Source organism: Kocuria sp. JC486 (genome assembly GCF_011602805.1).
Classification (GTDB): domain Bacteria; phylum Actinomycetota; class Actinomycetes; order Actinomycetales; family Micrococcaceae; genus Kocuria; species Kocuria soli.
Map to the genome: position 1 here is coordinate 190,325 of NZ_JAAOZS010000001.1, position 57,671 is coordinate 247,995.

50 protein-coding genes, 1 tRNA gene, 2 pseudogenes and 1 riboswitch (2 of these 54 running past the window's edge) are annotated in these 57,671 nt (G+C 66.9%); of the genes and pseudogenes, 8 read left to right on the forward strand and 45 right to left on the reverse strand.

Annotated elements, in window-relative coordinates; translation table 11 throughout:
- The 12 genes from GWK18_RS00825 to GWK18_RS00880 all read right to left on the reverse strand — a co-directional run.
- On the reverse strand, window positions 1-700 hold the 5' portion of the coding sequence (locus GWK18_RS00825) for a YebC/PmpR family DNA-binding transcriptional regulator (protein WP_123824049.1). Its footprint begins 62 nt before the window's first position; the window shows 700 of its 762 coding nt (coding positions 1-700); the start codon lies at window positions 698-700; its stop codon lies beyond the left edge, outside the window.
- Window positions 701-844: 144 nt separating this feature from the next.
- Window positions 845-1,639 (reverse strand): glutamine amidotransferase, encoded by a 795-nt coding sequence (locus GWK18_RS00830; protein ID WP_166832527.1) that lies wholly within the window; start codon window positions 1,637-1,639, stop codon window positions 845-847.
- Between the two features lie 6 nt (window positions 1,640-1,645).
- On the reverse strand, window positions 1,646-2,965 hold the full coding sequence (locus tag GWK18_RS00835; RefSeq protein WP_166832529.1) for a Mur ligase family protein: 1,320 nt from the start codon (window positions 2,963-2,965) through the stop codon (window positions 1,646-1,648).
- 32 nt (window positions 2,966-2,997) lie between these two features.
- A complete protein-coding gene (locus tag GWK18_RS00840; RefSeq protein ID WP_166832531.1) occupies window positions 2,998-3,567 on the reverse strand; it encodes an HIT domain-containing protein in 570 nt (189 codons plus the stop codon).
- Window positions 3,568-3,575: 8 nt separating this feature from the next.
- Entirely contained in the window at window positions 3,576-5,705 is a 2,130-nt protein-coding gene (gene thrS / locus GWK18_RS00845; protein WP_166832533.1) for a threonine--tRNA ligase, read from the reverse strand.
- Between the two features lie 117 nt (window positions 5,706-5,822).
- Window positions 5,823-6,779, reverse strand: coding sequence for an ornithine cyclodeaminase family protein (locus GWK18_RS00850; RefSeq protein ID WP_348535787.1), 957 nt, complete (start codon window positions 6,777-6,779; stop codon window positions 5,823-5,825).
- Window positions 6,776-8,272 (reverse strand): MFS transporter, encoded by a 1,497-nt coding sequence (locus GWK18_RS00855; RefSeq protein WP_348535788.1) that lies wholly within the window; start codon window positions 8,270-8,272, stop codon window positions 6,776-6,778. The genes GWK18_RS00850 and GWK18_RS00855 overlap by 4 nt, the downstream gene beginning before the upstream one ends.
- A gap of 163 nt (window positions 8,273-8,435) precedes the next feature.
- Entirely contained in the window at window positions 8,436-9,143 is a 708-nt protein-coding gene (locus tag GWK18_RS00860) for a GntR family transcriptional regulator (RefSeq protein ID WP_209280885.1), read from the reverse strand.
- A gap of 9 nt (window positions 9,144-9,152) precedes the next feature.
- On the reverse strand, window positions 9,153-9,968 hold the full coding sequence (locus GWK18_RS00865; RefSeq protein WP_123824035.1) for an SOS response-associated peptidase: 816 nt from the start codon (window positions 9,966-9,968) through the stop codon (window positions 9,153-9,155).
- Entirely contained in the window at window positions 9,968-10,696 is a 729-nt protein-coding gene (locus tag GWK18_RS00870) for a lipoate--protein ligase family protein (RefSeq protein WP_166832535.1), read from the reverse strand. Before GWK18_RS00870 ends, GWK18_RS00865 begins: the two co-directional genes overlap by 1 nt.
- Window positions 10,693-11,343, reverse strand: a complete 651-nt coding sequence (locus GWK18_RS00875; protein WP_166832537.1) for a nucleosidase — start codon at window positions 11,341-11,343, stop codon at window positions 10,693-10,695. Before GWK18_RS00875 ends, GWK18_RS00870 begins: the two co-directional genes overlap by 4 nt.
- A 5-nt stretch (window positions 11,344-11,348) precedes the next feature.
- Window positions 11,349-12,626: a hypothetical protein gene (locus GWK18_RS00880; RefSeq protein WP_123824026.1), complete on the reverse strand. Its 1,278-nt coding sequence runs from the start codon at window positions 12,624-12,626 to the stop codon at window positions 11,349-11,351.
- 322 nt (window positions 12,627-12,948) lie between these two features.
- Here GWK18_RS00880 and GWK18_RS00885 point away from each other — a divergent pair, with 322 nt between their 5' ends.
- Window positions 12,949-14,055: an FAD-dependent oxidoreductase gene (locus GWK18_RS00885; protein ID WP_123824023.1), complete on the forward strand. Its 1,107-nt coding sequence runs from the start codon at window positions 12,949-12,951 to the stop codon at window positions 14,053-14,055.
- A 129-nt stretch (window positions 14,056-14,184) separates the two neighbouring features.
- Here the strand turns inward: GWK18_RS00885 and nrdF are convergent, their stop codons facing one another.
- From nrdF to GWK18_RS00935, 10 genes are all read right to left on the reverse strand, one after another.
- The gene (gene nrdF, locus GWK18_RS00890) at window positions 14,185-15,162 is read right to left on the reverse strand and encodes a class 1b ribonucleoside-diphosphate reductase subunit beta (protein WP_166832539.1); all 978 of its coding nucleotides are present in this window, start codon (window positions 15,160-15,162) and stop codon (window positions 14,185-14,187) included.
- Window positions 15,163-15,265: 103 nt separating this feature from the next.
- Window positions 15,266-15,835 (reverse strand): dihydrofolate reductase family protein, encoded by a 570-nt coding sequence (locus GWK18_RS00895; protein WP_166832541.1) that lies wholly within the window; start codon window positions 15,833-15,835, stop codon window positions 15,266-15,268.
- 164 nt (window positions 15,836-15,999) lie between these two features.
- A complete protein-coding gene (nrdE, locus tag GWK18_RS00900; protein ID WP_166832679.1) occupies window positions 16,000-18,105 on the reverse strand; it encodes a class 1b ribonucleoside-diphosphate reductase subunit alpha in 2,106 nt (701 codons plus the stop codon).
- A gap of 74 nt (window positions 18,106-18,179) precedes the next feature.
- Window positions 18,180-18,674, reverse strand: a complete 495-nt coding sequence (gene nrdI / locus GWK18_RS00905) for a class Ib ribonucleoside-diphosphate reductase assembly flavoprotein NrdI (protein WP_166832543.1) — start codon at window positions 18,672-18,674, stop codon at window positions 18,180-18,182.
- Between the two features lie 239 nt (window positions 18,675-18,913).
- Window positions 18,914-19,150, reverse strand: coding sequence for a glutaredoxin-like protein NrdH (gene nrdH, locus GWK18_RS00910; protein ID WP_166832545.1), 237 nt, complete (start codon window positions 19,148-19,150; stop codon window positions 18,914-18,916).
- Window positions 19,151-19,524: 374 nt separating this feature from the next.
- Window positions 19,525-20,964 (reverse strand): aldehyde dehydrogenase family protein, encoded by a 1,440-nt coding sequence (locus GWK18_RS00915; protein WP_348535789.1) that lies wholly within the window; start codon window positions 20,962-20,964, stop codon window positions 19,525-19,527.
- 175 nt (window positions 20,965-21,139) lie between these two features.
- Complete coding sequence (locus GWK18_RS00920) at window positions 21,140-22,234, reverse strand: phosphatase domain-containing protein (RefSeq protein WP_166832549.1); 1,095 nt, start codon at window positions 22,232-22,234, stop codon at window positions 21,140-21,142.
- 37 nt (window positions 22,235-22,271) lie between these two features.
- The gene (locus GWK18_RS00925) at window positions 22,272-22,784 is read right to left on the reverse strand and encodes a hypothetical protein (RefSeq protein WP_166832551.1); all 513 of its coding nucleotides are present in this window, start codon (window positions 22,782-22,784) and stop codon (window positions 22,272-22,274) included.
- Window positions 22,785-22,866: 82 nt separating this feature from the next.
- Complete coding sequence (locus tag GWK18_RS00930; RefSeq protein ID WP_166832553.1) at window positions 22,867-23,526, reverse strand: VTT domain-containing protein; 660 nt, start codon at window positions 23,524-23,526, stop codon at window positions 22,867-22,869.
- A gap of 115 nt (window positions 23,527-23,641) precedes the next feature.
- A complete protein-coding gene (locus GWK18_RS00935) occupies window positions 23,642-25,309 on the reverse strand; it encodes a dihydroxyacetone kinase family protein (protein ID WP_166832554.1) in 1,668 nt (555 codons plus the stop codon).
- A 195-nt stretch (window positions 25,310-25,504) separates the two neighbouring features.
- Here GWK18_RS00935 and ppk2 point away from each other — a divergent pair, with 195 nt between their 5' ends.
- The gene (ppk2, locus tag GWK18_RS00940) at window positions 25,505-26,362 is read left to right on the forward strand and encodes a polyphosphate kinase 2 (RefSeq protein WP_209280889.1); all 858 of its coding nucleotides are present in this window, start codon (window positions 25,505-25,507) and stop codon (window positions 26,360-26,362) included.
- A 125-nt stretch (window positions 26,363-26,487) separates the two neighbouring features.
- Here ppk2 and GWK18_RS00945 read toward each other — a convergent pair.
- From GWK18_RS00945 to GWK18_RS13365, 4 genes and pseudogenes are all read right to left on the reverse strand, one after another.
- Window positions 26,488-27,858 (reverse strand): annotated as a pseudogene (locus GWK18_RS00945) (sugar porter family MFS transporter); the annotation flags it as partial.
- A gap of 91 nt (window positions 27,859-27,949) precedes the next feature.
- Window positions 27,950-29,089, reverse strand: a complete 1,140-nt coding sequence (locus GWK18_RS00950; protein WP_166832560.1) for an FAD-dependent oxidoreductase — start codon at window positions 29,087-29,089, stop codon at window positions 27,950-27,952.
- Window positions 29,090-29,142: 53 nt separating this feature from the next.
- A complete protein-coding gene (locus GWK18_RS00955) occupies window positions 29,143-29,685 on the reverse strand; it encodes an RDD family protein (protein ID WP_166832562.1) in 543 nt (180 codons plus the stop codon).
- A pseudogene (locus GWK18_RS13365) lies at window positions 29,682-30,671 on the reverse strand (LysR family transcriptional regulator). Before GWK18_RS13365 ends, GWK18_RS00955 begins: the two are co-directional and overlap by 4 nt.
- Before the next feature lie 75 nt (window positions 30,672-30,746).
- Between GWK18_RS13365 and GWK18_RS00965 the strand changes: the two are divergent.
- From GWK18_RS00965 to GWK18_RS00980, 4 genes are all read left to right on the forward strand, one after another.
- Window positions 30,747-31,730, forward strand: coding sequence for an EamA family transporter (locus tag GWK18_RS00965; protein WP_166832564.1), 984 nt, complete (start codon window positions 30,747-30,749; stop codon window positions 31,728-31,730).
- A gap of 9 nt (window positions 31,731-31,739) precedes the next feature.
- Window positions 31,740-32,945, forward strand: a complete 1,206-nt coding sequence (locus GWK18_RS00970; RefSeq protein ID WP_166832566.1) for an aminotransferase class I/II-fold pyridoxal phosphate-dependent enzyme — start codon at window positions 31,740-31,742, stop codon at window positions 32,943-32,945.
- 148 nt (window positions 32,946-33,093) lie between these two features.
- Window positions 33,094-33,801, forward strand: a complete 708-nt coding sequence (locus GWK18_RS00975) for an NUDIX domain-containing protein (RefSeq protein WP_166832568.1) — start codon at window positions 33,094-33,096, stop codon at window positions 33,799-33,801.
- Window positions 33,795-35,126: an MFS transporter gene (locus GWK18_RS00980; RefSeq protein ID WP_166832570.1), complete on the forward strand. Its 1,332-nt coding sequence runs from the start codon at window positions 33,795-33,797 to the stop codon at window positions 35,124-35,126. Before GWK18_RS00975 ends, GWK18_RS00980 begins: the two co-directional genes overlap by 7 nt.
- A 51-nt stretch (window positions 35,127-35,177) precedes the next feature.
- Here the strand turns inward: GWK18_RS00980 and GWK18_RS00985 are convergent, their stop codons facing one another.
- A complete protein-coding gene (locus tag GWK18_RS00985; RefSeq protein ID WP_166832572.1) occupies window positions 35,178-35,564 on the reverse strand; it encodes a hypothetical protein in 387 nt (128 codons plus the stop codon).
- Window positions 35,491-35,868, reverse strand: a complete 378-nt coding sequence (locus tag GWK18_RS00990; protein WP_166832574.1) for a hypothetical protein — start codon at window positions 35,866-35,868, stop codon at window positions 35,491-35,493. Before GWK18_RS00990 ends, GWK18_RS00985 begins: the two co-directional genes overlap by 74 nt.
- A gap of 462 nt (window positions 35,869-36,330) precedes the next feature.
- Between GWK18_RS00990 and GWK18_RS00995 the strand changes: the two genes are divergently transcribed.
- Window positions 36,331-37,842, forward strand: a complete 1,512-nt coding sequence (locus GWK18_RS00995; RefSeq protein WP_166832576.1) for a hypothetical protein — start codon at window positions 36,331-36,333, stop codon at window positions 37,840-37,842.
- Between the two features lie 205 nt (window positions 37,843-38,047).
- On the opposite strand, the gene GWK18_RS01000 is transcribed toward GWK18_RS00995, so the two are convergent.
- The 14 genes from GWK18_RS01000 to GWK18_RS01065 form a co-directional block, all read right to left on the reverse strand.
- Window positions 38,048-38,123: transfer RNA gene (locus GWK18_RS01000), tRNA-Ala, on the reverse strand.
- 118 nt (window positions 38,124-38,241) lie between these two features.
- Window positions 38,242-38,688 carry a ribosome silencing factor gene (gene rsfS / locus GWK18_RS01005; RefSeq protein ID WP_166832578.1) on the reverse strand — a complete coding sequence of 149 codons (447 nt, stop codon included), beginning with the start codon at window positions 38,686-38,688 and terminating at the stop codon, window positions 38,242-38,244.
- A gap of 19 nt (window positions 38,689-38,707) precedes the next feature.
- Window positions 38,708-39,373 carry a hypothetical protein gene (locus tag GWK18_RS01010; protein ID WP_166832580.1) on the reverse strand — a complete coding sequence of 222 codons (666 nt, stop codon included), beginning with the start codon at window positions 39,371-39,373 and terminating at the stop codon, window positions 38,708-38,710.
- 20 nt (window positions 39,374-39,393) lie between these two features.
- Complete coding sequence (gene nadD / locus GWK18_RS01015) at window positions 39,394-40,074, reverse strand: nicotinate-nucleotide adenylyltransferase (protein ID WP_348535790.1); 681 nt, start codon at window positions 40,072-40,074, stop codon at window positions 39,394-39,396.
- A 14-nt stretch (window positions 40,075-40,088) separates the two neighbouring features.
- Entirely contained in the window at window positions 40,089-40,337 is a 249-nt protein-coding gene (locus GWK18_RS01020; protein WP_166832582.1) for a hypothetical protein, read from the reverse strand.
- Between the two features lie 144 nt (window positions 40,338-40,481).
- Window positions 40,482-41,795 (reverse strand): glutamate-5-semialdehyde dehydrogenase, encoded by a 1,314-nt coding sequence (locus tag GWK18_RS01025; protein ID WP_166832584.1) that lies wholly within the window; start codon window positions 41,793-41,795, stop codon window positions 40,482-40,484.
- Between the two features lie 77 nt (window positions 41,796-41,872).
- Window positions 41,873-43,186, reverse strand: coding sequence for a glutamate 5-kinase (proB, locus tag GWK18_RS01030; RefSeq protein ID WP_166832586.1), 1,314 nt, complete (start codon window positions 43,184-43,186; stop codon window positions 41,873-41,875).
- A 72-nt stretch (window positions 43,187-43,258) separates the two neighbouring features.
- Window positions 43,259-44,842, reverse strand: coding sequence for a GTPase ObgE (gene obgE, locus GWK18_RS01035; RefSeq protein ID WP_166832588.1), 1,584 nt, complete (start codon window positions 44,840-44,842; stop codon window positions 43,259-43,261).
- Between the two features lie 160 nt (window positions 44,843-45,002).
- Window positions 45,003-45,266, reverse strand: coding sequence for a 50S ribosomal protein L27 (rpmA, locus tag GWK18_RS01040; protein ID WP_123823887.1), 264 nt, complete (start codon window positions 45,264-45,266; stop codon window positions 45,003-45,005).
- A gap of 98 nt (window positions 45,267-45,364) precedes the next feature.
- Entirely contained in the window at window positions 45,365-45,676 is a 312-nt protein-coding gene (gene rplU / locus GWK18_RS13015) for a 50S ribosomal protein L21 (RefSeq protein ID WP_166832590.1), read from the reverse strand.
- Window positions 45,677-45,970: 294 nt separating this feature from the next.
- A complete protein-coding gene (locus tag GWK18_RS01050) occupies window positions 45,971-47,608 on the reverse strand; it encodes a bifunctional hydroxymethylpyrimidine kinase/phosphomethylpyrimidine kinase (protein WP_167739143.1) in 1,638 nt (545 codons plus the stop codon).
- On the reverse strand, window positions 47,605-48,348 hold the full coding sequence (thiE, locus tag GWK18_RS01055; protein ID WP_166832591.1) for a thiamine phosphate synthase: 744 nt from the start codon (window positions 48,346-48,348) through the stop codon (window positions 47,605-47,607). Before thiE ends, GWK18_RS01050 begins: the two co-directional genes overlap by 4 nt.
- Complete coding sequence (thiM, locus tag GWK18_RS01060) at window positions 48,345-49,142, reverse strand: hydroxyethylthiazole kinase (RefSeq protein ID WP_245192669.1); 798 nt, start codon at window positions 49,140-49,142, stop codon at window positions 48,345-48,347. The genes thiE and thiM overlap by 4 nt, the downstream gene beginning before the upstream one ends.
- A gap of 35 nt (window positions 49,143-49,177) precedes the next feature.
- Window positions 49,178-49,275: riboswitch (TPP riboswitch) on the reverse strand.
- Between the two features lie 84 nt (window positions 49,276-49,359).
- Window positions 49,360-52,629 carry an Rne/Rng family ribonuclease gene (locus GWK18_RS01065; protein ID WP_166832595.1) on the reverse strand — a complete coding sequence of 1,090 codons (3,270 nt, stop codon included), beginning with the start codon at window positions 52,627-52,629 and terminating at the stop codon, window positions 49,360-49,362.
- A gap of 383 nt (window positions 52,630-53,012) precedes the next feature.
- Here GWK18_RS01065 and GWK18_RS01070 point away from each other — a divergent pair, with 383 nt between their 5' ends.
- Window positions 53,013-53,651 carry a vitamin K epoxide reductase family protein gene (locus GWK18_RS01070; RefSeq protein WP_166832597.1) on the forward strand — a complete coding sequence of 213 codons (639 nt, stop codon included), beginning with the start codon at window positions 53,013-53,015 and terminating at the stop codon, window positions 53,649-53,651.
- Window positions 53,652-53,747: 96 nt separating this feature from the next.
- Here the strand turns inward: GWK18_RS01070 and ndk are convergent, their stop codons facing one another.
- The 3 genes from ndk to GWK18_RS01085 all read right to left on the reverse strand — a co-directional run.
- The gene (gene ndk / locus GWK18_RS01075; RefSeq protein ID WP_123823868.1) at window positions 53,748-54,161 is read right to left on the reverse strand and encodes a nucleoside-diphosphate kinase; all 414 of its coding nucleotides are present in this window, start codon (window positions 54,159-54,161) and stop codon (window positions 53,748-53,750) included.
- A 248-nt stretch (window positions 54,162-54,409) separates the two neighbouring features.
- Window positions 54,410-56,098 (reverse strand): cholesterol oxidase substrate-binding domain-containing protein, encoded by a 1,689-nt coding sequence (locus tag GWK18_RS01080; RefSeq protein WP_166832599.1) that lies wholly within the window; start codon window positions 56,096-56,098, stop codon window positions 54,410-54,412.
- Between the two features lie 128 nt (window positions 56,099-56,226).
- Window positions 56,227-57,671 carry the 3' portion of a choline/carnitine O-acyltransferase gene (locus tag GWK18_RS01085; protein ID WP_166832601.1) on the reverse strand. It continues 322 nt past the right edge of the window, so only the last 1,445 of its 1,767 coding nucleotides appear in the window; the start codon falls outside the window, past its right edge — the gene reads right to left on this strand; the stop codon is at window positions 56,227-56,229.

Sequence of the window (57,671 nt, forward strand, 5' to 3'; positions counted from 1 at the left end):
TCTGGACGTCGTCCAAGGCCTCCACGGCGTCGGCCAGGCGCAGGAACTTGGCAGCACCCTCCGCGTCCAGCTCCACCTTCATGTTCGGCCGGAAGACGGGGTCGTCGTTGTTGTACTCCAGACCGGCTTCCTCCAAGGCGGTACGGATCGCGGGAAGATCGGTGGCCTCGGAGACGACCTCGAAGACGTCGTCCTCCTCCACGACTTCCTCGGCACCGGCGTCGAGAACGGCCATGAGCACGTCGTCCTCGGTCAGGCCCCCGGACTTGGCCACCTCGGCCACGCCCTTGCGTTCGAACATGAAGGACACGGAACCCGAGTCCGCCATGGTGCCGCCGTTGCGGGTCACGGCCACCCGGACCTCGGAGGCCGCGCGGTTCTTGTTGTCCGTCAGGCACTCGATGTAGAGGGCCGAACCCTGGGGACCGCGGGCCTCGTAGAGGATCTCCGAGTAGTCGATGACCTCGCCCGTCAGACCGGCACCGCGCTTGATGGCGCGATCGATGTTGTCGTTGGGCACGGAGTTCTTCTTGGCCTTGGACACGGCCAGGTCCAGGGCGGGGTTGCCCGCGGTGTCCGGCCCGCCCTGACGTGCCGCGACCTCGATGCCCTTGATGTACTTGGCAAAGGCCTTGGCGCGCTTGGCGTCAATGGCAGCCTTCTTGTGCTTGGTCGTGGCCCATTTGGAGTGACCTGACATGAATGCCTCCTGTCGGAACTTCCCGCCGGGAAGTTCTCGCATCGTTGTTCGTGGTCCCGCTGGGTGCGCCGCGGGACCGGCCGGAAAATCCGCGGATCAGTCTAGTCGCCGCTTTCCCGGGACCGTGGGTCGGGGGCGCACGGGTCAGCGCGGACGGTTCCGTGCGACCTCGCGCGCCTTCTGCGACAGCGTGTCGTTGAGGGGTTCCAGGGTCTCATGTGAGTACCTCCGGCGGACCGCGGTGGCAATCAGGTGATCGGCCAGGACGGGGTTCTTGGGCAGCAAGGACCCGTGCAGATAGGTGCCGATGACCTCGTTGGTCACCGCGCCCTCGGTTCCGTCCTCGCCGTCGTTGCCGTCACCGGACACCACCCGGCCCAACGGCTGCTGCCCGTCGGCCAGGCGGGTCAGGCCAGAATGGTTCTCGTAACCGATGATCGTTCCGAACTTCTCCGACTCGGTCACGATGTTGCCGATCAGCCTGGTCTCGCCGCCGACCGTGGTGAGGTCGAAGATGCCGATACCCGGCAGGACCTCGCCCCCGATAGTGCGGAATTCGTGGCCAAAGAGCTGGTAGAGGCCACAGATCGCCAGCATCGGGACGCCGTCGGCCACCAGTTCGTGCATGACGGGCTTGATCTTCTGCAGGTCCTCCATGACCCGGAACTGTCCGGAGTCCTGTCCCCCGCCGCCCACGAACAGGTCCGCGTCCGCGGGGAACGAGTCCCCCGAGTTGTAGTCGGTGAGCTGCACGGCGTACCCGCGCTTCTCCAACCGCCGTTTGAGGGTCAGCGTGTTGCCCCAGTCCCCGTAGATGTTCATGTCTCGCGGGTAGAGCTGGACCAGGTGGATCTCTCCACGTCCGCCCGGTTCCACGGCGTCCACGGCGGGAGCACCGTCCTCGGGTGCCGTCGGGAATGTGGGTGTGGTGGTGGTCATGGTGCCTCAGATCTCGGGAACGACGGCGACGGACCGGAGCGCACGCCGCAGCGCGAGCATGGCCGTGTAGGTGCAGAACACCCGCATGGGGCGGCCTTCCGCGCTGGCGATGAACTTCCGCAGGGCCTCGGTCAGCTCGGGTTCCACGTCCCGGACGGGGACCTGGTCGTAGTCCAACCTCAGGGCCATGTCCCAGGCGCGGGTGCCGGTCACCAGGTCCACCCCGCCGGAACGCAGGGATTCGAACTCCACGTCCCACAACCAGGAGACGTCGCGGCCGTCCGCGTACTCGTCGTTGATCGCGATCATGGTCGCGTAGGCCTCCGGGCGTGCCGAGGCCAGGGAGAGCCGGAAGCCCGCGGGGTTCTTGACCAGCAGGAGCTGCAGCGGCGCACCGTCCACCGTGATGGTCTCCCCGCGCCCGAACGCTGGAGTGACGGCGGACAGCTCCCCCAGGAGGGACGGAATACCGGCCTGGGCGGCCGGGGCGTCGCGCCCGTCGTCCGTGACGGTCATGGAAAGGGCCAGGGCAGCGGCAGCGTTGTAGACGTTGTAGACGCCGTACAGGTGGACCTTGGCCTTCTCCGGCTTCCCACGGACCAGGAAGTCCACGTCGGTGGCTTTGAAGTCCGTGAGTTCCACAACAGCTTCGGGGGCGGAGCCGCCCTCCGGGGTCGGTGCGGCGGGACCGTCGGCACCCCGCATGTCGTCGTCGGAAGGGAACATGGGGCGTAGCTGCGGGGAGAGCCCGTACCAGAGCACCTCGGTGCCCGGGCGGACATCTTCGGCCAGGGAGGCAATCCGCGGGTCCTCGCGGTTGAGGATCACGGCCTCGGTCGTGGCCGCGGCGACCTTCGAGAGCATGCGGCGCGTGGTGTCGATCTCGCCGAAGCGGTCGAGCTGGTCGCGCATGACATTGAGCAGCAGCGCGAAGCGGGGCTGGACCTCCTTGACGAAGTGCACCGCGTGCGCCTCGTCGAGCTCCAGGACCGCGATGTCCGCGTCGAACCGACCGGTCAGCGAGATTTCTTCGAGCAATGCCGCGGCCACTCCGCGCACGAAGTTTGATCCGGTGCGGTTGGTGAAGACCGTGAGCCCTTGGGATTCCAGGAGTTGGACCGCCATCTTGGTGGTCGTCGTCTTCCCGTTGGTCCCCGAGACCACGACGACGCCGTGCGGCAGCCGCGCGAGTTGTTCGGACACGAATCCGGGATGCAGCTTCTCCATCACCAGCCCGGGGAACGCGGAACCGCCCCCGCGAAGTTTGGTGGCGGCACGAACTCCCTGGCCGAGAAGCCTCACAAGTGGTCTGGACATGCGCTCCATCTTACGGCGAGCGCACGCTCACGCACGACGCGTCAGGCCTCCGGCCAGTGCGCTCGGGTCAGTTCCCAGGTGGAACCCAAGGTGTCCATCATCGCTTTGGTTCCGGCCGTCACGGGCAGGAAGTTGGCGTCCCCGCCCCAACGCGGCACCACGTGCATGTGCAGGTGCGCGGCCAGGGAGCCGCCCGCGGCTTCACCCAGGTTCAGTCCAGTGTTGAAGGCATCAGGGCTCGCCGCTGCCCGCACCGCCGAGATCCCGTCGCGGGTCAGTTCCATGAGCTCCACGAGTTCCTCGTGCCTGAGGTCCGTGAGATCCGGGACGTGCCGGTACGGACAGATGAGCAGGTGCCCCGGGTTGTAGGGGAACAGGTTGAGGATCACGAAGCAGTGCTGCCCGCGGTGGACGATCAGCGAGTCCTGGTCGTCGTACTCCGGGCCCGTGCAGAACGGGCACCCGGGGCGGGTCTCGATGGAAGTGTCCTCGCCACGCACGTAGGCCAACCGGTGCGGGGTCCAGAGCCGTTGGAAGGCATCGGGCACCCCGGCCAACCGGAAGTCGTCCTGACTGATCCAGTGGTGGGGTGCCCGTTGCTCGTCGTTCATCGCTGTCCTCAGGCCTCGGTCGAACCGGGTGCCTCGCCGACGGAGGGGTCCTCCGCGACGGCGGACGGGCGCGGATCCTGGTTGACCCTGTTCTGCACGTGGGCCGTGATCCGAGCGATCGCTTCCTCGACCGGGACCCCGTTCTCCTGCGAACCGTCACGGTAACGGAAGGACACGGCACCGGCGTCGACGTCGTCGCCACCGGCGATGAGCACGAAGGGCACCTTGTCCTTGGAGGCGGTGCGGATCTTCTTGGGGAACCGGTCGGAGGAGGCGTCCAATTCCGCGCGGACCCCGGCGGTGCGCAGACGGTCGACGACGTCCCGGAGGTAGTCGTCGAAGGCGTCGGCCACCGGGATCGCGCGAACCTGCTCGGGTGAGAGCCAGGCCGGGAAGGCCCCGGCGTAGTGCTCGGTCAGCACGCCGAAGAACCGTTCGATGGAGCCGAACAGTGCGCGGTGGATCATGACCGGGCGCTGCCGGGTCCCGTCGGCCGCGGTGTATTCGAGTTCGAAGCGGTCCGGCATGAAGAAGTCCAGCTGGATGGTGGACATCTGCCACGTGCGCCCGATCGCGTCCTTGGCCTGGACGGAGATCTTGGGGCCGTAGAACGCGGCTCCCTCCGGGTCCGGGACCAGTTCGAGCCCGGACTCCTGGGCGACCTCGGCCAGCGTGTTGGTGGCTTCCTCCCAGGTCGCGTCGTCCCCGATGGACTTCTCAGGATCCCGGGTGGACAACTCGAGGTAGAAGTCCGTGAGCCCGTACGCGGTCAGCAGGTCCAGCACGAACTGCAGGGTGCGGGACAGCTCGTCCTTCATCTGTTCGCGCGTGCAGTAGATGTGGGCGTCGTCCTGGGTGAAGCCGCGGGCGCGGGTCAGCCCGTGGACCACGCCGGACTTCTCGTTGCGGTAGACCGTGCCGAACTCGAAGATCCGCAGCGGCAGTTCCCGGTAGGAGCGGCCACGCGAGTTGAAGACCAGGTTGTGCATGGGGCAGTTCATGGGCTTGAGGTAGTAGTCCGCGCCCTGTTTGGTGACGTTCCCGGCCGCGTCCACCTCCTCGTCCATGTGCATGGGCGGGTACATGCCGTCCTTGTAGAACCCCAGGTGACCGGACCGTTCGAACAGGTTGGACTTGGTGATGTGCGGCGTGTTGACGAAGGAGTACCCGGCCTTGACGTGCTGTTCGCGCGACAGGTTCTCCATCTCCATCCGGATCAGGCCGCCGCGGGGATGGAAGACCGCCAGGCCCGAACCGATGTCGTCCGGGAAGGAGAAGAGGTCCAGTGCGGTGCCCAGGCGCCGGTGGTCACGGCGTTCAGCCTCTGCCAGCCGGTCCTTGTAGGCCTTGAGTTCGTCCTTGGTGGGCCAGGCCGTGCCGTAGATGCGCTGGAGCTGCTTGTTCTTCTCGGAACCGCGCCAGTACGCGGCGGCGGAGCGCATGAGGGCGAACCCGTTGCCGATCAGCTTGGTGTTGGGCAGGTGCGGGCCGCGGCACAGGTCGCGCCACACGATCTCACCGGACTTGCGGTCCACGTTGTCGTAGATCGTCAGTTCACCGGCGCCCACCTCCTGGGAGGCACCTTCGGCTGCGGATTCGACCTCGCCACCCTGCGAGCCCTCGGATCCCGACCCGGGGCCGTGGGCCAGGCCGATCAGTTCGAGCTTGTACGGCTCCTCCGCCATCTCGGCCACGGCCTCGTCCGGGGTGACCACCCGGCGTCGGAACGACTGGGTGGTGTTGATGATCTTCTGCATGCGCTTTTCGATCGCCTTGAGGTCTTCGGGGGTGAAGGCCTCCTCGACGTCGAAATCGAAGTAGAACCCGTCCGTGACGTACGGGCCGATGCCGAGCTTGGCCTCCTGCTTGAGTTCCTGGACGGCCTGGGCCATGACGTGCGCCGTCGAGTGCCGCAGGACCTCGAGTCCCTCGGGATCGGAGATGAGCACCCGGGTGACGGTGTCGCCGTCGGTCAGGGGGGTCGAGAGGTCCTTCAAGGTGTCGTTGACGTGGGCGACCACGACGTCACGGTTGTCCGTGTAGAGATCGGCCGCGGTGCTGCCGCCGGGGACCTCCCGGGTTTCGCCGTCGACGACGACGGTGATCGGGGATCCGGAGTCCAGGACCTGCTCGCTCATGTGAGGTGTACTGCCTTTCGCTGATGGGGGCACGGCCGTACCGGGGTCGCGCTCGACTCGAGCGATCCTACCCGCCCGCCGGTCACGTCATCAGGCTCGCAGGCACCACGACGCAGCTCACGGCATGGTCTCCACCACACCCCCGGCCACCGCCAGGTCCTGCCAGCTCATCCCGACCCCTTTGAAGACGCGCGGGCGCGACCAGTCGGGCGCCACCCGGTCGTTGACCAGGTCCACCAGCTCGACCAGATCGACCGCACGCGCCGGATCGCCGCTGCCCTCGGCCGCCATGATCACGTCTCCGGCCTCCCGCAGTGCTGTGCCGGTGTCCTCGACCACCACCTGGGACCGGGTCACGAGCCCGGTGTCCAGTTCGCGTCGGTCCGGTTCGTGGGACCCCATGGCCACCACACACGCGGAGTCGGGAACCACACCGCCGTCGAACAGCGGAGTCCCGGACGACGTCGCACACACCACCAGATCGGCATCGGCGACGTCCTCCACCGATCCGGCCCGCGCCGCCAGGCCGAGGCCCCGGGCAAAGTCCACGGCGGTTTGCACCCCGGATTCCTGACGACCGTTGATCACGACCTCACGGAAGTCCCGGATGTCCGCGCAGGCCTCGATGTGCGCCAGCGCCTGCGGTCCAGTGCCGAAGACCACCAGCTTGCGGGCATCGGACACGGTCATCCGGTCCGCGGCCACGGCAGACACCGCGGGGGTGCGCAGCGCCGTGAGGCCGTCTCCCTGTAACAGGGCCCGGGGGGTCAGGGTCTGTGTGTCCATCAGGACGTAGACCGCCTGGATCCGCGGCAGACCGCGCTCCGGGTTGCCCGGGGACACGGAGGCCACCTTGGTACCGGTCCAGGGCCCGATGACCGAGGGCATGAGCAACAGGTGCCCCTCCCCGGCCGCAACATGGGTCCGGGCCGGATCGGAGGCCGGGTCGAAGCCCGAGCGCAGAGCGCGCTCGATGAGTTCCCGGGCGCGCCGCGGGGACACCGCAGCGGCAATGTCCTCGCCGCTGAACCAGGGTGCCGCCGTCGTCCGAGTCGTCAGGTCGGGAGCGTTCACTTGCGGGCCTCCGACGTGCTCGGCGCGATGTGGGCATCCGCATCCTGTGCCGCCACGGGCACGACCTCCGCCTGCGCCTCCTTGCGTGCGATCGACGGCGCGAACACCAACGCCGTGAGGGACACCGCGGCGGTGATCACCAGGTACACCGAAATGGACTGCCAGGCGCCGTTGAACTCCTTGAGCAGGAACGTGGCGATCAGCGGCGCCGTGCCACCGGCCAGGGCGGCGCCGATCTGGTACCCCAGCGTCACGCCGGTGTAGCGGACCTCGGCCGAGAAGATCTCCGAGCACATGGTTCCCAGGGTGGCCGTGACCGGCGGCCACACAACCCCCAGACTGACGACGACGGCGACGTAGAGCGCCAAGTTGTTCTGCAGGTTCACCAGCATGAAGAACGGGAAAGCGAACAGTGCGATCAGCACGACACCCGTCGAGTAGACCCGGAACCGACCCACCCGGTCGGACAGCGCCCCCATGACCGGAATGAGCACCGTGGACAGGCCCGCACCGAGCATCACCGCGTTGAGCGGAGTCGACTGCGCGTAGTCCAGCAGTCCCGTCGCATAGGAGACCACGAACGTGGCGAAGATGTAGAACGGCGCCGTTTCCACCACCTTGACGCCGACCGCCACGAGGACAGCACGCCAGTGGTGCCTGAGAGTCACCAGGAGCGGCACCTTGGCCACGTTGCCCGCCGCCTTTGCCTGTTTGAAGTGGGGCGTCTCCCCCAGGCCACCGCGGATCCACAGCCCGACGATCACCAACAGCACCGAGGCGATGAACGGCAGACGCCACCCGACACCGACCAGGAACTCCTCCCCCAGCGCGGACACCAGGGCAAAGGCACCGGCCGCCAGGAGCATGCCGATCGTGATTCCCATCTGCGGAACGGACCCGAAGAGTCCACGTTTGGCACGCGGGGCGTATTCATAGGCGAGCAGCAGGGCACCGCCCCACTCGCCGCCAATGGCCAGGCCCTGGATGATGCGGCAGATCACCAGAAGGATCGGCGCCAGGACGCCGACCTGGTCGTAGGTCGGGAGGAAGCCGATGGCCACCGTGGCTCCGCCCATCATGGACAACGTGACCACCAGGGTCACCTTGCGTCCCACGCGGTCCCCGAAGTGGGAGAACACGATGCCGCCGAAGGGACGGATGAAGAACGTCAGCGCCAGCGTCAGGTAGGACAGCATCTGCGAGATGTACGGATCGTCCGTCGGGAAGAACTGCTCGTTGAAGATGAGCGCGGAGGCCGTGGCGTAGAGGAAGAAGTCGTACCACTCGATCGAACTGCCGGCCAGGGAGCCGGACAAGACCCTGAGGTTGGTCGCCTTGGCGCCCACCTGGGTGGCTTTGTTTTCGCGCTGTTCCTGTTCGGTGAGGACCTGCTCGGTGCGCACTTGATCGGGGCGGACCTGTTCGGTCGTCGACTGCCCGTTCAGGTGCTGCTCCCGGTGCGTGGCGGACTCAGGTGGTTTCGGACGGCTCACGGTCGTCTCCAGACGTGGATCGATCGGGACGCGTCACCGCGGAGGGGTTCCAGCGTGCGGCGCATCATGTGATGCCCAGCACAGTACAATGTTACATTGCCAGAAGCCATCGATTCGTCGTCGGGACTGGTCACAAGAGTGTTCGGTGGTGCGCCTCGGGCGATTACTCGCTCTTGCCCGCCCAGACTCCCGCAACGTGGCCGAGGTGCCGTTGCATGATCTCCTCGGTGCGGCTCCGGTCCTGGGCCGCCACAGCCTCCACGAGTTCCACGTGCTCCCGGGCGGTGAACTCGAGCTGCCGCTGCTCCGCCAGGGCCTTGAGCCCGGTCAGCCTGGTGGTCGAGCGCAGTGAACGGACGTGCTTGACGGCGATGTCGTTGCCCGCTTGCTCGAGCAGACTCAGGTGCAGGTCCATGTCGAGCTCGATGAACCGGATCAGGTCGCCGTCGACCGCCGCCACCACCGACTGCTCGGCCAGGCCGCGGCAGCGCTCGAGCAGTTCGTCGGCAACTCCCCGTTCAGCCACATCCCCCATGAGGGGAATCTCGATGAGCGTGCGCAACTGGATGACCTGACGGCGCGTTTCGGCCGAGACGTCCGTGACCCGGTAGCCCTTGTACCGGATGGGGCTCACGTGGCCCTCCTGCGCAAGGTCGAGCATGGCCTCACGCACGGGCGTGGCGGACACACCGAACTCGGCCGCCAGCCCGGGAGCGCTCAGCACCTCCCCCGGTTCGAAGTCGCCCACGATCAGTGCGTGCCGCAGGCTCGCCGCCACTTGGTCGCGCAAGGGTGCCGTCGGCGTCGGCAGTACGGGTGCCGCTCGACGTCGCCGAGTCCCCGAGGGAATCTGTTGGTTTCGATCTTCCACGCGAACCTCTCAGAACAGCGCCTGGACGGGCGCAACCAGGTCCGGGGTGTTGTTCCGGACATTGCCGACCTCCGACCCCACGGCATGCAGCTGCCACGTGGCAGCCACCATGTCCGCTTCCGCCCGAACCCGCTCGACCAGACCAACGGCCTCGTCCTTGGAATCCGCTGCGGGATCCAGCCAGTCCTCCAGCGTGGAACGGTTGAGCGCGATCGGCAGGCGGTCGTGCAATGCGCCCAATTCCTGGAGCACGGGCTCTTCCGCCTCCGGGGAGGGTGCGTCCGTGGTGAGGATCGAACACGAAAGCAGCCATGAACCCGACGGTTCCTGCCACCACTCGTAGAGCCCGGCGAACCAGACGGTCGCCCCGTCGTGCTGCGGATGGACGTAGTACGGCTGTTTGGCGGGAGCGCCCTTCGTGGCCTTCACCGGGGCGCCGTCCGGGCCGAGCCGCTTCCTCCACTCGTAGTACCCGTTGGCGGGCACCGCACAACGACGGTGGCGGACCGCGGAGCGGAACATGGGCTTGTCCACCACGGTCTCGGAGCGGGCGTTGAAGGCTCGGACACCGATCGAGGGGTCCTTGGCCCACCCGGGGACCAGGCCCCATCGCGCCACGTGCAGTTCCCGCAGAACGGCTCCGGGGGTCTCGTCGTCGTCACCGGCAATCCGCTCGAGGACGACGGGAACCTCGGCGGTGGGGGCCACGTTCCAGTTCTCGCGTACGGCCGACGTGTCGGTGCCGCGCAGGGGTGCACCGGGAACGGCACCGACCTCGAACAGGAGATCGTCCACGGACCGGGCGATCACGTACCGGCCACACATCAGAAGGCCTGTTCCTGGAGGGACCCGTAACCCATGTGGCGTGCGTACATGCCGTAGACCTTTCGCAGAGCCGATTCGACGTCGCTGACGCGGGTCCCCGGCCTCAGGTCCTCCACGGCCCCTGCCGTGGCCGGGTTCCATTCGAGGCCCAGGGAGCGGTAAACGTCCGTGAGCACGGCCCGGATCGGCTCGGACTGCTCGACGACCACTACCGTCGAGAAGTACCACGCGCCCTGAACGATCCGCTGCGCGGCACCGGAGAGCTTGATGGTGGCCATGGGCGAATCAATGGTCCGACCCGTTGCGTGAACGCTGTACTCGCCGGGACAGTACTCCCCGGGGATCTCACCCACTTCGGCGGCAATCTCCAGTTCCTCCATGGCGGCCACCACCATGTCGGCGAACAGGGCGTAGCGTTGCTGGATTTCCGCCTTGGGGTCCGACGCCGGTTCGATGTGGTCGATCACCAGGCATCCGCGGTGATACGCGGCCGCCCGCCCCCCGACCTTGCGGACCACGGGTGTGTACCCGGCTCGTTTGACTGCACGTTGGGCGGCCGCGAAGCCGGGAAGCAGTTCGTCTCTGCGACCGAAGGCCACGGTCGGCCGCGGCTGGTAGATACGCAGGACGGGACCGGCCGAACCGGAGCGGACGGCACGCAGAATGTTCTCTCCGGCCTGGTAGTCCTGCTCAGCGCCCAGGGATTCGCGCTGCCGAATGAGTTTCATGCGGTGTGTCCTCCCTGGGTGGCGACCGGCTCGGCGGAACGGGAAGTGACGCGGTCCGTATCCTGATCATGGCTCTGGGTGTAGGCGCGGAACCATTCGGCCAACGCCCTGGCCGAGATGTCCACCCGATCGGCCCAGTTCAGTGCCTGGGCGTCCGCGTCGTCGGAGACGTGCTTGACCATCCGCAAGGGCACGCCCAGGTGCCGGCAGGCGACGGCCACGGCAAAGCCCTCCATGTCCACCAGGTCGGCACGCTGCGCCAGCGCGTCCCGGACCGGGCCACCGGCCACGAACGAATCCCCCGTGGCCAACACGGTGCCGTCCCCGACCTGTCCCAGGTCAACCAATGCCATCGTGTCCGCGGGATCGGAACCCATGGCTCGCATGAGGTCCGCGTCGACGTCGCGATTGATCACGGTGGAGGGTTCGAACAGGCCGTCGGTTCCCGACTTGAGTGCGCCGCAACTGCCGAGGTTGACCACGGTCAGCTCTGCCCGGTCCTGGGGGTCCGGGACTCGTTCCATGACGGCGCGGGTGGTCACCGCCGCGGCCAATGACATTCCGATGCCGGTCAGGACCACGTCGGTACCGGCGGGAAGATGAGCGGTTTCCGCGGGGTGCGCGGCAACGACCAGCAGGCGATTCATGGCCTTCACTGTATTCGCCTGGAAGCCTCCGTCCGGACACGGGCGGTCGAGTCCTGCTCGTTCTCAAGGGCGTCGAGCAGCCGAAAACGGGCCGGTCGGCGGGACGCCAGGTCGGCCGGGGGCACGAACCGATCGGCAGTCTCCGTGCTCCCCCACCGCACGCGGCGCATCACTCGGAACACCGGCCGTTGGATGTAGAACCATGACAGGCCCGCCAACACGGCCGTGATCAGGCCTGCAAGCACGACGGTTGTTCCGCGGTCCCACCCAGTGCCGGCCGGCGCCAACAGGACGGTGTGGACGGGCCATCCGTAGGCAACCACTCCGACCCAGACGTCGCGACCGGCCAGGAACGACGGCATGGGCAGCGCGATCAACGGGGCGAGCGCCAGGGCCAGGAACGGTTGGCCGAAGTCCATACCGCCCATGGCCAAGGGAACTGACAGCGCGAACAGCGTGGTGCCCAGGACAGGAACCAGGAACCTCTGCACGCGTCCCGACTCGGCGAGTCCTCCACCCCGGGCGACCAGGAGCGATCCCGCCAGAAAGTAGGTGATGAGGTGGAGGATGCACAGGACGCTGGCGCGAAGCGTGGCAAGGTCGGTCGTGCCTGCATCCGTGACGGGGCCTGCCGGAGCGAATCCACCGATCAACAGCCGCCACTCCGGTGCGCTGGCACCCAGGACGCAGGAGGCCCACATGGTGATGGCCAGCAGCACCGGGATGACGGTGGACGCATGCGCCCGGGTCCAGCGCCAACGCGACAGCGCGGTCATTGCCAGGCAGCCAATGGCCCAGGCCGGCAGGACCGTGCAGAACGCCGTCAACACCGGGGACGGTTCGGACGGGTTCTGAAGGACCAGTGCCAGCAGAAGGCCCGGCCCGAAGGTGGCGGCTCCGGAGGTCACCAGGCGGGCGAAGGACCCGTGGGTGGCCCGACTCTCAGGTTCGGACACATGGCGGTGGGTGACCAGGATTCCCGAGAGCACGAACAATGCCCCCAGTGCGATCTCTCCCACGAGCCCGGGCATGCTCCAACCCGGGACAGCCACCGTGGGGTCCGTGGTTCTGCCATCGGCGGAGCTTGCCCCGCCCGGCGCCGTCGTCGCAATCGCCAGGCAGAGGAGGAACCCGGCTGCCAGCACGGTGGACAGTGCCGTGATGTTGGCCCGCTGGCCGCGGGTGAGCGTCAGAGGGAACGACCCCGACGCGGTTGCGGGAGCAGCACCGACACCGAGGGCGGGTTCATGCCCCTGCGAGGCACCGGACACGAAGGAGGCCACGGGTACTCCTGTCCGCGGGGTCGGATCTGAGACGGGTCAAACGAGGGAGGCCCCCATCGTGTGGAGTCCGCCGGTCGAGAGTCGGTGGACACTCGAGTGCGGTCACTGAGCCGGTGAGGCGACCGGCGACGGAGGTTCCACGTGCACTTTCCCACGTCAACGGTCGATTCGCGGGCGCCTGTTTCCGTGTGCATGCACACGTCCCCCGGTCGGCGGACGGGTCGTGCATCCGGCCCGGGAATGTGCGGGCAACGCGCCTGGTCGGCTCGCCCACGTCCCCCAACACGCCCCATACCGTCGGACTCGATGCGACCATGGTTCCATGACTCCACAGACCCGCATCCTGATCATCGGCGGTGGCATCGCAGGGCTGTCCGTGGCCTCCGAGTTGTGCCGCCGTCGAAGGACGGGCATGGGCCTGACCCTCGTCGAAGCCGAGCCGCGTCTTGCCCACCACACGTCCAGCCGGTCGGCGCAGCACCTGAGTCCGGGCTACGGTCCACCGGCGGTGCGGGAACTGACCCGGTTGACCGTCGCTCAACTGCGCGACGGCCTGCCCGGTGCATCCGGCCCGGTGGTCTGGCCGGCACCGACCGTGGTCATCGGCAGTGACGACCAATTGGCTGCCGAGACGACCTTCACCTCCGAACAGATCGACCGCGCCCGGGTTCTCGAGCTGTGCCCGGAGCTGGCCGGGGTACCGGACCGGGCGTTGCAGGGCGGACTGTTCGAGGACGACGCCGTACGCACCGACGCACCCGCCATCCTCGAGTGGCACCGCAGCCAGGCGGCCGAGGCCGGTACGCGCATACTGACCGACTCCCCCGTCCGCTCGGCGTCCTACGACGACGGCGTCTGGACCGTTCTTGCCGGAGACCATCGATTGAATGCGGAGATCGTGATCAACGCAGCCGGGGCCTGGGCGGACAAGGTCGCAGGACTGTTCGGCGCGTCGACGCTCGGGCTGCAACCGCTGCGACGGACCGCCGCCGTCGTGGAACTGGAACGTCCCCTGGAACCGGGCCATCCCGTCGTCGTGACTGCCGACGGTGGCTGGTACTACCGAGCGGATCCGGAAGGGGCGATGATCTCCACGGGCGAGGCAGAGCCCGAGGAACCCTGCGACTCCGTCCCTCACCCCGGGCAGATCGAGGCACTCGTGGACGAACTGAATTCGACCACGGATCTGCGCATCACGGGGGTCAAGCGGGCATGGACGGGTCAACGCACCACCGCGCCGGACGGGGTCCCTGTCTGCGGGTTCGACCCACGCGTGCCCGGGTTCCTGTGGCTGGCCGGTCAGTCCGGTTACGGCTTCCAGACCAGCACGGCTCTGGCCCGCGCCGCCGCGGATTGTCTACTGGACGGCTGTATCGGTGCGTGGTGCAGCCCGGAGACCACAGAGGCCCTGTCCCCGGCCCGTTTCTGACCCCGATTTGCCCTTCCAGGTCCCTTCCATGCGCCGAGACCTCCGTTATGGCCCGAATCTCGCGCGAATTCAGGTCTTAACGGAGGTCTCGGTGGGGCCGGGGCGACGGCGCCGTCTGGGAAGGGACCGTCAGAAGTCCCAGTCCTCGTCGTCGGTGTTCACGGCCTTGCCGATCACGTAGGAGGAACCCGAACCGGAGAAGAAGTCGTGGTTCTCGTCCGCGTTCGGCGACAGGGCCGAAAGGATCGCGGGCGACACATCGGTCATCTCCTTGGGGAACAGCGCCTCGTAGCCCAGGTTGTTGAGCGCCTTGTTGGCGTTGTAGTGCAGGAACTTCTTGACCTCTTCGGTCCACCCCACGCCGTCGTAGAGCGATTCGGTGTACGCGATCTCGTTCTCGTAGAGCTCGTCCAGGAGGTCGTAGGTGAAGGTCTTGAGTTCGTCGCGACGCTCCTGGGTCTCCTTCTCCAGACCCTTCTGGTACTTGTACCCGATGTAGTACCCGTGCACGGCCTCGTCGCGGATGATCAGGCGGATGATGTCCGCGGTGTTCGTCAGCTTGGCCTTCGAGGAGAAGTGCATGGGCAGGTAGAAGCCCGAGTAGAACAGGAAGGACTCCAGCAGCGTGGAAGCCACCTTCTTCTTGAGCGGGTCATCCCCCACGTAGCGGTCCAGGATGATGTCGGCCTTGCGCTGGAGGTACTCGTTCTCGTTGGACCAGCGGAAGGCCTCGTCGATCATCTTGGTGGAGGCCAAGGTGGAGAAGATCGACGAGTAGGACTTCGCGTGGACCGACTCCATGAACGCGATGTTCGTGTAGACCGCTTCCTCGTGCAGGGTCACGGCGTCCGGGAGCAGGGACACGGCACCCACGGTGCCCTGGATGGTGTCCAGCAGGGTCAGGCCCGTGAACACCTTCATGGTGAGGTCCTTCTCCTCGTCCGTGAGGGTGTTCCAGGACTGGACGTCGTTGGACAGCGGGACCTTTTCGGGCAGCCAGAAGTTGGCGGTCAGCCGGTCCCAGACCTCGTCGTCCTTGGGGTCCTGGACGCGGTTCCAGTTGATCGCTTCGGCGTGGTGGCGGACCAGCGCGACCTTCTCGCTCATCATCGTGGACGTCTCTCCTTGTTCGGACTGCTTGGCTCAGACTGTTCGGCCGGGGTGGCCGTGGGGGTTTGGTCTGTCTGTGTGTCGGTCTTCGGGTCCGACTCTAACGACGACGACGCTCCTGGCGGTCCAGGCGCCATCCCGTGTAGGTCACACCGTTGCCGAAGCTCTTGCTCTCGGTGAGTACGGCGGGCGTGATGGAAAAGCCCTCCGGCACCAGCCCTCGGCCCTCCCCTTGGATCACGGGGTAGGTGAACAGCCGCAGCTCGTCCACCAGTCCCTCGGCCAGAAGTGTGTGGCACAGGGACACGGACCCGGTACACACGATGTCCTGGCCGGTCCGGTCTTTCAACCGGCGAACGGATCCCACGACGTCGTCGGTGATCACGGTGGAATTCTGCCAGCGGGGGTCGGTCATGGTCCTGGAGACCACGTACTTGTCCACAGTGTTCAACTGGTGCGTGATGCCCGTGGCGTCGTCGTCCTGGGCCGGCCAGAAGCCGCGGAAGGCCTCAAAGGTCTCGCGGCCGAGCAGCACGGCGTCACAGGTTTCGTCCTGTCTGCGCAGTTCAGCCAGCAGGTCCGGGTCCTGGTCCGTGGGGTCGAACCAGTCCCCCAGCATGTCTATGCGACCGTCGATGGTGATGTTCTGGGTGATCACGAGCTTGCGCATGTCTGAGCCTCTCTGTCCGCTACACGGTCATTTCAGGCTAGGAAGTGGGCTCGACGCGGGTGTGTCCGATCCTGCGGACCTTCCGATGCCGCCGAGTTCGGAGTTGTTCCGCCTATTCGGGTGAATAGGCGGAACAACTCCGAACTCGGCGAGCAGGCGGAGCGTCAGAGCATGCAGGACACGCAGCCCTCGACCTCGGTGCCCTCCAGCGCGAGCTGGCGGATGCGCGAGTAGTACATCGTCTTGATGCCCTTGCGCCACGCGTAGATCTGCGCCTTGTTGATGTCACGCGTGGTGGCGGTGTCCTTGAAGAACAGCGTCAGGGACAGGCCCTGGTCCACGTGCTGCGTGGCAGCGGCGTAGGTGTCGATGATCTTCTCGTACCCGATCTCGTACGCGTCCTGGAAGTACTCCAGGTTGTCCATGTCCATGTGCGGAGCCGGGTAGTACACGCGACCCAGCTTGCCTTCCTTGCGGATCTCGATGGCCGAGGCGATCGGGTGGATCGAGGACGTGGAGTTGTTGATGTAGGAGATCGAACCGGTCGGCGGAACGGCCTGCAAGTTCTGGTTGTACATGCCGTGCTCGGCCACCAGACCCTTGAGCTCCAGCCAGTCCTCCTGGGTGGGAATGTGCACCCCGGCGCGGGCGAAGATCTCCCGCACCTGGTCGGTGGCCGGGACCCATTCCTGCTCGGTGTACTTGTCGAAGTAGGACCCGTTGGCGTAGTCCGAGTTCTCGAAGTTCACGAACGTCTCACCGCGCTCCTTGGCGATGAGCATGGAGGCCCGCACCGCGTGGTAGACCACGGTGTAGAAGTACATGTTCGTGAAGTCCACGCCCTCTTCGGAGCCGTAGTGGATGTGCTCACGGCCCAGGTACCCGTGCAGGTTCATCTGGCCCAGACCCACGGCATGGGACATGGAGTTGCCGCGCTGAATCGACGGCACGGAATCGATCTCGGACTTGTCGGACACTGCCGTCAGGCCGCGGATCGCGGTCTCCACGGTCTGCCCGAAGTCCGGGGAGTCCATGGTCATCGCGATGTTGAGGGACCCGAGGTTGCAGGAAATGTCCTTGCCCACGGTCGAGTAGCCCAGGTCGGCGTCGTACACCGAGGGCTCAGAGACCTGGAGGATCTCGGAGCACAGGTTGGACATGATGACCTTGCCCTCAATGGGGTTGGCCTTGTTCACGGTGTCCTCGAACATGACGTACGGGTAACCGGACTCGAACTGGACCTCCGCGATGGTCTGGAAGAACTCACGCGCGTTGATCTTGGTCTTGGAGATCCGGGCGTCGTTGACCATCTCGTGGTACTTCTCCGTCACGTTGACGTCGGAGAACGGCATGCCGTAGATCCGCTCGACGTCGTACGGGGAGAACAGGTACATGTCCTGGTTCTTCTTGGCCAGCTCGAACGTGATGTCCGGGATGACGACACCCAGGGAGAGGGTCTTGATGCGGATCTTCTCGTCCGCGTTCTCCCGCTTGGTGTCCAGGAACTTGTAGATGTCCGGGTGGTGGGCGTGCAGGTAGACGGCACCTGCGCCCTGGCGGGCACCCAGCTGGTTGGCGTAGGAGAACGAGTCCTCCAGCAGCTTCATGACCGGGATGACACCGGAGGACTGGTTCTCGATCTTCTTGATCGGGGCACCGGACTCGCGCAGGTTGGTCAGTGCGAAGGCCACGCCGCCGCCGCGCTTGGACAGCTGCAGGGCGGAGTTGATGGAGCGGCCGATGGACTCCATGTTGTCTTCCATGCGCAGCAGGAAGCAGGAGACCATTTCGCCGCGCTGCTTCTTGCCCGCGTTGAGGAACGTGGGGGTCGCGGGCTGGAAACGGCCCGTGATGATTTCCTCGACCAGCTTCTCGGCCAGCTGCTCGTCGCCGTCGGCCAGGTAGAGCGAGACCATGACCACGCGGTCCTCGAAGCGCTCCAGGTAGCGGCGGCCGTCGAAGGTCTTGAGCGTGTAGGAGGTGTAGAACTTGAACGCGCCCAGGAAGGCCTGGAAGCGGAACTTGTGCGCGTAAGCCTGCTTGGAGAGCTTCTTGACGAACTCGAAGGAGTACTGGTTCAGCACCTCCGGCTCGTAGTACTGGTGGTCCACCAGGTACTTGAGCTTCTCCTCGAGGTCGTGGAAGAACACGGTGTTCTCGTTGACGTGCTGCAGGAAGTACTGGCGTGCTGCCTGCCGGTCGGCCTCGAACTGGATGTTGCCGTCGGCGTCGTAAAGGTTCAGGACGGCGTTGAGCTCGTGGTAGCCCATGCCCCGGAACTTTTCGGGCACGGTGGGGTCGTCGTGACCGGATTCGGCGATGCCGGAGTGCGCGGTGTGCGTGGTTACTGCCACAGGTTCATCAGTCCTTCGTTCACTTTGTTCACGTCTTCTTCCGTACCCATGAGCTCGAACTTGTAGAGCACGGGCACCCCGCACTTGGCGGAAATCTTCTCGGCGGCGATGCAGAACTTCTCACCGAAATTCGTGTTGCCGGCCCCCAGGACGCCCCGCAGGAGCTTCCGGTTGGCCTCGACATTGAGGAACTTCACCACCTGAGGTGGTACTGCTCCCGCCCCTTCCGGCCGCCCGTAGGTCGGCACGACCAGGACGTACGGCTCTTCCATGACGGGCACGTCCTCCGCTGTGTGCAGCGGCAGGGCGACTTTGCGTGCCCACAACTTCTCCACGAATCGGCGGGTGTTGCCCGAAACGGAGGAGAAGTAGACGACGACGGGGTCATCCGCGCCGTCCGGTCGTTGCCCCGGGGCTCCCCGAGCGTCGTCCTGGTGTGCCTCCCGCTGGCGGGCGGCCTCCACTAGAGCGGCAAGGGCGGACATGTGAGATCACTTCCGTAATGCGAGTGGGGTGGATTCAGTCCCTTGGTGAGGCAACGACGTGGTGTCTCTGGAGCTTCCCGCCGAGGTCGTGGACCGTCGGCGGTGGGCCGGGGTGTTCGGTGACGGTGCGGGGTTGCGCCGGACACGACGACGGCCCGGTGGGTCGCCGTCGTCGCCACCGTTGCGGGTGGCACGACGACCTCACCGAGCCGACGAGGTTCGGGTGTCGGCCCGGCGGGTCAGGCCGAGAGGCTGACGCGCAGGGAGGAGATCTTGTCCGGGCGGTAGCCGGACCAGTGGTCCTCGCCGGCGACGACGACGGGCACCTGCTGGTAGCCCATGCCGACGACGCGGTCGAAGGCTTCCTGGTCCTCGGTGACGTCGATGACGTTGTAGTCGATGTTGCTCTTGGTCAGCGCACGGTAGGTGGCGTTGCACTGGACGCAGGAGGGCTTGGAGTAGACGGTCACGGACATGTCGAGGGTCCCTTCCTGATGGGGTGGCCTGTCGAGCGGTGGGGAGAAGCCGGCCGGGGAAGTACGTGCTCCGCCGAGTGGGCGGGCGGACCGGTCCGCTTTGGTGGACCTCTCTCCTGTGCTGAGCTTCGATACTACATCTAGTGTCGCCCGCGTCGAGCAACCCCAAGATGTCGTGTCTGACCCTTTGGACCTGTTGTCCTCATGCTGTCCCCAGAGTCACAGTTTTCATCCACAACGTGCTGCGCGGGACTCCCCCGTGTTCACGCCGCGGCGGCCGTTCGTGCCGTCTCTTGTCCACAGGTGTGGAGTACCCGGAGACAGCGCCCGTGCACCCAGAATTCACTTTGGGAAAACATGTCGCGGCGTGTCGGTCACCGGTTCAACAGCTTGCGCACGACGGTTGACGGTGCCGGTGCCCCCAACGCGATCTTGGCCAACCGTGACTTAAGCGGCCCGTACGGCGGGTAGATCACTTTCAAGGTGTCCGGGGCGAGTGGCTTGTCCAAGACGGCCCTCGGGTGGCTGAAGGTCTCCAGGGAGTACTCGCCGTGGTAGTTCCCGATTCCGGACTCCCCCACCCCGCCGAAGGGCAGCTGGGGGTGGGCCAGGTGAACCAGGGCCGCGCCCAGGACAAGTCCTCCGGAGGAGGTTTCCCCTCTGAACGCGGTCCGCACGTCGTCGTCTTCGCTGAACACGTAGAGCGCCAGGGGCTTCTCCCCTGAGTTGATCGTCCCGACAGCGGCGTGATGATCCTCCACGGGTACCAGCGGCAGCACCGGGCCGAAGATCTCGTCCCGCATGAAGGGGCCGTCCACAGCGCTGCGGATCACCGTGGGTGCCAGATACCGCTGCGAGAGCTCCCTGGCCCCGCCCGTGACCACGTCCTCCGCGGCCACGTCGGCCAGGAGGTCCGTCAGTTTGGACAGATGCCGTTCGGTGACGATCCGCCCGTAGGACTCCGACTCCGCGGGATTCCTCCCGTAGAGCTTCCGGATCGCCGCAACCAGCAAGGGTTCAAGACGGGTCAGAACCTCCGGCGGACCCATGACGTAGTCCGGGGCCACGCAGGTCTGACCGGCGTTGAGGAACTTGGCCCACGCAATTCTGTCCGCAGCCGTGCCCAGGTCCACGGTGTCGTCGATCCACACCGGGGACTTCCCGCCAAGTTCCAGGGTCACGGGGGTCAGGTACTGCGCGGCGGCACGCATGACCACGCGCCCCACCGTGGCGTTACCGGTGTAGAAGACATGGTCGAAACGGTGCTGCAGGACGCGCGTGGTCTCCGGCACGCCACCGGTGACCACCCCCACGACGTCCCCCAGGTAGTCACGCAGTGCCGATACCAGGACTTTGGCGACGTGCGGGGTGACTTCCGACGGCTTGACGACGGCGGTGTTCCCGGCGGCCAGCGCACCGGCCAGGGGCGAGAGCACAAGCTGGACGGGATAGTTCCAGGGCGCGATGACCAACACCGTCCCCAAGGGCTGGTTCTCCACCCAGGACCGTGACGGCGCCAGCGACCCTGCCGCCGGGACCTTCCTCGGGCGCAACCATTCGGGCAGGAGCTTGCGCAGATGTCCGATCTCCGCGAGCACGGTCCCGAGCTCCGTGGTCCAGCCCTCCGTGGGGTGTTTGCCGAGGTCCAGGGCAAGTGCTTCCAGGAAGTCGTCCGCCCGCTCCCGCACCATGGCCTCGAGCCGGTCCAACCGTTCCGTCCGATCCGCGAGGGACACGGGCGCCGTGAACGCAGCCCGGGCGGCGGACACCGCTGAGTCGACCGCCGCCTGGGCCTCTGGCTCCAACCCCTCCACGGGGCTCAGCTGAGAGTCGAGATCCTTCTGGTGAGGAAGTTGGAGAGGACCGGACGTGTGTTCGGATCCTCGTGTGCTGGTACTGGCATGACTGGGACCGTTGTTATCCATGTCCCCACGCTATGCCCCGGGACCGACAACACAGTGCACCGCCAGAACCGTCACGGGAACCGGGTCACAGCAAGCCGATCTCCGCGAGCTTCTCGGAGATCGTGGCCCCGTCGTTCGCCTCGATCAGAGGAATGCCCTCCGGGATCTCCGCCCGCTTGCCGGTCAACAACTGCCCGGACGCCAGCACAGCCTCCGTGGGCGAAAGGTTTCGGATCACCACAGCCGCCACGTTCTGCGGGTAGCGGCGCGCGAATCCGCCGTAGATCTCGGGGTCGTGCTGGCCGTCGTCGCCGATCAGGATCCACCTCACGTCCGGGAAGTCCCGCGCCAAGTGCTCCAGGTTCTCCACCTTGTGCCGCGACCCCGAGCGGAACCAGCGGTCCGTCGTCGGGCCCCAGTCGGTCAGCAGGAGCGCTCCGGAGGGGTAGGCGTTGCGGTTGAGGAAACGGCGCAGCGTGGGTGCCACGTTCCACGCTCCCGTGGACAGGTAGAGGAAGGGCGCCCCCGTGTGCTTCTTGGACAGCCGTTCCATCAGGACGGCCATGCCGGGCGTTGGCGCGCGTGCGTGTTCGTTGAGCACGAACGAGTTCCACGCCGCGAGCATGGGGCGGGGCAGGGCGGTGACCATCACGGTGTCGTCGACGTCGGAGATCACGCCGATCCGTTGGGCGTCGTCGACCACGGTGATCCGGGACGTGGCCCACTGAGAACCGTCGGTCCGCAGTTGCGCCTCGTGCACGCCGGGTTCGAGCGAGATTTCCAGGTCGGCGTCGATCACCCCCCCCTTGTCGGCGACCATGTGGAATTCACGGCCGCCCAGACGGACGTCAACATGGGCGAAGGTGATGGGCAAGGAGGTGAAGGACCGCCACCCGCGGATCGAGAACTCGTCTTCGTCCGTGGGGTCCTCCGGGCCGGCGGTCTTGAGCAGGGCGCGGCCCAGGACGCGGACGTGGGACGTGGTCCCGTACCCGTCGAAGGCCACCATGACCGGCACGTCCCCGTGGCGTTCGGCGCGACGCTCCCGCGCCTGCGCCACCCGCAACTCCAGCCGGTAGCCGAGGTTCAGCGCTTCCTTGGTGACCTGGTCCACGGTCTGCCGAAGGTCCGTGGCCAGGTCCACGGGCATCTGGTCCGTTTCGGTGCGGCTGAGCGACATGTCAATCAGTCTTGCACAGCAGGACGACGACGCCCGCTCAGCCGGCCACTTCCGTCAGCGCCCCGTCCTGGTCACGGTGCCAGGTCACTCCGTGGGCATCCGTGAAGCTGAACGACACCACACGTCGGTCCACGGATTTGGTGACGGGTCGGAGAAGTTCGCACTCTCCCGGCAAGCGTCCGAGGTCCCAAGCGTAGGAACCCTTGCCGGGCCCGTAGACGAGGTGCCCCGGCGGCAGCATCCGGATCCTCAGCGGTGCAAGTTCGCGGTACCCGGACCGTTGCCCGTCGACGTAATTCAAATCGATGGCGTGGACTTCGATGTCAAAGACCGGCGCAGCGGTGCGGTTCTGCACCTCGATGACCGAAGTTGATGGGGCGTCGACGGGGATCTCCGCCGACATCCAAGCCAGCAAACCCTCGGCCTGGGAACGGCGCTTGACGGCTGATTCCCGGCGGTCGCGTCCGTCCTCGATGCGCCGAAGCTTCCTTGATTCGATGAAGGCCAGGACTGCAACCACCACTGCGACTGAGCTGAGGACGATTTCCATACAACCAGGCCTACGCCCAACCGTGGAGCCGGTCCACTGTGTGACGTGCGATGACGTCGCTTCAGTCCGTTGTGACTCGGAGTCAGAGCTGCTTCGACTCCGCGCCCTCGGCCGGCTGGCCAGAACTGCTCCGGCGCGACGCCAGGACGTGCCCGATGATCGGCAGGATCGACAGCACCACGATGCCCACGGCGATCAGGTCGACGTGTTCGGCCACGAACGGCACACCGCCCAGCAGACGTCCGGCAGTCAGCATGACGGTCACCCACAGCACGGCGCCGGTGACGTTCCAGCCGACGAACTTCCGGTACCGGTAGGCACTGGCACCGGCCACCAGCGGGACGTAGGTGCGCACGATCGGCACGAACCGCGCCAGGACCAGGGCCTTGCCGCCGTGGAGCACGAAGAACTCCTCGGCCTTCAGCAGGTGGGAGGTCTTGAGGATGCGGGCGTTGTCCGCGAACAGGCCTCGGCCGAACTTCTTGCCGAGCATGTACCCCACCTGGTCACCAGCGACGGCGGCAACGGCCGCCAGCGCCCAGACCAGCCAGAAGGGCGTGCCCATGGCGGGCAGGAGCATTCCGGCGGCGAACAGCAGGGAGTCACCGGGGAGGAACGGGAAGAGCAGTCCCGATTCGATGAAGATGAACACCACCATGATGGCGATCGCCCAGGGCCCGGCCGCTTCGAGAATCGCTCCGGGGTCGCTGAAGGCTGAAGTCACCTGGTGCAAAAAGTCCATGGAGAGATGATGCTCCCACCAGTGGGCCCACGGGGTGAAACGTGCTGAGTCTCACCGAAAACTGGGAGCACCCACCCAGCGGCCTCCCCACGGGCTCCCCGGCCTCTCGGAGCGGCTAGACGGCCTGCGGTTGTCCCAGCACGGCAGCCAGCCACACGGTCACGGCCACCGCGCCCGGATCCGGCACGCCGACCGACCGCTGGCCGACGTAGCTCGCGCGTCCCTTGGAGGCGGCTCCCTCGGCCGTTGCCTGGGCACCGTCCCGGGCGGCCCGCAGGACGACGACGTCATCGGCCTCCCCGTCCGCGAGCGCCTGGGCCGCCGGAATCAGGGCATCGAGCATGGTTCCGTCCCCGAGCTGCGCCCCGCCGAGTTCCTGGATCCGCCCGACCGCCGTCTGCAAGCCCTGCGCGAGGGTCCCCCGATCGGGGTCTTCCACGCCTTCAGCGACCGCATCGGCCAGGCCGAGCGCCATGAGGGCGTAGAGGGGCCCGGAGGTTCCACCGACCTCCTTGCGCAGGATGTGGGCCAGGGCCAGGAAGTACGTCCGGGCATCCGGCGCCGTCGACAACTGCTCCCTGTGGTCCCGGACGGCACGGGCACCGCGGGCCAGGTTGGTGCCCAGGTCTCCGTCGCCGACCTGCCGGTCCAGGTCGGTGAGCTGCGATTCGGCGTCGAGCACGGCATCGACCGCGCGATCCGTCGCGGCCAGCAGCGTCGGTGAGGTCCGCCCATTCCCCAGTACCTTGAGCGGGGATTCCACCGTCACGTCCACGGCAGCGATGTCCGCAGGGACCGTGGGTAGCACCCAGGCGGGCGCCTCCGTCGCGGCGGTCAGTTGGGCCACCTGTGAATCCGTGACCTTGGCCAGCGTCACGGAGGCACCGGGCATGTCCAGGCTGGTCAGCAAGCTGCCGACCAGGGCCAGGGCGGGGTGGAGTCCATGTGCCCGGACTGCGGTGAGCACCTCCCCGGCCAGGATCTCCAGTTCCATGGGCGGCGTGGCGCCCAGCCCGTTGACCAGGACCACCACGTCGTCATCGGCGGTCAGCTCGCGGTCCCGGACGATGGCCGACACCAGGCTTTCCGCAACGTGCCGAGCTGACTCGGCGCTCCCGCGTTCGCGGCCCGGTTCGCCGTGGATGCCCAGACCCCATTCGACCTCGTGGTCCTCCAACGTGAAGTTCGTCTGTTCGGCGCCCGGGGCCAGGGCCGCGCCGAGGGCGATACCCATGCTGCCCATGCCGGGCAGGAAGGCCTCCACCTCCTGACGGATCTCTCGGGCGGAGGCACCCTGCTCGGCCATGGCGCCGGCCAACTTGTGCACCAGGACCGTCCCGGCGATTCCCCGGCGCCCTGCACCGGCCGAATCGGCCAGCGCGACGTCATCGGCAACCACCACCTGCTCGACCGTCCGCCCGCGAGCGCGCGCGTTCTGGGCGGCCAAGCCGAAGTTCAGGCAGTCCCCGGTGTAGTTCTTGACCACCAGCAGGACGTCACGGTCCGGGCCCACCGCCTCGATGGCTGCTTCCACCGCGTCGACAGAGGGCGAGGTGAACACGGGTCCGCACACGGCGGCGTCGAGCATGCCCTGTCCCACGAAGCCGGCATGGGCTGGTTCGTGGCCGGAGCCTCCCCCGGAGATCACGGCCGTCGTCCCCGTCCCACCGGCCCGGACGACGACAGGCCAGTCCCGGACCCGGGTCAGGGCTCGGTTGCGCGTGGTCAACCCGGTGATGAGATCCTCGATCACGTCCTCGGGGTCATTGATCAGCTTTCGCACGGTGCTCTCCCGTCGTGGTGCTCCTGGTGTTGGTTGCGGCTGCTGTCCGCAATCAAGAACTTGAACTAGGTCACATTCGCACCGTAGCGCTACTGTGCGTGCATGGCTAAAGACCCGGTTGAATCCACCGCTCCGGCGGCTGACAACGACGCCCTCGATCTCGAGGACGACGCCCATCCGAAGCGTCAGGCGCGGATGAACAAGGACGTGTACGAAGCGGAGTTGCTGCGCCTCCAGGCAGAGCTCGTGGAGATGCAGGAGTGGGTCCGTTCCACCGGGCAGCGCGTCGTCGTGATCTTCGAAGGCCGTGACGCGGCGGGCAAGGGCGGCGCGATCAAGCGGGTCACCGAGTACCTGAACCCGCGCATTGCGCGCATCGCGGCTCTGCCTGCCCCGACCGAGCGGCAGAAGACGCAGTGGTACTTCCAGCGTTACATCGAACATCTGCCGGCCGCCGGCGAGATCGTGCTCTTCGACCGTTCCTGGTACAACCGGGCCGGCGTGGAGCGGGTCATGGGCTTCTGCACGCCGCAGGAGTACCGCCGGTTCCTGCGTCAGTGCCCGATCTTCGAGCGCATGCTGGTGGAGGACGGGATCATCCTCATCAAGTACTGGTTCTCCGTCTCCGGCGACGAACAGTACAAGCGCTTCGAATCCCGCATGTCCGATCCCATGCGGCACTGGAAGCTCTCCCCCATGGACCTGGAGTCCATCACCCGCTGGGAGGACTACTCCCGCGCCCGCGATGCAATGTTGGTGCACACCGACATCCCCGAGTCCCCCTGGAACTTCGTGGAGGCCGAGGACAAGCGCCGCGCCCGGATCAACATGATCGCGGACCTCCTGGACCGCGTCCCCTGGTCGCGGGTGGAGCGTCCGGAGATCACGTTGCCCGAACGCCCGTCCACCAACGGTTACCGCAGGCCCGATCGTTCCCTGCAGCACGAGGTCTTCGACCACTCGGCGGCGGTCGAGGCGGAAGCCCTCGGCAAGGGGAAGGCCGAGAAGACCGGTAAGTCCGGGAAGGGCGGCAAGGGCAAGAAGAAGTCCTGATCTCCCCGGATCCCGGGTGGAGCCCCGGGCCTGAATTCCGGATGGAGCCCTACACACGACGACGGCGGCAGGTGGCCTGCCGCCGTCGCCATGCGTAGGGCTTAACCGACCTGTGCCGAGGAGCCTCAGCGGATGGCCAGCCGCTCCTCCATCTCCTCCAGCGGGACGCCCTTGGTTTCCGGCATGGCCTTGAGCACCCACACCAGCTGCCCGACCATGCAGACGAAGAACACCGCGAAGGCCATGCCCGGACCCAGGCCACCGGCGATCCACGGGAAGGTCCAGGTGATCACCGCAGCGGCGAACCAGTGGGTGAACGAGCCCAGGGCCTGGCCACGCGCACGCACCCTGTTGGGGAAGATCTCGGAGATGAACACCCAGATCACCGAACCCTGGCCGAAGGCGTGCGCCGCGATGAACAGGAGCAGCGAGGCAAGAACCAGGGCGCTGCTGAGCCCGGAGAAGTTGTGCCCCTGGGTGAAGAACAGCAGTGCGATCACGCCCAGGCTGATCAGGTAGCCGATCGACCCGATCAGCATGAGCTTGCGGCGTCCGAACCGGTCGATCACGGTCAGAGCCACCATGGTGGCCACCAGGTTCATACCGCCCACGGCGATGGACTGCAGGAAGGCCGAGTCCTCCGCGGCACCGGCCATCCGGAAGATGTCCGGTGCGTAGTACATGATCGCGTTGATGCCGGAGAGCTGGTTGAAGGCCGCGATGGCGATGGCCAGCAGAATCACGCGGCGGTACTTTGCGGTGAAGAACGGGGCGGGACGGGAATCCTGCGCCAGATCCGCGATGGCCTCCTGGATCTCGCCTTCGAGCTCCGCGGCCTCCTCGGGGCTGGAGGCGAGGCGCTCCATGTTGGTGCGCGCGGCCTCGGTCTTGCCTGCCAGGAAGAGCCACCGGGGAGATTCGGGGACGGTGAAGAGCAAAAGCACGAACACGGCAGCCGGAATGGCCTGCACACCGAGCATCCAGCGCCAGGCCACGTCCTCACTCAGCAGTTGCGCCAGGACGTAGTTGGACAGGTAGGCCAGCAGGATGCCCAGGACCACGTTGAACTGGACCAGGCCGACCAAACGGCCCCGCAACCGCGGGGGTGAGATCTCGGCCGTATAGATCGGTGCCGTCACGGACGCACCGCCCACACCGATTCCACCGATCAGGCGGAAGAACATGAACAGGTACCAGTTCTCCGACAGCGCGGCACCGATCGCGGAGAGGAAGTACAGCGCCCCGATCACGAACAGGACCTTCTTGCGACCGTAGGTGTCGGCCGGCTTGCCCGCCGTGAGTGCGCCGATGATCGTGCCGATGAGGGCGGTGGCGACCGTGAATCCCAACGCAAAAGATCCCAGGGAATACTTTTCCGTCAATGCCTGCGTTGTACCGGAAATGACTGCCGTGTCGAATCCGAACAACAATCCCCCGAGCGCGGCAACTATGGCGCTGCGCAAAACGAGCGGTTTCATGATTTCCCCTAGAGTTCCCGTGGATAGTTGCCTGTCAGGCTAGGTATCGCCGCAACAGGGGTCAATTCGTGGCGAATGTTGCATCGCGACCGGGGAAATGGTCGAGATGTTACGCGAGGAACACCTGAAATTGTGGGGGCGCTTTACCGGCCCCGGTGGTAAGATCTGCGGCTATCCGACCGATTTCGGGCATGAACTTGGCACCGTGTCCCGAGCAGGCCGACACAACCGTGAGGCCCTCCCAGGCGTCGATCACGAAGTCTTCGCTGGGCGTGTTCGTGAACAGGCACGTGGTCTCCGCGTAGGGCTCGGGAATCAGCCCCGGGATCCGACGGCGGACGAAATCCACCACGCGCGCCCTGTTGGCCGGGTCGACGACGCCGTCGCGTCGGCTGGCCGAGGACAGGCGCCTGCCACCGTTGAATTCGGCGATCTTCTGGCCCCTGTGCTGGGCATCCCGTCCACCCGGCAGGCCGTAGAGCACGATCTCCCGGGACATGTTGATCAGGGTGGGCCAGGACGCATCCTCCGGGCTGTTCCGGTTGTCCCGGTACGGGAAGTGGAAGGCGTTCTCCTGCCGGACCTCGAAGGCCGGGAGCAGGGAAACCGGCAGGGGCAGGCCCGGCAACAGCATGGGAAGCCAGGCACCCGCCGCCACCACGACCCGCCGAGCCCGCACGGCATCGCCCGCGGATGACCTCACCAGAAAACCGTGTGGGGTCCTTTCGATCCGTTCGACCGGCCAGTCGGTGAGCAGACGTGCGCCAGCAGCCTGGGACGCACGGAGCATGGCCTCCACTGCGCGTTCAGCGTCCAACACACCCGCCCCCGGATGCCACAGGACGGGGCCGCGGAACTCGATCCCGGGCCACCGTCGGGCAGCCTCGGCTTCGGAAAGCAGTTCATGGGGTTGGCCGGCGCACTGCAGCCAGGACGCCACCTTCGGTGCCTCGCGTCGGTCACCGAAGCCCAGGGCTCCTGTCCAGGTGATGAGCGGTTCACCGTGCGTGTCCTCGAGCTCCGCCCACCCGTCCCCGGCAGCCACGGCCATGCGGGTGTAGAGCTCAGTGTCGTAGGCCAGGCGGAAGATCCGGGCGGAACCGTGCGAGCTGCCCTCGGCATTCGCCGGGCGGGTTCGTTCCAACATCAGGACGTCCACGCCCCGCTGGGCCAACCGCCACGCGGTGGCCGCCCCGGCCAGGCCGGCCCCGACGATCACCACCTCGGCGTCAGTACCGTCGTCGTTCATCGGATCTCCCTCAGGGGCAGCGTGTCGGCTCTTGAAGTCAAGAGGTCGTCGGTTCAGACCCAGCTGGAGCCGGGCGGCAGGCGGCGGCGAACCACCGCAACGGGTTCGCTGTACCCGATGCTGCCAGGGTCTCCGGCTCCCGCACTGTCAAAGATGCTCAGGATGAAGAGCACCAGCCACACGATGCCGACCACCACCCACAGGGGCGCCAGTCCCACCCCGAGATACCGCCAGGCTCCGCGCCAGACGCCGACTCGTCGACCGGTCCAGGCCCGCAGGGACACGACGTCGAACAGAAGCTGCCCGGGTGAGCAGCGGCAGCCGTACAGCACGCCCAGGAACACGAGCACCAGGGGGTACACACCCAGCCCGATCATCAGGCCGAGGTCCGAGTCCAGGCCTCCGCTGGACACCAGGACCGCTGCCAGCGTGAACCCGGTCGCGGTGAGCAGGACGACCAGGCCGCCGTCGACGATCCGAGCACCCCATGCCCGGTTGTCGGAGGCCACGGGGTACGGCCGTCCGTTGCGGGTGACACTCGTGATGCGGTTCTTGGTACGGCCCGCACCGGGGTTCCTGCGCGCTTGCTGGGTCATGACTGCAGACTACTGTCGCGGCGCGCCGTAGAGCCGAGCGCGTAGGCGACCGTGGGCATGACCACGGTGACGGGGGCACCTGAGGAATCTCCGGTGTCAGCCACCGCGTCGGCCATGGCCTGCCGGAACGCGACGACACCCGGAAGCCCCGCCCGGGACGACCGCGTGGCGGTGAAGATGTTGCGGTGCGGGTGCCCCGGCAGCTCGATCAGCTGCGTGCCTGACGTGTATTGGCTGCCCACCAGGCCGTGGACGAAGCCCACCGCGTGCCCCGCCCGAACCATGTGGATCTGCAGGAGCGGATCGGGTGATTGCAGGACCGTGCGCGGCTCGAACCCCGCCCGGCGGCACATGGAATGGGACCACACACCCATCTGCGTCCCGTAAGAGTCCAGCGCCCACGGGGCATCAGCAAGGTCGGAGAGGTCCCGGACCCGTGCCGCCAGCGGACCCTCCGCAGGCAAGGCCAGCACCTGGGGGTCCAGCAACAGTTCCACCCGGTCCGTACCGGCCCGCGGGGACACGGGGAACCCGGGAAGCTCCTCCCCCACGATGAGGTCGAACTCGTGGGACTACAGCCCGTCATAGGCGGGGTCCAGTTCCCGCTGCGTGATCTCCACGCGGAGCTCAGGGTGGCGCTCCGCCAGCAACGTCAGGGCCGGTGGCACCACGGTCATGACCACGGTCTGGAAGGAGGCCACCCGCAGGACTCCGCGGACCTCCTGATCGGCAGCGGCCAGTTCCGATTCGGCCCGCTCCAACCGGGCGACGACGGCGTCGGCGTGCTCCACCAGGGCGCGGCCGGCATCCGTCAGGTGGACGCCGCGCCCCACACGTTCCAGCAGCGCGACGCCCGCCTCCCGCTCCAACAGCGCCAACTGCTGAGAGACAGCCGACGGGGTGTAGGACAGCACCTGGGCCACGCGCGAGATGGTCCCGTACCGGTGCAGCTCACTGAGCATCCGGAGTCGGTTGACGTTCAGCATGTTGCAGTTTTCCTAAACCGTGCGCGTAAGAATCTTTCGCTAGATTAATCAAACGGCGGCGGCCATGCTGAATCCATGACCGCGACCGCTCCCGTTCCCGTTATTCCCCAGGCCGGGACAACGTCTACCCAAACCACCTCCGGCACCACCGGTTCCGTGAACGGTGACCGGCCGGGCTCGCAGGGCACCGCGGTGCTTCTGGTCCTGGGGTCCTGCGTCTCCCTGCAGACCGGCGCCGCGTTGGCCATGCAGCTCTTCCCGGTCCTGGGCAGCTGGGGCACCACGTCCATCCGCCTGCTCGTCGCTGCCGTTGTGTTGATGGCGATCGTCCGGCCCAAAGTGCGCGCCTGGACCGGACGCCAGTGGCGGGCAGCCATCGCCTTCGGCATTGCCATGGCGCTCATGAACGGGTTCTTCTATGCGGCGCTGGCCCGCATTCCGCTGGGACCGGCGGTGTCCATCGAGTTCCTGGGTCCCTTGGTCTTGGCTGCAGTGCTGTCCCTCCGCCCGCGGGATCTGATCTGGGTCGGCCTGGCCTTGGCCGGAGTGGCCCTGTTCGGATTGGAATCCGCGCTGGGTTCCGGCGGCCTGGATCCGGTCGGCGTCGTCCTGGTGCTGATCGCGGGCGGCTTCTGGGCCCTGTACATCCTGACCAGCTCGCATGTGGGGCAACTCATCCCCGGACCGGGCGGCCTGGCCGTCGCGCTGCTGATCGCAGCCCTCTTGCTGTTGCCCTTCGGTGCAGCCCGACTGCCTCAGATCGTGAGCGACCCGCACCTTCTGTTCCTGGCGCTGGGTACGGGAATCCTGGCGTCGTTGTTGCCGTACGTCCTGGAACTCAGCGCCCTCCGCACGCTTCCCCGCCCGGTCTTCGGCATCTTGCTGAGTCTGGAACCCGCGGTGGCAACGCTCGCCGGATGGATCCTGCTGGGCCAGGAGGCCAGCGGGTGGAAGCTGATGGCCGTCGCCCTGGTGATGACCGCCAGCATCGGCAGCACATTGGCCGCACGGCAGCAACGCCCGACGACGCCGGAACCCGCGCCGTCGTCTGCTGCCTAAGCTGGGACGATGAACGCTTCGGTACCGAACCCGCTGGAAACGCTCACCCTGGACGCGCTGCGCCGGCGAACCAGTGAGAAGTGGCGACATTACCCGGCGGACATCCTTCCGCTGTGGGTGGCGGAGATGGACGTGGTGCCGCCCGAGCCCGTGATTGAGGCCGTGCACGCGGCCATGACCCTGGGCGACACGGGTTATCCGTCCGGGGACGCCTATCCGCGAGCGCTCAGCCGGTTCGCGAGCGACCGGTGGGGCTGGGCCGGCCTGGATCCCGAGCGCATGCTGACGGTTCCGGATGTCATGACCGGGCTGGTTGCCGCGGTGGAGGTCCTCACCGAACGCGACGACGCCGTGGTGGTCTGCTCCCCCGTGTATCCGCCGTTCTACGGGTACATGAGTCAGGCCGGCCGGCGGGTGCTGGAGGCACTGCTGACCGACGACGGTCGCCTGGATCCGGAAGCCGTCCGGGCGGCGTTGACCGAGGCGCGTTCCACGACCCGCCAACCCGTCCTGCTGCTGTCCAACCCGCACAATCCGACAGGTGTCGCCCACACCCGCGAGGAACTGACGGCCGTGGCCGCCGTGGCCCGGGAACTCGGGGCCCGGGTGGTTGCGGACGAGATCCACTCGCCACTGGTCCTGAACGGGGCCGATTTCACGCCCTTCCTGAGCGTCCCCGGAGCGGAGAACGCGTTTGCCGTGTTCTCGGCGTCCAAGGCCTGGAACCTGGCGGGGTTGAAGGCCGCCGTGCTGTCGGCCGGCCCCGAGGCGGCCGCGGATCTCCGTCGCGTGCCCTGGACGGTCAACGCCGGGGTCAGTCACGTGGCGGTCATCGCCCATTGCGCAGCACTCGAGCACGGTGTGCCCTGGCTCGATGCCCTGCTCTCCGGTCTGGAGCAAAACCGGGACCTGGTTGCCTCCCTGGTGGAGGAACACCTGCCGGGAGTGACCATGAACCGGCCCCAGGCCACCTATCTGGCATGGCTGGACTGCCGGGCCTTGGACCTGCCTCCGGCCGAGGCCGGCTCGGTCTCCCAGCGGTTCGACCTGGCCGGGCCTGCCGCCTTCTTCTTCGATCACGCTCATGTGGGGCTCAACGACGGCGCCAGGTACGGGTCCGGTGGAGAGGGTTTCGTCCGGCTCAACTTCGGTACGTCCTCGGCCGTTCTTCGGGAGGCCTTCGAGCGGATGGGCCGCGCCCTCCGCGCGCGCTGAGGGTACCTGGCGGGCCGCTGGGCATGCAGTCGGCCCGCCAGATCGCCCCAGGTTCTTTGCACACCACCTTCTTGTCATCTTGACTCAAAGGTGTAGTCTCGGATGACTTCTGGTCATTCGGACCATAACCGTGGTGCAAGGAGGCCCCATGGCAGCGCAGGACTTCTACGGCTCCGTGTCCCTTGCCGTGTCCACGGTGATCTTCGCTCTCAAGGAGCGCGCGCTCTGGGTTCCGCTGGTCCGCCGCGAACGCGAGCCGTACAAGGGATCCTGGGCGCTCCCCGGCGGTCCGCTCTCCCCCGGGCGGAACCTGCCAGACTCCGCGCTGAGCACGCTCGAATCCACAACCGGGCTGACGCCGTCGTACTTGGAACAGCTCTACGCCTGGGGCAATCCGGAGCGTTCCGGCGGGGACGGGCACGTGATCTCGGTGGTCTACTGGGCGGCGCTCTCCAGCATGCCGGACCAGGAGGCAGAGGGCGTGGCCTGGTTCTCGGTGGACGGCCTGCCGTCCTTGGCCTTCGACCACGCGGAGATCCTGGACTACGCCGTCACCCGCCTGCGCCGAAAAGTGGCCTACAGCCGCATCGCCCATTCGTTCATGCCGGACACCTTCACGCTCACGGAACTGAGGGAAGCGCACGAGGCGATCCTGGGCCACGCGCTGGACCCGGCCAACTTCGCCCGGCAGTTCCGGTCCTCCCCCGCACTCATCGACACAGGCCGGCACCGGGAAGGCACCCCCTTCCGCCCTCCGCGCCTCTACCGCTACGACCGCTCGCTCACCTACGCCGACGACGGCGCCCTCGCCCGCGCATCCTCCGCGCCCGACGACACCCAGGATCCGACATGCTGACCCGCACCGAACGGCTCGAACGCCTCACCTTCACCAGCAAGCACCGCAGACTCCTCGGTACCTCCGGCGTCGGGTGGGCCTTGGACGCGATGGACGTGGGGCTCATTTCCTTCGTCATCGCAGCCCTGGGGCAGCAGTGGGCGCTGGATGACACCACCAAGTCCTGGATCATCTCCATGGGGTTCGTCGGCATGGCCCTGGGAGCCACGTTGGGCGGCCTGCTCGCTGATCGCATCGGCCGGCGATCGGTGTTCGCCCTGACGCTGCTGATCTACGGCTTGGCAACGGGCGCCACCGCGTTGGTCACGTCCGTGGGCGCGCTGCTCGTGCTCCGGTTCCTGGTGGGCCTGGGTCTGGGTGCCGAACTTCCCGTGGCCTCGACCCTGGTGTCCGAGTTCGCGCCCAAGAAGATCCGCGGCCGCGTGGTCGTGCTTCTGGAGGCCTTCTGGGCGTTGGGGTGGATCCTCGCGGCCGTCATTGGGTACACCGTGGTGGCCGGATCGCACGACGGCTGGCGCTGGGCCTTGGCGCTGGGTGCTGTTCCCGCCCTGTGGGCGCTGGTGATCCGGTGGAAGACACCCGAGTCCATCCGCTTCCTGGAGGCCAAGGGACGCCACGACCAGGCCGAGAGCGTTGTGCGGGAGTTCGAGGAAGCCGCCGGCGTGGGCTCAGCCCAGGCGACGCCTGACGACGTCGCCGTCGCGCCGAGCACCGGCGGAACGACGACGATCCACGAGACCGATCAGACGATCTTCTCCCCCGGTCTGCGACGCCGGACGATCGCCCTGTGGGTGGTCTGGTTCTGCATCAACCTGTCCTACTACGGGGCCTTCACCTGGATCCCGTCCCTGCTGACGGCTCAGGGCTTCACGCTGGTGCGCTCCTTCGAGTTCACGCTGATCATGACGCTGGCGCAGTTGCCCGGGTACGCCGTGGCGGCCTGGTTGATCGAGGTCATCGGACGGCGGATCACCCTGGCTCTGTTCCTGGCAGGTTCCGCGGGGGCGGCCGTCGCCTTCGGCCTGGCGGGTTCACCCGTCACGATCATCGCTGCGGGCTGCGCGTTGTCGTTCTTCAACCTGGGTGCCTGGGGCGCGCTGTACGCGATCGGCCCGGAGCTCTATCCGACGTCGGTCCGCGGCACCGGCACCGGAAGTGCTGCGGGCGTGGGACGCATTGCGTCAATCATCGCCCCGTTGTTGGTACCCGTCCTAGTGGCTTCTGGTGGTCTGAGCCTGACCTTCGGAGTGTTCTCGGCCGCCTTCGCCATCGCCGCCACGGCTGCGTTCCTGCTGCCGGAGAAGCGAGGACAGGCGATCGACTGAGGCGGGCCTCGTGCCAGTGGCCGGCCGGCCGAGGCCATCCGGGGTTGCGCCCTAAGTCTGCTCCTGCGTGGCCAGCCGGATCAGATTGCGGCCCGCCAGGATGCACAACACGCTCCACGGCACGAGGGACGTGATCGCGAAGACCATCCCCACCATGCCGAAGGTCGAGGGCACCAGCATCAGCACGCCGACGCCGAGTGCCCACCACCATGTCTTGGCACCCATCTCGGTGGTCCGGCGAAGCAGCGACGTCAGGATCAGGAACGCAGCGGCCCCGAGAAGGTAGTAGACCAGGAAGGCCGTGCCCTTCCACGCGGTGAGCACCGCTTCGCCCGCCGCCCGGTAGGGCAAGCGCTCACTCGCATCAGCGGCATCGGCATGCTGATTGGCCAGGACCAACATTTCCACCGCCGGGTTGGACGCGTAGTAGGCCGCCATTTGCAATGGTTCCCAGGATGACGACCAGTACGACTCGTGACGGAGAGACGTGCCACAGGTGAGCCGCCAGGCCCAAGTAGAACAGCAGAACCAAGGCGTTGTTGATCAGGTACAGCACGCCCAGAGACAGCAACCCGATGACCGGAGAAGCGTGGAGCAGGTCGAACAATTCCGGCACCGTGTGGACCGGTGGCCAGATCACGAAGACCACCAGTTGCACCACGAGCAATCCCACGGATGCCCATGCTGCGATGCCACCGACCAGCAGAAGCTCCCGCCCCTGTACGGGGCCTCTCCCATCCACGACGACCTCCTGTGCGGCGCTGCGTCCATATAACACGCTAGGTGCGTCGGGTCGGCGCACCTAGTCCACGCCCAGGCCGTGGCAACGGAATGGCATCAGTGCACGAGAACGAACGCCTGGGGGAACGACGACGTCCGTTCTTGCCGCACGACGAGAGTGCTTCGAGCGTTGGTACGCTCCCGAACACCAGCGGTTTCGCAAGGGTTGACACGCGTCGGAAAGCCCCCCCTGATCGACGCGTCGAATGCCCCGATGCTAAGCTGTCGCAGGTTGTCGCAACCGTGCAAGGCGCCAATCACATAGTTGCTTCATGCAAAGAGACGGATGTCGGGCGTCTTGTGGTGCTGACCATCCACGGGATCGACGATCCAGGTTTCGACGCCTTCCCCTATTACGTGGCCCCAACGCGAACAAGAGCAAGTGGCCCTCAACAGTGGCTTGCAGGCGGTGATCGTGCGGTCTATGAGCTTCTCGCGCGACCCAGGCTTGCCCTACTCGGCATTCACTCAAGCGTGCCGCGCTTTCAAACCCAGCGAGCTGATCCCGGCGATCGCGCGGGCCTCGGCAGCGCTTGGCGAACCGCCGTATTCAGATGCTGTGAAACATCGGATGCCGCCCTGGGGATTGGCTGCGGCCGCGCGAGATTCGCTTCTCTACGGCAATGAGTATCGCTCGAAGCCCGTCGATGAGACGGCGCTACAGAAGCTGATGCACAAGTTCCCGAACGCGATGGACATCGACGATGTCGGGGCCGCGGACTTTCTCGTCAGACTGATGACTCGAGTCACGTACGAGCAGTTCCCCTACCAGGAGTCGATCTTCGAGGAACTTGCTCGCTCACACGCCTGGATGGTCGAGGGCCTGCCCGACGTCGAGACCCGAGTGATTACCGAGGACTCGCTGGCGGACATGCTCGACGGAGTTCCGTTCCGCGAGGCGATAGGCGCGACGTTCTTCCTCCAAGTGGGTGCCTTCCAGAACGGTGGAGCATACAAGCCTGGCTGGCTGGATCAGCCAAACTTCACTGAAGTGCTGAAGCTCTATCCGCGGACGAACATAGAGAAGATCGCCTCGCGACTCACCACGACACCCGCAGCGTTTCGGACTGCTTTCAACGACCACTCGGTCGGAACAGCCACAGCGGCCCGATTCGATTACAACCCGTTGTTGGCGACGCCGTTCGTGGACATGGGCGACGGGGAACCGGTTGCTCCAGCGACGCGTCTGATCATGCGGACGGTCACGCCGGGAGGCTTGTACTACGCCGGGATGAGCAAGCACGGCGAGGCTTTCGCGGATGATCTCGGAGGTCTGTTCGAGCACTACATTGGTCGACAACTCAGACTGATCGAGGACGCGGAGGTTGAACCCGAGATTGTCTTCGGCAAGGGTGGCGGTCGCAAGAGCGTTGACTGGTTTGTGATCCTGCCGAATCTGGTCATCTTGGTTGAGGTCAAGTCTCGCCGCCTCGGCCCGGCAGCACGGGCCGGCGATGCCACGCTGATGAACTCGCTCAGCAAGACCCTAGGCGGCGCACACCAGCAGTTGGCCCGTACGGTCGGCCATCTTGCTGACAATCATTCAGCGTTCACCAACATCCCAACCGACCGCCCCATGTTGGGGTTGATCGTCACGGCGGAGCCGTTCTATACCGGTGCCGCGTACCTTCTCGACCATGACGTTGCGGTCATCCGTCGCGGGAAGCTCCCAGATGTTCCTGTAGCCGCAGCGAGCGCGCGTGAAGTCGAGTGGCTCGTGACGCACGGCAAAGACGTTGAGCCGCTGCTCCTCGCGGAGATCGCGAAGAGTGCAAGCGGTGTCGTCAGCCTGCGTGACATCGGTAGGAAGGCTGATACCGAGAATCCGATCCTGTCGAGCGCTTGGAATGCGTATCCTTGGCCGACCGGCAAAGGACGCGACGCCGGAGAATCACCAGCGACGCCGTCCGGCAGTCCCGATTTCAACAAATTCTGAAGGCCTGGCTTACCCGACAGGCACCTCAACCGGCCACGCTGACCGAGCTGCCAACCTTGATCAACAAGTCTCGCCACAGCTAGAACCCCGGGTACCTAAACCCCCACGACCAACCCTCGCGGGGCCCCAGGACCACCCCGGACAGCAAAATACCCGGATCCCAACCGGGATCCGGGTATTTTGCTGATCTCCTAAAAGATCACATTGGTGGAGCTGAGGGGACTCGAACCCCTGACCCTTTGCATGCCATGCAAATGCGCTACCAGCTGCGCCACAGCCCCATGTCGTCGACCCGGAAACTCTACCATGACTGACCCTTGCAGGATCACTCGGTGTAGTTTGCGGAACACATCGCGTTCACTTCCGTGTTCGCGTCCCGTCCGGACAACGATGTAGATACTAGGACGGATCCGCCGCCCCGTGCAAATCGTCCTGCTCCGACCCAGCGCCTTCCGCGGCATCACCAGTCGAAGCGTCCGCGGCCGGCGTCAGCCCCAGGTCCACGACGGGAGATTCGTTCCAGAGCCGCTCAAGCGCGTAGAACGCCCGGTCCTCGTCGTGCTGCACGTGCACCACCACATCGCCGTAGTCCAGCAGCACCCAACGCCCCTGCCCCTTGCCTTCGCGGCGGATGGGTCGCAGGTCGTGCTCAGCAATCAGCGCGTCCTCGATCGCATCGACGACGGCGCTCACCAACCGCTCGTTGGAGGCCGAAGCCACCAGGAAGGAGTCAACGATGCCCAGGGCGTCACTGACATCCAGGGCAACGATGTTCTCGGCCTGCTTGTCGTCGGCTGCTCGTGCAGCCGTACGGAGGTACGCGAGGGAGGTTTCGGGAAGAGTCATGCGGCGGTCGGCGCCTTTCTCACAGCAGTATCAACAGGATCACAACAGCCAATGCCAGCAGCACGACGGCGGCCAGCACCAGCAGGAAGGTCTTTCCGCCACCGGATTCCCGGTACTTGGACGGTTCCAGCAGTTCCAGGCCCTCGGCGTCAAGGGCGCTCACGGGCTGGCCGGGTTCTTGGGTGTCGGTGTCGGATGCGGGACCCGACGATTCGCCGTCGGACTCCGCGCGGTCAGCCGCGCGTGCACCCGTGGCGGTGGAACCAGAGCCAGCCGATGCGGGGGTCGGCACGGGAGGCACGGGGGCGCCGTCGTCGGACGTCCTGGAAGCGGAAGCCCGCTCAGCGGTGGCGCGGTCCTCCTCCGAAGCGAGTGCGGCGCGCGAAGCCAGCTCGGCCATCCGGCGCTGCTTCATGGCCAGGTCCGGGTCCACGTGCTCCGGATCATCGGACTGGTTCTGTTCCAGTTCCTTCTGGTGCTGCTCCATCTGCTCGCGCAGCAGCGCCAGACGGCGCGGGCCCAGGGGCTTGTCGGCCGCTTCGCTCGGGGTGCCACCCAGGTCGATCTCCGGGGCGGGCAGGTCCAGCGCCTCGGCATCCCCTGACGGGATGTTGACGATCTCATCGGGAACGTCCGCGTTCACCGGGGACGTCCCGTCCGGTTCCGGGTAGCGGTCCTGACTCATGCTGTGGCCTCTTTCGTTTCCTAGACCGGATCGGTCACGGGTGGGCTGGTTTCCGTTGACGCTCGTCGGTCCTTGCGCGACCCCAGGTACAGGCCGTACTTGGCGATGTACTGGACCACGCCGTCCGGCACCAGGTACCACACGGGCTTTCCCGCAACCACGCGGTCCCGGCAGTCCGTGGAGGAGATGGCCATCGCGGGCACCTCCATGAGCGTGACGCCGCGGGCGCCGTCGGGAATCGCCAGTTCGTGTCCTGGACGGGTCACGCCCACGAACGTGGCCAGATCCCACATCTGTTCCGCGCCGTGCCAGCTGAGGATTTCGCTCATGACGTCGGCGCCCGTGATGAAGAACAGGTCCGAATCAGGGCGCTGTTCGTGCAGATCACGAAGGGTGTCGATCGTGTAGGTCGGCCCACCGCGGTCGATGTCCACCCGGGACACACTGAACCGAGGATTCGACGCCGTGGCGATGACCGTCATGAGGTAGCGGTGCTCCGCCGGGGAGACCTTCTTGCCGGCCTTCTGCCACGGCTCCCCCGTGGGAACGAAGACCACTTCGTCCAGGTCGAACACCGCCGCGACTTCCGACGCGGCCACTAGGTGCCCGTGGTGAATGGGGTCGAAAGTGCCGCCCATGACACCCACGCGGGTGCGGTCGGCCACCCGAGGGGGCACGTTGATCTCGTGAGCCGGGTTCACGTGAACGCTAGGGTTCAGCGGTTCCGCTTGGCTTCGTAGGAAGCGACGGCGTGAGCCTCATCCGACGGCAGAGCGGACGGGTTCTCGTGGTGGTCCGAGGCGTCCGGCAGGGAGCTGCGCGGGCTGAAGGTCATGGTCGCCAGGAACATGGCGGTGAAGAGCACGAAGGCGATGATGCCGAACCAGTGCGCTTCGATCGGAAGCTCGTTGACGACGTGCGCGCCTTCTTCTGCCGCCTGGATCAGCGGATTCGCCTGCAACATGAGAGTCCCTTCGTGAGCAGAACCAGTGCCGTGGTGTGAAGTCGGTAGCGGGTCAGCCCTGACAACCGGCTGATCGGCTAGAGACCCATGGTAACCGCACGGACGTCACCCACGTGGCGCGCCCGCGCGGTTCACGGGTGTCGTTCACTTCCGGATGTGCCCGTCCCCCTGGACGATCCACTTGGTCGTCGTGAGTTCCTCCAGCCCCATGGGGCCGCGGGCGTGCATCTTCTGGGTGGAGATCCCGATTTCGGCCCCCAGGCCCAGCTGACCGCCGTCGGTGAACCGGGTCGAAGCGTTGACCATGACAGCGGCGGCGTCGATCGAGGCGATGAACTCCTCCGCGTTGGCCAGATTGTTGGTCACGATCGCCTCCGTGTGGCGCGTGGTCCAGCGTTCGATGTGCTCGATCGCCTCGCGCAGGTTGTCCACGACCTTCACGGCGATCTGGGCGTCCAGGTACTCCGTCCCCCAGTCCTCGTCCGTGGCCTTCGTGTGGTCAGCACCGTTGGGCAGCATGGCCGCCGCCCGCTCGTCCACGTGCAGGGCAACACCGGCCTTGGCCAGCGCCGCCAGCACGGCCGGGCCCGCGGCCGCGTCCTTGTGCAGGATCAGCGTCTCGGCCGTGTTGCAGGTGGAGTTCCGGTGGGTCTTGGCATTGACGACGACGTCGACCGCCATCCGCTCGGGTGCCGAGGCGTCCACGAACACGTGCACGTTGCCCTCACCCGTCTCGATCACAGGCACCTGGGCGTTCTGGACCACGGACTGGATCAGGCCGTGTCCACCACGCGGGATCAGCACGTCCACCTTGCCCCGCGCGGCCATGAGCGCATTGGCGCCGTCGCGTCCGTAGTCGTCGACCGACTGCACGACGTCCACGGGCAGCTTCTGGTCGCTCACCGCGTCGCGGATGATGCCGACCAACGCCTTGTTGGATTCAAGCGCTGCCGAGCCACCGCGCAGCAACACGGCGTTGCCGGATTTCAGGGCGATGCCCGCGATGTCCACGGTCACGTTGGGCCGTGCTTCGTAGATGGCACCCACCACGCCCAGGGGCACGCGGATCTGACGCATCCGCAACCCGTTGGCCAGGGTCTGCCCGCGGACCACGGTTCCGACCGGATCGGGCAGGGCGGCCAGTTCACGCAGGGCATCCGCCAGACCCTTGATCCGGTCCTTGTCGAGCTTCAACCGGTCCAGCAGAGCACTGGAGGTACCGTCCTGCTCGCCGCGCCGAAGGTCCTTCTGGTTGGCCTCGATGATCAACCCGGCCTGCGCCTCAATGCGCTCGGCGACGTGCAGCAGCGCCGCGTCCTTGCGCGCTCGGGTCGCCTTTGCCAGAGTCCGCGCTGCGGTGCGGGCGTCATCGGCCATGAGACCGACGCCGACGTTCGGGTCCTCGCCGAAGGTCTGGTGGGTCAGCGTTGCCGTGTTCGCGGCGGTGTTCTCCGTCATGGTTCCTGCTCCTGATCCGTCAGGTGGTGCGACTGCCTGCTTTGTACTCGGAACGTGGGGCTACTGCAAGACCGCGATCACCGGGCGGGCTCGACCTTCGGGACCTCTCGGGTCTCGAAGTTTCGCTCGGCGGCGCGCCCGCGGCGAACCTTGGTCTTGGCCGACTTCTGGCGCATGGTGACCAGATTGTCCACGTGCACCAGTTCCCGCTCGAAGCGCTGGCCCAGGGATTCGGAGAGCTCGGCGGTGCTCTTGCCCAGCATCTCGGGAACCTCATCCGCGGCGTAATTGGTCAGACCGTGGGCCACTTCCCGCCCGTTCTGGTCCAACAGGGACACCGGGTCCCCTGCCTCGAAGTCGCCCTTGACCGCGGTCACCCCGGCCGCCAGCAAGGACTTGCGGTCGCCCACGGCGCGCACGGCGCCGTCGTCGAGCACCAGGGAACCCTTGATGTCGGCCAGGTGGGCGAGCCACAGGAGGCGGGCGTTGCGTCGGCCACCCGTGGTGGAGAACCACGTTCCGACGTCGTCCCCCCTGAGCGCGGAGTCGATGTTCTGCGCAGAGGTGACCACGGCGGGAATGCCCGACGACGCGGCGATACGGGCCGCCTGGACCTTGGTGACCATGCCACCGGACCCCACGCCCGCGCGGCCCACGGTCCCGATCTGCACGCCTTCCAGATCCTTGACGGGGTCCTGGACCACGGAGATCCGCTCACCGCCGGCCTGCGGGGGCTTGGTGTAGAGCGCGTCCACGTCGGAGAGCAGCAGGAGGACGTCGGCCTTGATCAGATGCGCCGTGAGAGCGGCGATGCGGTCGTTGTCGCCGAACTTGATCTCCTGGGTGGCGACGGCGTCGTTCTCGTTGACGATCGGCATGACACCCAGGTCCAGCAGGCGTTCGATCTGCCGGTGGGTGTTCTTGTAGTGGTGGCGCTTCATGAGGTCTTCGGCCGTCACGAGGACCTGCCCCACGGTCACGCCGTACCGCGCGAGGGAGTCGATGTAGCGGCCCATGAGCAGGCCCTGTCCTACGGAGGCCGCGGCCTGTTGGGAGGCCAGGTCCTTGGGTCGGCGGGAGAAGCCGAGCGGTGCCAGGCCGGCGGAGATCGCGCCCGAGGAGACGAACACGACTTCCTTGCCGGAGGCCTTGAGTGCTCCCAAGGCAGCCACGATGCGCTGCACGGCGGCCTCGTCGATCGAGTTCTGGATGCTGGTCAGGGACGAGGACCCCACCTTGACCACGATGCGCTTGGCCATCGGGATCTGGCTCCGCTCCTCGATCGGGGAACGGCGGTTTTTCCCGCGGTTCTCGGAGCTGAGCTGGGAAGCGGATTTGGCGGCGATTCCCTCCAGGGTCTCGACGTCGATCTTCTGCAGCCGAGTGGGCATGCTCTCCGATGTCCTTTCCTCTTGTGAGCTTCGGGTGCTCTGAGTTTCCAGTGGTCGGGGCGTGTGGGTGTGTCAGTCCCGCTGTGCCTCGTCGTCCGATGCTGCCGCCCGGGGCTTGCGGGCGCGGCGTTCGTCCACGGACTCCGTCCAGACGCCGGCCACGCGTTCGGCCTCGAGCTCGTCGCGGGCCGCGGCCTTGGCGTCCATGCGTTCGTAGTACTCCCGACGCCGCTGTTCGCGGGTGGGCCGGTGGTCCTCCGAAAGCCGGGGATCGGTCCCGCGGGGCGAGGCCAGGAGTTCGGCACCGCCCAGCATGGTGGGCTCCCAGTCGAAGACCACACCGTTCTCCTCCGGGCCGATCAGCACGGCGTCCCCGGGGCGGGCGTTCATCTTGAACAGCTCCTCTTCGATGCCGAGCTTGGCGAAGCGGTCAGCGAGGTAGCCGATGGCTTCCTCGTTGTTGAAGTCCGTCTGCTGGACCCACTTCTCCGGCTTGTCCCCGCGGACGTGCCAGATCGGCTCGAGCGATCGTTCCTCGCGGGTGATCGTGAACTCCTTGGCGCCACCGCGAACAGCCTTGGGGCGCAGAACCACACGCTGCGGTTCGGGGGCGGGTTCCTGTTCCCGACCTTCGGCGACGATCTGGCCCATGGCGAAGGTCAGCTGCTTGAGCCCTTCGTGGGAGGCGGTGGAGACCTCGAAGACGCGGTAGCCCTTCTCCTCCAGCATGGGCCGGACGAAGTCGGCGAGCTCGCGGGCTTCGGGCACGTCGATCTTGTTGAGCACCACCAACCGGGGGCGTTCGAGCAGCGGCACCGATCGTCCGCCGTCCAGGCGACCGTCCACGGCGTAGGCCGCGAGTTCCGCCTCGATGATGTCCAGATCGGAGAGCGGATCCCGACCGGGTTCCAGCGTGGCGCAGTCCAACACGTGGACCAGCGCGGCGCAGCGTTCGACGTGGCGCAAGAACTCCAGGCCCAGGCCCTTGCCTTCGGAGGCACCCGCAATCAGGCCGGGGACATCGGCCACGGTGTAGCGGTAGTCACCGGCCTCCACGACGCCCAGGTTGGGCACCAGGGTGGTGAACGGGTAGTCCGCGATCTTGGGGCGGGCCTTCGAAATCGCCGCGATGAGCGAGGACTTGCCCGCGGACGGGTAACCCACCAGGGCGATGTCCGCCAGGGACTTGAGCTCCAGGACGATGTCGTGGGCCTCACCGGGCAGACCGAGCAGCGCGAAGCCGGGGGCCTTGCGCTTGGGTGAAGCCAAGGAGGCGTTGCCGAGCCCACCCTGGCCGCCGGATGCCGCGACGTACTCCGCGCCGACGCCCACCAGGTCGGCCAGCACGTTGCCGTCGCGGTCCTTGACCACGGTGCCGTCCGGGACGGAGAGAATCAGGTCCTCACCCAGGAAGCCCTGGCGGTGGTCACCCATGCCGGGACCGCCGTTGGGTGCGGCACGGTGTGGCGAGCGGTGGTAGTTCAGCAGCGTGGTGGTCTGCCCGTCCACGCGCAGGATGACCGATCCGCCGTCGCCGCCGTTGGCGCCGTCGGGACCGCCCAAGGGCTTGAACTTCTCGCGCTTGACGGACACACACCCGTGGCCGCCGTTACCGCCCGTGGCGTGCAGAACCACGCGGTCGACGAACTCTGCCATGGATGCTCCTTGAATCTCTGAGATGTCCTGAAACAAGAGTAGAGGGCGGGCGCACGTGGCACCCACCCTCTACTGATGCGGTGAGCGTGGCGCGCTGAATCCAGCGCGCCGCGGGACCGGCCGGACCCCCACTGGGTGAGGAACCGTGACCGGTCAGAAGTCACTCGGCGGCGACGGCCTCGACGACGTTGACGACCTTGCGACCGCGCTTGGTGCCGAAGGCAACCTCGCCGGTGGCCAGGGCGTACAGGGTGTCGTCCTTGCCACGGCCGACGTTGGCGCCGGGGTGGAACTTGGTGCCGCGCTGGCGGACGATGATGGAACCGGCGTTGACGAACTCGCCACCGAAGCGCTTGACGCCCAGGTACTGCGGGTTGGAGTCACGGCCGTTGCGGGTGGAGCTGGCGCCCTTCTTGTGTGCCATGTCTGATGCCTGCTTTCGCTAGGTGGCCCGTGGGTTCCGCGTCCCTGTGTTCAGGGGATGCGGCGGGCCGAGCTGGTTGGGATGAGACCGAACGCCGCTCAGGCGTCGATGCCGGTGACCTTCACGGTGGTCAGCTCGGCACGGAAGCCCTGGCGCTTCTTGTAACCGGTCTTGTTCTTGTACTTCTGGATGCGGATCTTGGGACCGCGCAGATCCTCGACCACCTCGGCGGTGACCTTCACGCCGGACAGGGCCTTGGCATCGGAGGTGACCTTGTCACCGTCGACCAACAGAACTGCCGGAAGCTCGATGGTGCTGCCTGCATCACCGGCGACACGGTCGACGGTTACCAGGTCTCCAACTGCAACCTTCTCCTGGCGGCCGCCAGCGCGGACAATCGCGTACACCACTTGGAACTCACTTCTCTCGACTGAACAAATACTGTCTTGGGCGAGTGCGTTCCTCTGCGGACCAAGGAGTCGTGCACAAACCTGTCTTGACCGGCCAGTGGGATGGAGACGCTGGTCAGGACCGCTTGTACAAAAGGTCAGGAACTACACCCGATGTGCGTGCCGGGCTCCGCGCTCGAACTATGGACGGTAGTTGAGGGGCTCACCGGTGGACGCACCAGGGATCGAGAATACGGCATGGTTGCAACGGCGGGCAAGCATTGGGCGCCCAGCGCGTCGCGCATGCGAGCAGGCTCACGTTCCCCGCTCACCGCGCGAGCTGGCCTGATGGCCGGTCTGCGTGGTCCCGGCACGTTCGCACGGGTCCTCGAAGAACCGTAGTTCCAGCTCGCAGGCCCGGCGGAACGCCCGGGCCATCTCCTCCCGTACCTCAGGACCGACCTGTCCCGCCAGGACGTCGACGACGCCGCGGGCACGGCGCGCCAAGGCGGTGAACTCCGGGTCGGAGTACGAATCCACCCAGGCACCGTAGGGGTGGTCCCAGCCGCCGTCGCCGCTCTCTGCCGCCATCCGCTCGCGGTGTTCCTGGAGCCGGTTGCCGATCCACGCGTACAGCCAGTAGCACGGCAGCACCGCCGCCGCACCAACGGCCCAGTCCCGCGTCTGCGTGGTGGCCAGCAGGAACTCCGTGTACTCGGCGGTGACCGCGCTGGGAGTGACGGGGACACCGGCGTCGACGAGCGTGCGGTGGAGTTGCTCGGTTTCCCTGGCGCAGCCGGCCGCGCCGGAGGCGAAGAAGGCCCGCCACTGCTCGGTGGGTGCCCGCACCGCGAGTTGGGCCAAGGCTCGGGAATAGTCCTGGAGATAGATCAGGTCCTGCGACAGATAGTCCAGGAACACGTCCCGGGGCAGCGTGCCCTGACCGAGCGCGGGGACGAAACGGCCGTCGTCGATCTGGCTCCTGATGTCCCCTGTCCGGGCCCAGAGCTGCTCCGTGAAGGACGAGTCCGCGCCCTTTTCCGGACCGGCACCACCTTCCTGTCCCATGCCATTCGCCCAATCGGTCAGGAGCTGCACCAGATGCGCTTCGAGATGGTGGCCGTGGTGGACCGGGCCGTTGCCCTGGCCGACCTCGAGTTCGTCGGCGTGGGTCAGGGCGCCACGGAGCCACTCGCGAGCGACTCCCACGGCAACCGACCAGTCACCGGTCCGTGCCCCCAGGACGGCGACGGCCGATGACAGCGAGCATCCGGTCCCGTGCGTGTTGTTGGTCCGAACCTTGGCTCCGGCCGCTTGGTAGACCGGTTCGGGCTGTCCGGGGGCCAGTAGGGCATCGGGGGTCCTATCCCCGGCCAGGTGTCCACCCTTGACCAGGACGAACACGTTGTGGCGCTCGGCCAGGGTCCGGCCCTGCTCCAGCGCCGTCGACCAGTCCTCCGCCACCGGCTCCCCTACAAGCACTGCGAGTTCGGGGAGATTGGGCGTCACCAGATCCGCGCGATGCAGCAGATCGCGCAGGGCCTCCTCGGCCTCTTGAGCCAGCAGCCGGTCACCGGAGGTCGCGATCATGACGGGGTCCAGGACGACGACCGGTGGCCGGTTCGCTTGGAGCCAGTCATTGACCGCTGCAATGACGTCGACCGAACCGAGCATGCCGATCTTGACGGCGTCGACCGTCACGTCGTCAGAGACCGCCTGGAGCTGCGCGGTGATGACCTCAGTGGGCACCGAGTGCACGAGCCGCACGCCGCGGGTGTTCTGGGCGATGGCGGCGGTGACCACGCTCATCCCGTATCCACCCAACACGGCGAAGGTCTTGAGATCCGCCTGCTGTCCGGCCCCGCCCGTCGGGTCCGTCCCGGCAATTGACAGGACGCGCGGGACCTTGCGGACGTTCGACTGGATGCTGGAGATGGTCTGGTCCGTGCTCAAGGGTTCGTCCCTTCCCCCGACGCGGACGCGCTCCCTACGCCGAGGGCCTCCCTGTATTGGGTCGCGGCCAACCGCGGGTCTCCCGAGTTCGCGCAGATCCCCGAGACCACGGCGACGCCGTCGGCCCCCGCGGCCAGCAGAGGTGGGCAGTCCTCGACCCGGACTCCGCCGATGGCCACCGCCGGTACGGGGCACCAGGCCCGGGCTGCGCGGAAGCCGTCGATGCCCAGGGGCTCGGGATGATCCGGCTTGGTACTGGTTGTGTGGACAGCTCCGATGCCGATGTAGTCCACCGTGCCTTCCGGCAGGAGTCGCACCGCGTCGAACTCGGTCGATTGGGCGGCGGAGAGCCCCACGATCGCGGCGGGACCGCAGATTGCGCGCACGTCGGACACGGGGATGTCCGACTGCCCCACGTGAACTCCCGCAACCGCCAGTCCGCGCTCACGGGCGGCCAGGTACACGTCCACGCGGTCATTGATCAGCACGGGTACCCGTGACCCGACTCGCGTCGCCACGGCCTGGACCAGGTCCAGGAACTCGGCCCCTCCCAGGTCCTTGCCCCGGACCTGGACCATGGTCACTCCACCGTCGACCGCGGCTTCGACGACGTCGGGCACGGACCGCGGGGCACTCAAGGCGCCGTCGGTCACGTGGTACAGCAGGAGATCGGCGGGGTCGAACACCGATCGGGCACGGGCCTCTCCGCTCGACTCAGAGGTGTTCTGGTGGCCGGTCATGCCTGCGCCACCTCCAGGGAAGTGACTGCGCTGCGGTCGCGGAGCAGCTGGGGGCTGAGTCCGTGGAGCCGGTCCAGCAGGCCCACCGCGAAGCTCCCCGGGCCGGCCGCTTCGGACGCGGCGAGTTCGGCGGCAACTTCCCAGGCCACGCTGCCTGCCACGGCGGCCTCCTGGGCATCCTGGGCCACGGCGGCAAACGCCGCGATGACGGCGCCCAGTGCACAGCCCCCGCCGGTGACGAGCGTGAGATAGGGGTGTCCGTGCGGAACGGTCCAGACGCCGTCCGGACCCACGATCAGGTCGGTCTCCCCCGAGATCGCCACCGCGCCCACGCCGTGACGGATGACCAACGTCCTTGCGGCGTCGAGGGCGTCTTCCGGTTGGACCGTGGAATCTGTGCCCCGCCCCCCGGCCCCGCCGCAGAGGGCGATGACCTCGGAGGCGTTGCCGCGGACCACCGTGGGCCCCAGTTCCAGGAGCTCGGCGGCCAGCGCGGTCCGGATGGGCAGCGCGCCCACGGCCACGGGATCGAGGATCCAAGGCGTACCGGTGGCCTTGCACGCGGTTGCCGCTTCGATCATGGCCGCGCGTTGTTCAGGGGTGGGCGTGCCCAGGTTGATCAACACGCCGTCGGCGATCTGGGCGAACGGCCCGGCTTCCCCCACGATGTCGGTCATCGCCGGGGCGGCCCCGAGTGCCAGGAGGGCGTTGGCCGTGAAGTTGGTGACCACCGAGTTGGTCAGACACTGGACCAGCGGACGGCCCGCGCGCAGATCGGCGAGCAGGACGGACAAGCGGTCGGACGGAAATGATGAAGATGACGCATAGCCCTGTGGCAAGGCGACAATCCCTTCGCTAGTACGAGCTAGATCAGGTTCAACGGGTTTGCTCTCAGCCGCGCAGTGCGCGGCACCCCGTGTCACGTGTCACCAAGACTGGACCCCGGAAACCCCGGATGTCCAGTCGGTGACTGTTGATTGCCTTGCCGGGTTGTCGTCAACCCGTGGCGCCTCAGCCTTCCGTGGAGTCAGAGCTCCGCGGGGCCGACGTCGGTGCAGACGCCCGGCGCACCCGTCGCTTGCGCTGCGGGGAGGTCTGGCCCGGTGCCCGCTCTCCCAGGGAGTCGGCCAACGAGTCCAAGGACGGCACCGAACTCCCGGCACCTGACCCGCTCGAAGACGACGTGCCCTGGGGCAGTTCGATGACCTCACCGGCGATCGTCACGCGGGAGGAGGCGCCGTCGTCGCCCGTCGAACCGGAGACCACGGAGGCGGATCCGGAGGTCACGGGGCCGGCCGGTTGAGGCGCCGTCGGCTGGGACTCGGTGTCGGGTGCTGCGACCGGAGCGGCAGCACGTCGAGCCCCGCGACGACGACGCGCCGCGGACACCGAGCGGTCCGGGACCGTTGCCGAGTCCGACGCAGCAGGGCGGGCCGGACGCTCGGATTGTCCGGAGGCCTTGGCGGCACCTTGGGGTTCCGTCGGCTGGTTCCGAGATGGTTCCGGCTGCTTTTCCTGCGTGGTCTGGTCGTTCTGTTGCCCGGATTCCGCGGGCTTGCCCGGCTGTGCAGCACCATTCGAGGCGCCGTTCTCCGAAGCGCTGGAGTCGTCTCCCCGGTTCTCGGAGCCCGAATCGTTCTGGCCGCGGTTGCGGGACCGCTTTCCGCGGCGCTTCCGACGGCGCCTGCCGCCGTCGCCCGAGGAGTCCGACCCGGCGTCGGGACGGTCGGAATCCGGTGCGGAGGTGTCACCGTTACCGGCGCTTCGCGCGTCGTCGGCCCCCGTGTTCGAAGACTGAGCCGCGGGGTGCGAGTCGGCGGCCTCCCCGGAAGTGTCGGCGCCGGTGGCGGACTCGCCCTTGGGATCGTCGTGGTGAGAGGCCGAGGCGATGGCCGCGAAGGCGTTGCGGGTGGCCTGGGCGCGCTTGGCGTCCTCGGCATCCTTCGGGTTCTCGCCCGACTGACCCGAATCACCGGTGTCCTTGGCGTTGCCGCGATCTGCGTTCCCCTGGCCCGAGCCCGAGCGACGGCTGCGCTTGCGTTCGTTGCGCTGGCTGCGGTGGGAGTCAGTGGAGACCCCGCCCTTGCCCTTGAGGGGGTGGTCGTGGATGACCACGCCGCGGGACTCACAGGCCTCACAGGGTTCGCTGAAAATCTCCAAGAGCCCGGTGCCCATGCGCTTGCGGGTCATCTGGACCAGACCCAGGGAGGTCACCTCGGCCACCTGGTGCTTGGTGCGGTCCCGGCCCAGGCACTCGACCAGTCGGCGCAGCACCAGATCGCGGTTGGCTTCCAGCACCATGTCGATGAAGTCGATCACGATGATTCCGCCGATGTCGCGCAGACGCAGCTGACGCACGATCTCCTCGGCGGCTTCCAAGTTGTTCTTGGTGACCGTTTCCTCGAGGTTGCCGCCGGAGCCCGTGAACTTGCCGGTGTTGACGTCCACAACCGTCATCGCCTCGGTCCGGTCGATCACCAGCGAACCGCCGGAGGGCAGCATGACCTTGCGGTCCAGTGCCTTGTAGATCTGTTCGTCCACCTGGTAGTGCTCGAACAGGTCCTCGTCCTCGGTCCACTGGGAGACGCGGTCCAACAGGTCCGGGGCCACGTACATCACGTAGGCCTCGATGTTGTCCCAGGCGGCCTGCCCCTGGACGGTCATCGAGGTGAAGTCCTCGTTGAAGACGTCACGCACCGTCTTGATGGTCAGGTCCGGCTCCGCGTAGAGCAGCTCCGGGGCCAGCGTCTTGCCCTGGTTGGACTTCTCCTGGATCTGCTCCCACTGCGAGCGCAGACGGTTGATGTCGTTGGTCAGCTCCTGCTCGGAGGCACCCTCGGCCGCGGTGCGCACGATCACGCCCGCACCTTCCGGGAGGTGGTCTTTCAGGATCTTCTTGAGCCGTTGGCGTTCGACGTCGGGCAGCTTGCGGGAGATACCCGTCATGGACCCGCCGGGCACATACACCAGGTAGCGGCCGGGTAGGGAGACCTGGCTCGTCAGGCGCGCGCCCTTGTGCCCCACCGGGTCCTTGGTCACCTGCACCAGGACGGCGTCGCCGGGCTTGAGGGCGTTCTCGATGCGCTTGGCCGAGCCGCCCAGATCGGCCTGGTCCCAGTTGACCTCGCCCGCGTACAGGACGGCGTTGCGACCGCGGCCGATGTCCACGAACGCGGCCTCCATGGACGGCAGCACGTTCTGGACCTTGCCCAGGTAGACGTTGCCGATCAGGGAGTCCTGCTGCGTGTGGGACACGAAGTGCTCGGCCAGCACGCCGTCTTCGAGCACGCCGATCTGGATGCGGTCGTCCTTCTCCCGGACCACCATCTTCCGTTCCACGGACTCACGGCGAGCCAGGAACTCGGCTTCCGTGATGACCTGACGGCGCCGGCCGGACTGGCGGGACTCGCGACGTCGCTGCTTCTTGGCCTCCAGTCGGGTGGAGCCCTTCACGGACTGGACGGTCGTCGGCGCGGACCCGTCGACCACTCGGCCCGTACGGATCCGGGTCACGGTTCCGGGCGGGTCCTCGTCGTTGCCGCCTTCCAGTTCCATGTCCACGGTGCCACGACGACGACGTCGCCGACGCTTGCTGGTCACGCCCGCCCCGGGAGCGGGATCCTCGAACTCAGCTTCCTCGGCGGCGTCGGCCTCGTCCAGGGCCGCCTGGCGGGCCTCCTCACGAGCCGCCGCTGCTCGCTCGGCCGCAGCCTTGATCGCCTCCGTGTCCGGGGCGTGGAACATCAGCGACGTCGCGGATGCGGCGCTGAACACGGCGAAGGGGTCCTCCTCCGCGGAGGGTTCGACGTCGTCGGTGGACTCGCTGGCGTCTTCGTCGTTGGCGTCGTCCGGAGAGTCAGCTGACTCAGGCGAGTCCGCTGATTCAGGTGAGTCCCCGGAATCGGGCGAGTCTGCGGACCCCTCGGATTCAGAAGCGGTGGAGTCCTCAGAATCCTCGGGGGCCTCGGCCGCGTCCTCAGCTTCCTTCGCAGGCTGGTCGTCACCGTCAGCCGACTCGCGTTCGGGGGCGTCGACGGGTTCGTTCAGCGGCAACTCGGTCTGCGCTGCATCCTGCCCGTCCCGCGCCTCGGCGTTCCGCATGGCTTGGAAGGCCATCTCGGCGGGCGTTTCGGAAGGGGTCTCCGCGGCCACAGTGCTCGGGAGCTCTGCAGTGGGCTCGGCGGGCGCCATGTTCGCGGCGGCGTTGGGCGTGTCGGAGGTGTGCTCGTCGGCGGAGACTTCTGAGCCTTCGCTCGCCGGATTCACCTGGTCGTTGGTCATGTATTCGCCATATTCCTGCGGGTAGCACCGTCTACACCCGGTGGCCCGCCGGTCGGTGGCGCCGTGCGGGGCCCTTGCGGGTCGCGCGGCTGCCAAAAGTCGTCGTGTGCTCCGTGCGGGGCGCGGTGGTAACCGGCTCGCCGCACGGGCCGTCCGGTTGGCCGAGCCACCGGGCCACCTGGAAGCAGTGGCACTCGGGCGGTCTTGACCCCGACGGACGCGCTCGATCTTCCTGAGAGCTGCGGTCCACCGGGCGTGCGATCGGAACCGGTACGGATCACGCATCAGGTGCAGCCAATGCGCGACCGGATTCATTCTGGCACACGCAACCGCGGCAACGTGTTCAGCGCGTACCCAACGTCCGCGCCTATGATCACGATGTGATGACGAAAGCCACCGAAAACCACAACCAGGCCGCCCTGGACGAGTCGGATCCCACATCGCGCCTACCACGTGGGGACGCCAGCTGGGCCCTGCTCGCGGTGATCACCGCAGGACTGGCTCTCTACGCATCGATCTCCCTGGTGATCGAGAAGTGGGCGATCCTGCAGGACCCCCTGCACGTGACGGCGTGTGACATCAACGCGGCGTTCTCCTGCGGAACGGTGATCCGTTCCTCACAAGCTAACCTATTCGGCTTCCCGAACCCCTTCATCGGTCTGGTCGCCTACACCCTGGTGATCGTGATGGCCGTCGGCGTGTTGGCGGGAGCCCGCTACAAGGCCTGGATGTGGATGGGGCTGTTGGTTGGCCTGGTCCTGGGTGAAGTGTTCTTGCTGTGGCTCTGGACCCAGGCGACGTTCTCGATCAACGCCCTGTGCCTGTACTGCATGCTCGTGTGGTTCGTGCACCCGGTCCTCCTCATGGCCACTGTGGCTCGTTGTGTACGAACGCGGGCGCTCCCGGCTCCCGAAGCGCTGCGAGACACCACCAAGATCTGGGCGCCCGCCGGTGTGATCCTGATTTGGCTGGTGGTCTTCGGCACCGTGCTGGTCCGCTTCTCCGGGACCATGTTCGGCTGACCCACCTCCCCACCTACCGCCGAACCCTCGCGAAACTCGCCGATCAGGTGTTGATCTGGCAGTTTCGCGAGGGTTCGGCGCTATGAGGGGTGCTGCTCAGGCGAACCAGATAGCGATTTCGCGTTCCGCCGACTCGGGGGAATCGGAGCCGTGAACGATGTTCTTCTGCACCTTCTCGCCCCAGTCACGGCCCAGGTCGCCGCGGATGGTGCCGGCGGCGGCCTTGACCGGGTCGGAGACGCCGGCCATGGCTCGGAAGGACTCGATCACGGAGTCGCCCTCGAACACCGCAGCGACCACGGGCCCGGACATCATGAACTCGACCAGGGGTTCGAAGAACGGCTTGCCCTCGTGCTCGGCGTAGTGCGCGGTCAGGATCTCCCGAGTGGCATCCAACTTCTTGAGCTCGACCAGCTTGAAACCGCGGGCCTCGATGCGGGCCAGGACCTGGCCGGTGAGGTTGCGCTCGACGCCGTCGGGCTTGACCAGGACAAGGGTGCGTTCGGTCATGGGTGACTCTCCTTTGGGGATCACGCCCGGGTCCCTGCCCGGGCCATTGTTCGCGGTGAGCGCGGTAGCGCCCCTCGGGTCCAGGGGTCAGCCTAGTGGGGCGCACGCTCGTGACGGTTACTGGACCTGCACCCCGATTCGGGGACGACGACGAACACGCACCTGAGCGGAACAGGCCCGGAAATGGTCGGCGTGTGTCGGCCTCGGGCGCCGACCAGCCCGTCCTCGTCCGGCGCGCCTTACCGGCCTCATCCCTCCGAGCGCGGCATCAGGCGGTCGTGCAGAGGAGTTCGGAAGATTCCTTGTGGGTCCAGGGCGTCCAGACCGGTCAAGGCCTCCTGCCAGGCAGGGAACTGGCCCGGGATCCAGTCCTTCAGTTCCCGGTCGTCCGTCCAAGGGCCGGCAGCCGTGTGCGCGAAGCGCTTGGACCATTCCGGCCGCGCGACGCCGAGTTCGGAGGACAGGTTCCTGAACCACGCGTCAATTTCGGCATAGAACTCGCCGGTTCCCGGTGTACCCGGGAGGCTCAGGACGTCCAGCCACACGGCAGTATCCAGCTCTGGCCGCCCAGGAACTGGCGTGACCGAAGAGAGCGACGGCACGACGGCACCGTCGACAGTGACGTCTTCCGAACGGTCAACGCCTGTCACCCGGATCTCGCACACGTTGTTTGCCGGATACTGCCCTCGCGAGCGGTAGGTGCTGATGAGCTCCTGGTAGTGGGTGGTGAAGTCCGCGACCACGCGCTGGACCTGATCGCGGCGGGTGATCACGACGTGGCTTCCGGCGGACACCAACAACGTGGTGGGCCGTACGAAGTGGATGAAGTTCTTGGCTTCGCCCCACATGTCCAGGGCTCCGTTGGCAACCAAGCCCGCCCGGGTGGCGTACATCATGGCTGCAGTGGCCTTGGGAGTCAGGGAGTGCGCGCCTTGGGTGACCTGGGTGATTAGAGAGGCCACCTCGTCCGAGAGCCGGTCGGCGAACGGGTAGTTGAACGGCGCGTAGCGGGCGCTGGAAAGCAGGGGCTCGGTGGGCGTGACCTGCCAGGTCTGGACCCACGGGTATTGCGTCATCGCGTACCAGATGATCCCTACCCGGCCTCTGCGGTCCAGCAGCGCACTGAGCGATCTGGGCCCCGCCGATTCCGGTGCTGCGAACAGCTCGCTGGCGGGAATCAGTGTGGTGTTGCGGCAGCGCAGGTTGTAATTGGCCACGGTCTGCAGCACGACTTCCGTGACGAGAGCCCGCCCCACGTGGGCCAGCAGCGGCGCGATCTCCGGCTGGTTCCGTTGGAAGGTCCGGAGCGTGTACTTCCCGGCACTTTCATCCCAGACCACTGCGGTCAGTTCGACGACGGCGTTCGAGAGGGTCCCGTAGGTCCCTCCGGCAGCAAGACCCTCCCCTGATGCGGCCACGTTGGTGCCGTGCCCGTTGACCGCCAGGACACCGGCCACCGTGACGTCCCCCGGGGCAGGCGCACCGATCAGGCTGCGCCCGTGGGTGGACAGGAAACTCAGAACCTGGGTCATTTCCGCGCCGGCCTGCAGGCGGACACGTTCGCCGTCGACCATGCTCATGGCGGCCATGCCGGTGGTGTCCACCACGACCACGGCTGCGTCGGCAGAAGTCCCGGACTCCACGACCAGCGGCGACCAGGTGTGTCCGAAGCCTCGCGGGCGGACACGGTAGTCGGCGCCGGCCGCCCAGTTGACGATGGTCTCGGCCTGTTCCGGAGTGGTGATCTCGCAGGTCCACAGTTCGTCCGTGACGATCGTGCCGTCCCAGTTCTGGAAGACGTTGCGGTGGAGGGCGATGTCGGTGGGGAATCCGGGCGGAGTCTCGGCGGCTTCGGCACTGGTAGGTGTCACGACCCCGATCAAGGTCCACGTTCCGGCCACCGCCAAACCGCCTTTGACCAGTTTCCGCCTGGTCACGCCGGTGTCATGTGCGCATGGTTGATCCACGTTCAGCTCCCCTTTTTGGTGTCCACGTCTGGTGTCCGCGACGCCGCTGGTCGCCCGCGCCGGTCGTCGTCGCTGGTCCGCGCCCGTGGTGAGACGCGTCAGCCGAGGCTCTCGACCCAGGTGCCCAATGCCTCCCCGGCCGCCACCAGGTTCTGCGCGAATTCCTCCACTCGCTCGGCGTGATCGGCGCGGTAGTTGATCACGTACTCAAAGCCGTCGTCGTACTTGATGTAGCCGATGCCCAGGCCGTGCGCGAGGCTCGGGGCGAAGGCGTACCGGTTGATCGGCTGCGACTCCCCCAAGGACGTGGTGGACAGGAAGTCGCTGCTCAGCGCCTGGAGCCCGAGATTGTCGAAGAACTCGAGGCCGGTGCCCGCCCGCTCGGCCATCATGCGCAGGCCGAAGAGGTGCCGGTCGATTCCCGCCCCGCGCTTGCACGCCTTGACCCAGTCCCGGTGTGCGTCCAGAACGGCGCCGAACTGCTCGAGCGTCGCGTCGCCCGCGATCAGTGCTCGGGCGAACTCCACGGCTTGCGGCGTCAGGGGGCGCAGGCACTCCGTCCGCCCGGCCTGGAACTCACGCATGTCCACGGATTCGTACACGCTCCGGACACTGCCGTACGTTGCCACTTGCGCGTAAGTCATGAGCAGCTGAGCCACGGCGTCGTCGCTGACCCGCAGGTCCAGTCCGTCCATGTCAGCCCTGGGTGCAAACACCGAGGTGACCCGGTATTGAGCGCTCTGCCGTGCATACTCCTCCAGGTTCCCCGCCACACGGCCCCGGAATTCCGGGGTCGTGATCCAGGTCAGTTCTCGGGGCTCGGGCGCTGGTTCTCTTGGCTCATGGGAGGTCGACGACGCAGGGTCCAGCAGCTCGAGTTCCTGCATCCTGGCCACCGCCGCCCGAACGGTCGCACCATCTGCTGCGCTGTGCTCGAAATGGATGGCCTGCCAGTCCGTGGTCAGCGACAGCTCATAGGTGATCGGTTTATAGGTCCATGCGTGTCCCGCCTGGAAGGCGAGGTTTCGCAGTCGCTCGGTGTCCTGCGGTGCCGAACCGTCGCCGTCGTCGTGCGCCTGTGTGAGGAGGTGCACCACGAAGATCATCTCCGTGAGGTCTCCGTAGGTCTCCGCGTTGTGCGGGTCGGTGAGGAGCTCGGCAAGCAAAGGGGCAGCGGTCTCGCTGCCCAGGTAGGACAGGTCGGTGAAGTTCACTTGCTCCTGCCCGTCGCTGGCGGGCTGCTTGCTTCGATCCCCGGCGATGACCTGTTCCAAGAGATCCTCGATGGCATCGACCGGCAGCGGCAGCCCGTCGCCGCCGGCAATTGGCATGCTGAAGAGCCGTCCTCCCACCAGCATGCCAATGGTGGCCCCCGACGCGGAGACAGCTGGGCATCGGATCTCGTCACGGTTCGGCAGGGGGTGCCGGATTCCGCCCGCCAGGATCTGCCACTGGTCCATGTCCAGCGTGGTCCCCCGGGGATCGACCTCCACAGGCGTCTCGCCACGGACTTCCTGCAGGTGGATCGTGGCCGCACGATGGA

Excerpts from the sequence above, each read along its gene's own strand:
- nrdF (WP_166832539.1), bottom strand. The coding sequence starts at position 15,162 with ATGAGCGAGAAGGTCGCGCTGGTCCGCCACCACGCCGAAGCGATCAAC.
- GWK18_RS00965 (WP_166832564.1), top strand. The coding sequence starts at position 30,747 with ATGACCGCGACCGCTCCCGTTCCCGTTATTCCCCAGGCCGGGACAACG.
- GWK18_RS00870 (WP_166832535.1), bottom strand. The coding sequence starts at position 10,696 with ATGAAACTCATTCGGCAGCGCGAATCCCTGGGCGCTGAGCAGGACTAC.
- nrdH (WP_166832545.1), bottom strand. The coding sequence starts at position 19,150 with ATGTCCGTGACCGTCTACTCCAAGCCCTCCTGCGTCCAGTGCAACGCC.
- GWK18_RS00830 (WP_166832527.1), bottom strand. The coding sequence starts at position 1,639 with ATGACCACCACCACACCCACATTCCCGACGGCACCCGAGGACGGTGCT.
- GWK18_RS01065 (WP_166832595.1), bottom strand. The coding sequence starts at position 52,629 with ATGACCAACGACCAGGTGAATCCGGCGAGCGAAGGCTCAGAAGTCTCC.
- proB (WP_166832586.1), bottom strand. The coding sequence starts at position 43,186 with ATGCCCACTCGGCTGCAGAAGATCGACGTCGAGACCCTGGAGGGAATC.
- GWK18_RS00865 (WP_123824035.1), bottom strand. The coding sequence starts at position 9,968 with ATGTGTGGCCGGTACGTGATCGCCCGGTCCGTGGACGATCTCCTGTTC.
- GWK18_RS00980 (WP_166832570.1), top strand. The coding sequence starts at position 33,795 with ATGCTGACCCGCACCGAACGGCTCGAACGCCTCACCTTCACCAGCAAG.
- rsfS (WP_166832578.1), bottom strand. The coding sequence starts at position 38,688 with ATGACTCTTCCCGAAACCTCCCTCGCGTACCTCCGTACGGCTGCACGA.
- GWK18_RS01010 (WP_166832580.1), bottom strand. The coding sequence starts at position 39,373 with ATGAGTCAGGACCGCTACCCGGAACCGGACGGGACGTCCCCGGTGAAC.
- thiE (WP_166832591.1), bottom strand. The coding sequence starts at position 48,348 with ATGACCGGCCACCAGAACACCTCTGAGTCGAGCGGAGAGGCCCGTGCC.
- GWK18_RS00995 (WP_166832576.1), top strand. The coding sequence starts at position 36,331 with ATGAGCTTCTCGCGCGACCCAGGCTTGCCCTACTCGGCATTCACTCAA.
- GWK18_RS00885 (WP_123824023.1), top strand. The coding sequence starts at position 12,949 with ATGACTCCACAGACCCGCATCCTGATCATCGGCGGTGGCATCGCAGGG.
- GWK18_RS00920 (WP_166832549.1), bottom strand. The coding sequence starts at position 22,234 with ATGTCGCTCAGCCGCACCGAAACGGACCAGATGCCCGTGGACCTGGCC.
- GWK18_RS00985 (WP_166832572.1), bottom strand. The coding sequence starts at position 35,564 with ATGGCGGCCTACTACGCGTCCAACCCGGCGGTGGAAATGTTGGTCCTG.
- GWK18_RS00895 (WP_166832541.1), bottom strand. The coding sequence starts at position 15,835 with ATGCGCAAGCTCGTGATCACCCAGAACATCACCATCGACGGTCGCATA.
- GWK18_RS00840 (WP_166832531.1), bottom strand. The coding sequence starts at position 3,567 with ATGAACGACGAGCAACGGGCACCCCACCACTGGATCAGTCAGGACGAC.
- nrdE (WP_166832679.1), bottom strand. The coding sequence starts at position 18,105 with ATGGGCTACCACGAGCTCAACGCCGTCCTGAACCTTTACGACGCCGAC.
- GWK18_RS00930 (WP_166832553.1), bottom strand. The coding sequence starts at position 23,526 with ATGGACTTTTTGCACCAGGTGACTTCAGCCTTCAGCGACCCCGGAGCG.
- GWK18_RS00975 (WP_166832568.1), top strand. The coding sequence starts at position 33,094 with ATGGCAGCGCAGGACTTCTACGGCTCCGTGTCCCTTGCCGTGTCCACG.
- GWK18_RS00950 (WP_166832560.1), bottom strand. The coding sequence starts at position 29,089 with ATGAACGACGACGGTACTGACGCCGAGGTGGTGATCGTCGGGGCCGGC.
- GWK18_RS00835 (WP_166832529.1), bottom strand. The coding sequence starts at position 2,965 with ATGGAGCGCATGTCCAGACCACTTGTGAGGCTTCTCGGCCAGGGAGTT.
- thrS (WP_166832533.1), bottom strand. The coding sequence starts at position 5,705 with ATGAGCGAGCAGGTCCTGGACTCCGGATCCCCGATCACCGTCGTCGTC.
- GWK18_RS01025 (WP_166832584.1), bottom strand. The coding sequence starts at position 41,795 with ATGACGGAGAACACCGCCGCGAACACGGCAACGCTGACCCACCAGACC.
- nrdI (WP_166832543.1), bottom strand. The coding sequence starts at position 18,674 with ATGTCCGCCCTTGCCGCTCTAGTGGAGGCCGCCCGCCAGCGGGAGGCA.
- GWK18_RS01070 (WP_166832597.1), top strand. The coding sequence starts at position 53,013 with ATGACGAAAGCCACCGAAAACCACAACCAGGCCGCCCTGGACGAGTCG.
- obgE (WP_166832588.1), bottom strand. The coding sequence starts at position 44,842 with ATGGCAGAGTTCGTCGACCGCGTGGTTCTGCACGCCACGGGCGGTAAC.
- GWK18_RS00955 (WP_166832562.1), bottom strand. The coding sequence starts at position 29,685 with ATGACCCAGCAAGCGCGCAGGAACCCCGGTGCGGGCCGTACCAAGAAC.
- GWK18_RS01020 (WP_166832582.1), bottom strand. The coding sequence starts at position 40,337 with ATGTTGCAGGCGAATCCGCTGATCCAGGCGGCAGAAGAAGGCGCGCAC.
- GWK18_RS00925 (WP_166832551.1), bottom strand. The coding sequence starts at position 22,784 with ATGGAAATCGTCCTCAGCTCAGTCGCAGTGGTGGTTGCAGTCCTGGCC.
- ndk (WP_123823868.1), bottom strand. The coding sequence starts at position 54,161 with ATGACCGAACGCACCCTTGTCCTGGTCAAGCCCGACGGCGTCGAGCGC.
- GWK18_RS00970 (WP_166832566.1), top strand. The coding sequence starts at position 31,740 with ATGAACGCTTCGGTACCGAACCCGCTGGAAACGCTCACCCTGGACGCG.
- rpmA (WP_123823887.1), bottom strand. The coding sequence starts at position 45,266 with ATGGCACACAAGAAGGGCGCCAGCTCCACCCGCAACGGCCGTGACTCC.
- GWK18_RS00875 (WP_166832537.1), bottom strand. The coding sequence starts at position 11,343 with ATGAATCGCCTGCTGGTCGTTGCCGCGCACCCCGCGGAAACCGCTCAT.
- ppk2 (WP_209280889.1), top strand. The coding sequence starts at position 25,505 with ATGAACAAGGACGTGTACGAAGCGGAGTTGCTGCGCCTCCAGGCAGAG.